Source organism: Embleya sp. NPDC127516 (assembly GCF_044765325.1).
GTDB lineage: Bacteria > Actinomycetota > Actinomycetes > Streptomycetales > Streptomycetaceae > Embleya.
In genome coordinates, this window is record NZ_JBIWJT010000003.1 from 285676 (window position 1) to 343346 (window position 57671).

The window sequence follows — 57671 nt, forward strand, 5'->3', positions numbered from 1 at the left end:
CGGCGACGAAGTCGCCCAATAAAGCGGTGCCTCGCGAGCCGGCGACGAAGTCGCCCAATAAAGCGGTGCCTCGCGAGCCGGCGACGAAGTCGCCCAATAAAGCGGTGCCTCGCGAGCCGGCGACGAAGTCGCCCTACAGAAAAGTATCCCGACCTCCGTTGACGATCAGCGTCTGCCCCGTGATGTAGCGCGAGCCCGGGCCGCACAGGAAGACCGCGGGGGCGCCGATGTCGGTTTCCGGATCGCCGACTCGGCGCATCGGGACCTTGTCCGCTATCCGTGACTCCATGGTCGGGTCCGCCTCGAACGCGGACGCGAGCGCGGGCGTCACGGCCAGCGGCGCGAGGCCGTTGACCCGGACGCCGCTCGGACCCCATTCGCGGGCCAGCGCCTTGACGAAGCCGCGTTGTGCGCCCTTGACGCCCGCGTAGAAGGACAGATTGGCGCTGCCGCGCATGCCGGCGGGCGAGGTGAGCAACAACAACGCGCCCCGCGTCTCGCACAGCCGCGGGTAGGCCGCGTGGGCCACCGTGAACGAACCGGTGAGCGAGACGTCGGCGTGCTCGCGCCACAGTTCCGGACGCGCCCGCTCGAAGTCCACCGGCTCGCTGGAGCGGCGCGAGGTCGCGTTGTGCACCACCGCGTGCAGCCCGCCGAACCGGGCCGCGCTCGCCTCGACCGCGGCACGTACCGATTCCGCCGACGTCACGTCGCACTCGGTCGCCCACCCGCTGCCGCCGCGCGCGGTGATCTCCTCGACCACCTCGGCGGCGGAAGCCAGTCTGCGCGCGGTCACCACGACGGTGGAACCGGCCGCAGCCAGGGCCAGCGCGATCCCCTTGCCCAGGCCGGCCGCCGCACCCGTCACCAACGCCACGTGTTCGGTCACGGCGTCATCAGCGCTCCTCCGTCGACGATCAGGGTGGTCCCGGTCAGCCGCGCCGCCGCCGGGGTGAGCAGCAACGACACCGCGTCCGCGACGTCCCGCGCGGTGCTCGGGCCGGGCAGTACCGCCTCGCCCCGGTCCACGTCGGTGCCGCGCAAGTGCTCCGCGCCGTAGGCGAACACGTCCGGGGTGACGATGTTGACGGTGATCCCGTCGACCGCCCAGCGCCGGGCCGCCGACTTGGCCAGCGCGCGCAGCGTCTCGGCGGCGGTGGCCGCCGGCACCAGATCGGCGGCGCCCTCCAGGGCGATGGCGGGCACGACCAGGACGAACCGGCCCCGGCGCGGGGCAAGCAGTTCGCGGGCCACCTGAAGCACCGTCAGGCCGTGCCGGACCGGGTCCTCCGCGAGCCGGTGCCACTCGGCCTCGGTGAGCGTGGCCAGCGGCCGGGGCGACAAGGCGTCGGCCGACAGCAGCGTGTACACGAGCACGTCCACCGCGTCGTGTCCGGCCGCGCGCAGGCCCGCCGCGACGACGGTCCGGAACTCGTCCGGGTCCTTTAGCGCGGCGCGTACGGTCGCCGGCTCCACCCCGCCGCGCGCCGCCGCGATGCGGGCGGCGGCCGGGCCGGGATCGCCCGGATCGCACAGGATCGGCTCGCAACCGTCCGCGGCGAGCCGGTGCGCGACCGCCTCGCCGAGATCGGCCGCACCCACGACGAGGGCAACACGTTCCGCCACGAGACCTCCGAAGGTGGTGATCGACAGCGCGATGGAACCACGGAGTCGTCGAATTGACCATGCGTCAGATCCGACTCGCGGGTCGGCCACCGGGGTCGTTCACCCGCCCGGCGCGCCCTCACCCGATCCCCGGGCGCGGCGCCGGTCGAGGACCGGTTCTTCGGTGCGATGGAGATCACCGGCGGGTGCTCGACGCGCCATGTGTCCACGGCAATCCCCGACTTCGACATCCGCCGGTGCGCCTGCGCGACTGCCCGCAGGCCGGGGCCGGTCGGCGACGGCGGGTGACCGGGGCCGGGCGGCGTGCACCCGCGCGCGCCGGGCGCGTGGGTGCACCTCGGCCGAGTGGTTGTCGGCCGGACCCCGTAGCGTCCAGGTGAGGACGCCACGGAGGGTGCACGAGTGTCGAAGACCGCCATCATCGCGCTGCTGGCCGAATTGAACGATGCCGACGGAATGATCTTCGCACGGATCCGGGACGAGATGCCGGCGGCGCTTCGCGACACCGAGGTGCTGCCGCCCTCGGTGGTGCTCGGCGCACTGCGGGCGGGCGACGACGCCGCGCTGTTCGCGATCGCCGGCAACCTGGGCCTTCCGCGCGGCGCGCTGCCCGAGTTGTACACCGGCCCCGCGCTGCCGACCCTGCGCGCGCTGCGCTCGCTCGCGCCCGGGAATCCGCGCGCCTACACCGAGGCCACCCGCGGGATCCGCGAATCGATGGCGCGGCACTTGGGCGGTTCGGCACCCGCGTGGGGCCGACTGCTCGCGTCGCTGCCCACCTTCGCGGGGCCGTTGAGCGCGGCGATCGAGGCGGCGGGCGCGGGCGAGGAGGCGCCCGGCCTGCGCGTACCGGTCGAACTGCGGGTGGAGTTCCGCCACCTGCTGCTGCTCGCGCCGCCGGCATGCCTGGCCGAGCTCCTGCCCGCGCTGCCTCCGTACATCGTGCGCGACCTGCTTCGGTTCGGGGCCCGGGTGCCGGACGCCGTGCTCGCCGACGTGATCGCCCGGGCCACCCCCGCGCAGTGCCTGGCGCTGGCCCGCGCCCGGCGGACCCGGCCCGAGGTGGCCGGCGCGCTGCTCGCCCTGGCGGACCCGGCGACGAACGCGGCCCTCTACCTCAACCCGCGTACCGGGCAGGCGATCCGGGCCCGGATCATGGCGTCCTCGACGCCGCTGCACCCGACTCTGGTGGAACGGGTGTGCAACGACTGGGCGAGCACGATCCGTCTGCCCGCGCTGTGGTCGGGCGATCCGCTACTGGTGCGCGCCGCGCTGCTCAACCGCGAAGCGATGGCGATCACCCTGCCCGAGTGCCTGACCATCTGGCAGGACAAGGGCATCGAGGGGCTGCGCGCGCACCTGCGGACCCTCCCGCCGCGCGGGGACGGCACCCGACCGCGGGTGTTCCGGAGGCCGCGCTATCGCTCGCTGTTGCTGATCGCCCTGCTGCGGCTGTACGAATGCGCCGGAGCCCGCGCCGCGCTGCACTTGCTGGACGAAATGGAGCCGGAACCCCGGTTGGCCGACCGTTGTCGGGACCTGCTGACCTCGCCCGCCGCGGACACCGAACTGCGCGCGTGGATCGCCAGGTCGATCGGCGACCCACCGCTGGTCCGGCGCCTGCGCCGGTATGTGCCCGCCTTCGAGTGGCCGATGCTGGAGACGAGTACCCCCGATTGGGCGCGGATCGGCCGAGCGCACCGCCGCAGCGCGTTCCCGCCTCGGGCGTTGGCGTTGTTGGCCGAACAGGACGGCTGTCCCGACGAGTTGCGCCGCGAGATCGAATTCGGCCCGCCCTCGGCACAGATGAGCCGGTGCGGGCCCTGGCCGGCCCCCGTCCAGTGGTGGGACCCGAGGTCACGGCGGCGCGGCGAGGCCGAGTTCCGGATCGCGAGCGACCTCGCCGCCGGCCGACTGCCGATCGCCGAGGTCCTGACCGGTCGACGGGCCACCCTGGCCGCGGAACTGCTCGGGCTGCGCGAGACGATCCTTCCCGACACCCGAACGGCCTGCGAACTTCGGGACGGATTCCGCGAACTGATCGACAGTCAGGTGGAACCGGCGGACCGTGCGGCCTTCGCGGCGGTCGCCCTGCGCCTGCTCCCGCACTTCGAGGGAAGTCTGGCCGAACTGGTCACCACCGCGGCCGGTGCCGCCCGCGGCTGACCCGTACATCCGTCCTCGTACCGCTCGCCCCCCGGCGGACCACTACCGTCGTCCCCCCGGGCAGGCCACCACCGTCGGTCCCCCGGCGGACCCCATCGCTCGTTCCCGTGTGTGCCACCACCCTTCGTCCCCGAGTGGGCCACGACTCCCGAGAGGGCATCCGACATGCACTATGCCTCCGCCTTCGCGCTGCTCGCCGCGCTGGACAACGCCGACGGCGAGGTGTTCGCCCGAGTCCGCGGGACCTACGCCCCGCACCTGGGCGAGGCGCGCGGACTCCCGGCCGCGTTGATCACCTCGGTGATCCGGTACGGCACCGGTGCCGACCTGATCCGGGCCGCGGCGCGCAACCCGAACATCCGGGTGACCACCGAGGTTCTCGCCGAGGCGCGACCCGCCGTCGCGGCACTGCGCTTTCTCCGGCACTGCGCCGCGCACGACGCCTTCTCCTACCTGCGGCCGACCACCGAGGTGACCGCGCTTCTGGAGCGGCACCTGGGGGCCGACCCGCGCGCGTGGTCACGGCTGTTGGCACTGCTGCCCGACTGCCAGGGCACCGTGGCCGAACTCGTCAAGGCGGCCGGCGTCGGTACGGGCGGCACCGAGGTGATCCCGACCCCGCCGCGCACGGTGGCCACCGAATGGCGGCAACTGCTGTTGTCGGCCCGCCCCGAGCTGCTGACCGCGCTCGTGCCGCACCTGCGCCCGCGTACGGTGCTCGACCTCGTGCACTTCGGCGCCCTGCTGCCGGGGCCGATCGTCGCCGAGGTGGTGCGTCGCGCGACGCCGAAGCAGCGGCTCGCGCTGGCCGCCGCCGGATCGGTGCGCGCCGAGGCGCACGACGCGCTGATCGATCTGGGCGTCCCGGAGGTGAACGCGGCCGTCTACAACAACCCCAGGGCGGGCGACCGCGAGCGGAACCGGATCATGGCCGCCGCCGGCACCGTCCCGCTCGACCCGGACACGAGGACGCGGGCGCTCCGGTCGGACAACATCCGCTACCGGCGCCCCGGGGTGTGGTCCGGCGATCCGACGCTCGTGCGGGCCGCGCTGCTGCGGGTGCGGCAGGCGAACGTGAGCGTGTCCACGTGTATCCGGACGTGGGAGGAGGGCGGGACGCAGGCATTGCGCCCGCTGTTCCGCGACACCTTCGGGAACAGGCGGCAGCACGAGCCGTTCGTGGTGCCCGTGCATCGTGCGGTCCTGCTCGGCGCGTTGCTCGCCCTGTGGGATCGGCACGGTGTCGCGGGGGCGGCGAGCCTGGTCGAGGACCTGCCGCTGCGGGAGGGGCCGGCGGCGAAGCTGCGCGCGATGTTCGAGGCCGGCGAGGAGGGCCGCGCGCGGCTGCGGGCCGAGTACGAGCGCGGCCTCGCCCGGCGGTCGCCCCGGTCGGACCCCCCGCGGGTGCCGCAGGGCTTCCTGATCGGCGCACCCTGGGATCCGCGGGCCGCCTGGTCGGCCCTGGAGGCCGCGCACGCCCAGGCGCCGCTGCCGGCCGCGACCGCGCGCTACCTGACCGCGCTTCCGGATTGTCCGGCCCCGATCGCCGAGGCCGCCGACGACGGCGAGGCGCTGCGCGAGCGGTGGCCGGTCGGCGGCGGATGGCGTCGGGTGTACCCGCACGACGACAGCTACACGAAGGAGGTGCGTCGGCTGCGTGTCGAGCTGACGAAGATTCCGGATCTGGCCGAGCGGGTGTTCATCGCCGCCACGCCCGCCGAGCGGGCGCTGGAGCTGTACGACCGGATCCAGCGCTACGCGCCGGAACCGGAGTCGGCCGCCGCGCAGCGCGCGCGGATGGCCGAGTACATCCGCGAATACCTGGGTGAGGGCCTGGAAGCCCGGGTGATCGCCGCGCGGATGGCCCCTTCGTTCGCCGGGACACTGCCCGAGTTGTTCGCCACCGCGGCTGCCGCGGCCGGCTGAACGGGGCCCGTGCCGGGGTCGGAAAAGCGTTGGTGCGGATGGCCGAATCGGGGTACCGATGCACACGTGACGGATGAGCGCGTACTGACGTGGCAGGTGACCGAGAGCGGCGGGCAGGAGACCTCGTGGGTCGAGTTGGGGGAGTCGTGGCTCTCCGCGCGGGGCGAGGCCCTGGGCACGACGCCGCGGTCGTATCGGCTCACCTACGAGCTGGAGACGGGGCAGGACTACGTGACCACCCGATTGCGGGTGGTCGCGCAGGGTGCGGGTGAGACCAGACGGCTGGACCTGCGGCGCACGGCGGACGGCTGGACGGTGGACGGCGTGCCCCGGCCGGACCTGGCCGACGCGCTCGACTGCGACCTGGGCCTGTGTCCGCTCACCAACACGATGCCGATCCTGCGTCACGGGCTGCACGAGGAGGCCGGCCGGCACCGCTTCCTGATGGCCTTCGTGGCCGTGCCGGAGTTGGTGGTGGCACCGTCCTGGCAGACGTACACGCACCTGGGCGTGGAACCCGACGGGGCTCGGGTGCGCTACGAGTCCGGTGATTTCCGCAGCGATCTGCTCGTGGATCGGGAGGGATTGGTGGTGGACTATCCACAGTTGGCCACCCGAATCTGAGCGGGGCGGGCACCCGGTCGACGGTGGGTCGGCCGCCGCCGGAGCCGTGAAATCCGGGCCACCGGCAGCGCCGGCGGTGATCATGGCCGTAACAGTCCTGTTGCTCTTGTCGTCCTGCTGTGAAGGCTTTGGCCGGATTCCATAAAATTCGATCCCATGAGCTCCTCCTCGGACGCAGCGTCCCCGCTGCCCGCCCGCACTCCAGGTCTGCCCACCCGGGTGCCGCAACCCCGTCAGGGCGGACGGCACCGTCGGCCCGATTCCCACGAACTCCCGGAGGCCGCCAAACCGTTGATTCTCGCCGTGCCCGGCCCCGCGAACGCCGACCTGCTCGCCCTGGTGAGCGAGGTCGCGTTGTTGGCCGGCGCGGATCTGCCCGGACTCGACATCCGGCCGGTGGTGATAGAGGAGGGCGGCACCGACCTCGCCGCCGTCCTGCGCGGCGCGCCGTCGGCGGTCGTCGTCCCGCTCCTGCTCGGTCCCGACGCCGAGGCCGCGGCCCGGACCGAGGCCGTTCTCGCCACCGCGGAAGGCGAGTTCCTGCGCTGCGGCGTGCTCGGTCCGCACCCGCTGCTGGCCGAGGTGCTGCACGAGCGGTTGTCCGAAGCCGGCCTGGCCCGGGCCGACCGGGCCCGTTTGTTCAGCGTCGCCACCGCCGCCGAGGGGATCGTGCTGGTCACCGACGGTGGCCCGGAGGCGGTCGCCGCGGCGGAGGTGACCGGTGTGCTGCTCGCGGCCCGACTCGCGTTGCCGGTGATGACCGCCGACCTGGGCGACCCGAAGACGGTGTCGGTCGCCGCCGAGCGGCTGCGCGAGATGGGCGCGGCCTCGATAGCGCTCGCGCCGCACGTGCTCGGTCCCGATGTCGAAGCCGGTCGGATCGCCGAGGTCGCGGCCCAGGCCGGGTGTACGGCGGCCGAGCCGATCGGTGCGCACACCTCGGTCGCGAAGCTGGTCCTGCACAAGTACCTGGAGGCCTGCGGCTAGGGCCCATGCCGGGCGGCGCGGACCAAGCCGAGATCCCCGGGACAGGCCCCGATCCTGTCCCCACCCGGGATTCGGCCGCGCGCGCCTCGCGAGGCGGCGCATGGCTCCCCCCGTGCCATGCGCCGCCGATTCGGGTTGCCCCGGCCCGCCTCGGGACCCGGGCGGGCGAGTGATCCGACGTGCGCCGCGAGCCCTCGACATCCCGCTTACGGCCGGGCGGATCAGGGTTGGCCGGTCACGAGCGGGCCGGCAGAGTTCCGCCAATCGGCGGCTCTTTCGCTGCGGCGCTCGCGTGGGGGGAATACGCGGCCATGGATACGTCACGCAAGAGATACGGCGCCGCGATCGCGCTGGTGGCACTCGGTCTGCTGGCAGGGCTGATCACCCTGGTCTGGGACTCCGGCCGGACCGGGAACCACGCCCGCAAGGACTCGGCCGCCTCGGCGCCCACCGCGCCCGCGCCCACGCCCGCGGCTCAGGGTAGGCAGCCGATGACCCTCACCCTGACCACCACGGGCGACGTGCTCGCCTACCCGACGATCATCGCCCAGTCCGAGCGGGACGCGGGCGGCTCCGGGAACGACTTCCACAAGATCTTCGCGGACGTGGTGCCGCTGGTGCAGCAGGCCGATCTGGCGCTGTGTCACATGGAGACCCCATACGCCCCGCCCGAGGGGCCGTTCACCGGCTATCCGATCTTCGCCGCGCCGCCGCAGATCGCCCGCACGCTCGCGGACACCGGCTACGACGGCTGCTCGACCGCGTCCAATCACACCCTCGACGGCGGCTTCAAGGGAGTCCAGCGCACGCTGGAGACCCTGGACGCGGCGGGGGTGCGGCACGCGGGCAGCGCGCGCAGCGAGCAGGAGGCCGCGCCGACCATCATGGACGTCAAGGGCGTCAAGGTCGCGCACCTGTCCTGGACGTACGACACCAACGGGATCCCGCTGCCCGAGGGCAAGCCGTGGTCGGTCAACGTGATCGACAAGCAGCGGATGATCGCCCAGGCCCGGGCCGCTCGGGCCGCCGGCGCCGAGCTGGTTCTGCTGAGCGTGCACTGGGGGACCGAGTGGCAGCGCGAGCCGGACCAGCAACAGCGCACCTTGGCACGGGAGTTGACCGCCTCGACGGACAACGGCAGCAAGGACTTCGACCTGATCATCGGCACGCACAACCACGTGCCGCAGGCCTACGAGAAGGTCAACGGCACGTGGGTGATCTACGGGATGGGCGACGAACTCGCCAACTTCCCGGACAAGCCGAGGGGCAACTACAGCTCGGCCGGGCTGTTCACGTTCTCCCGGGACGCGGCGGGCACGTGGAGCGTGACCGATGCGCGGTTCCGCCCGCTGTACTCGCACCCCGGGCCGCCGTTCCGGATCCTGGACGTGAACAAGGCACTGGCCGACCCGGGCACCCCGGCGGACACCCGGACGCTGCTGGAGGCCGCGCGGTCGAGCGTGGTGGAGGCGGTGCTCTCCGAGGGGGCGGCCGGGGCGGGGCTCACCGAGTCGAAGTAGGGCGCACGGGCGCGGTGCGGTCGGCCGGGCCGGCCGCGCTCGTTGCGTCAGGACGTCGGGAGGGCGTCCCAGAAGGCCAGTTCGTAGCTCTGCATCAGGCGAGCGGCGGTCTTGGCGCCCTCCTGGTCGTCACCCGCGTCCAGTCCGGTCTGCAACAGGGTCAGCGCGGCGTCCTCGAAGCCCGGGGGCAGTTCCGCGAAGAAGGTGAAGAACGCGACCTGATCCTCGGTCAACTCGTGGTGGGTACGCAGGGCCCGGGCGAACCGCTCGCAATAACCGCCCCAGAAACCGAAGTTGGCCAACAACGCGAGGGCCACCTCGGCGCGCGAGCCGAACTGGGCGAGCCAGGCCAGGTGATGCGGGTAGCCCTGGGCGGCGGCGTTCGGCGCGTACCCGAGCAGGTCGGCGGCGGTCAGGCCGACCGCCTCCGCGTACGGCATCAGCAGTTGCAACGCTCGGCCCTCGCCGTCGGCCAGGGCCAGAAACAGCGGCGCGGCGTCCGGGAATCGGGCCGCGAGCAACGCGAACGAGCGCCGATCGCTGAGGATGATCCGATACTCCTCGCCGGCGATCCGGCGCAGTGCCTCGGCTTCGACCTGGCCGGCCTCGGCCCGGTCCACGAACCGGTTCGTGGATCCCGTGGTCAGGTCCTGTACGACCTGGGTGTAGAGCATCCGTGCGTCCATCGTGCCACCGTTCGACTCGTCGATTCCTGGTCGCCGGGCTCCGCCCGCGTGCGAGTCCTATCCCTCCCCGGGAACGGGCCGATCCACTCCCGCCCGGTCGGTCCGTCGGCCCGGATGGGTACACCCACCGAAGGGCCGACCACGCCACGCGGACGGCTCGGGAGCGGTCGGGCCGACCTCGATCCCGGCCCACCGGCGGGATCCGCGAACGCCTGACCGATCGGAATGCGCGTGGTTAAGCTCTGGCGGCACGGGCGACGGAGGAGCGGGTGTGGCCGAGGACGAGAGGGCACTGCCCAAGGAACTCCGGGACGTCCTGCGCGAGTCCGGCCGGCGGTTGGGCTACGACCGCGGCGACGCGCTGTTCATGGAGGGCGACCACCCGCGTCACGTGGTGTTGATCGAGCACGGGCAGGTCAAGATCGAACGGGCGACCTCGGACGGTTCGGCGGTCACCATCGCGGTCCGCGGACCGGGCGAGCTGGTCGGTGAGCTCGCCTGCATCGACGGGCGGGGCCGGTCCGCGACCGTGGTCGCGCTGGGCCCGGTGGTGGCCGTCCTGGTGCCGCTGTCCCGGTTTCGCGAACTGCTCAACACGAACGCTCCGTTGGTGTACGCGGTGTTGATCCGCACGGTCTCCCGGATTCGCGAGTCGGACCGCTGGCGGGTCGAGTACGGCGCGCTGGCCACCGGCCGCCGGGTGGCCCGGGCGTTGGCGGACCGCACCCTGGGCAGCGCCGAGGGGCCGTACGTGATCCGGACCACGCAGCAGGAACTCGCCGACGCGATCGGCATCTCGCGCGAATCCGTGGTCCGGGCGCTGCGCGTGTTGTACGAGTCCGGGCTGGTGCGGACCCGGCGCGGCAGCATCGTGGTGCCCGATCCGCCCGCGTTGCGCGAATGGGCCGACGGATAACGCGTTGTGTGTCATCTGACGCGTACAACCGGCCGTCGCCGGAGTACTCCTTGAGGGGCAGGTAGCGAGGCGCGCGAGCGCACGGCGCGGTAGGCGGTTGGGGGAATCCGTGGGAGCCAAGTCGCGATACATGTCGATCCTGGTGCTCGACGTCGAGCGATTCGGCCGGCGTTCGGACGTGACGCAGGAGTGGGTGCGCGGGCGGCTGTACGAACTGCTGCACTCCGCGCTCGAATCGGCGGGCATCGCGTGGGACGCGTGCGTGGTCGAGGACCGCGGCGACGGCGCGATCCTGCTGATCCCGGCGAACGTGCCCAAGGAGGACCTGACCGATCTGTTCATCGACCGGTTGCACGCCGGGCTGCGCAACCACGACCGGCATGCCAGCGACGAGGCGCGGATCAGACTGCGGGTGTCCCTGCACGCGGGCGACGTGGTGCAGGACATCCGCGGTTGGTCGGGCAGCGCGATCAACACCGCCTGCCGACTGGTCAACGCCGACCCGCTGCGCGCGGTGCTGGCCGCCGCCGAGCGCGCGTGTCTGGCGCTGATCGTGTCCGGTTCGTGGCACGAGGCGGTGGTCGTCCCGGAGCGTGGCGGCCTGGAGAGCGCGGCCTATGGGGAGGTGCACGTGCGAGCCAAGGAGGTCGACGAGACCGCGTGGGTGTACGTGCCCGGATATCAACGTCCACCCGCCACGGATACCGATCAACCGGTGAGCCCGCCCAAGACGCGGAAGACGACTGTCCGGCGCGGGGGGCTGGACAGGGGCTTCAGCTTCGACGGTGAGGTCAGCCGACCTCGGTGACGTGGTGGGTGGAGACGCACTCGGGGCGCCGGGTCGTGCAGGCCGACCGATGGGGGCGGTTCCGACCGGTGCTCGGCGGCCGGTGCCCGCGGACCTGGGAGGGAGAGGCCCGGGGGCGCTCGGCACGCCGACGGGCGGTCGTGTCCCCACGCGCGGGGACACGACCGCCCGTCGGTCACCACCCGGCCGGGCCGGGTCGGGTGGGTCGGGCAGGGCCGGTCAGGAGGCCGGCGGCATCAGCACGGTGTCGACGAGGTACACGGTCGCGTTGCCGGTCTGCACGTTGCCGCAGACCACCTTCGAGGTGCCGTTGACGGTGTACGTCTCGCCCGAGCCCTTGGTCGTGAGCGACTGCTTCTCCAGCGTCTCGAACGAGCCGTTGTCCAGCCTGGCGGGCGCGAGCCGCTGACCGACGACGTGGTAGGTCAGGATCCTGGTGAGCATCGCCTTGTCGGCCAGGACCTTGTCCAGGGTCTCCTTGGGGAGTTTGGCGAACGCGTCGTTGGTCGGCGCGAACACGGTGATGTTCTGCGCCGTGTTGAGGGTGTCCACGAGCCCGGCGGTCTGGACGGCGGTCACCAGGGTGGACAACACCGGGTTGTGCGACGCGGCGGTGGCGACCGGGTCCATGGCCATGCCGGTGAAGCTGCCCGCGCCGGTGGCGGGTACCGCCGAACACGCGCTGCCGAACGGCGCCGAGGCCGGGTTCGCGCCGCCGGGGGCGCCGGCGGCCGACGAGGGGGAGCCGGCCGACGAGGGCGCCGCGGCCGGCGCGGAGGTCTCCGTCTTCTTGGCCGAGTCGTCCTTGTCGTCGCTGCCGCAGGCGGCCAGCGGAATCGCGAGGGCGGCCACGGTCGCGACGGTGGCGATGGTGCGGGGGAGACGGATGGTGGTCATTGGTGACTTCCTTTTTTGAGGCGTGAGGCGTGAGGCGTGAGGTGCCGGAGCCTGGGCGTGAGCGATGAGGCTTGGGGCTTGGGTGCTGCGCTTGGACTTCGGGGCGTCGGTCAGGTGACGGTGACCACCACCGAATGCCGGCCGGTGGCGCCGTTGGGCACCGTGCCGACGCGCTTGTCGGTCTGTACGGCGCCGCCGGCGTCGGTGGCACGGACCTCGATCCGGTGCGAGCCCGCCGTGGTCGGCGTCCACTCCCACACCCACTGGCGCCAGGTGTCGACGCTCGGCGCCTCGGCGAGCCGGGCGGGTTGCCACGGGCCGCCGTCCACGCCGACCTCGACGGCGGACACGCCCCGGTGTTGGGCCCACGCGATGCCCGCGACCGGTACCGGCGTGCCGATCCGAAGGCGGGCGAACGGCTTCGGGGTATCGATCCGCGACTGGGTCTTGATCGGCGCCTCCCGCGACCACGTGCGCTTGACCCAGTAGGCGTCGTACGCGGCGAACGTGGTCAGTTCGAGGTCCTCGAGCCACTTGCACGCGGACACGTATCCGTACAGCCCGGGCACCACCATCCGGACCGGGTAGCCGTGCTCGAACGGCAGCGGTTCGCCGTTCATGCCGACCGCGAGCAGCGCGTCCCGCCCGTCCATGGCGACCTCGACCGGCGTGCCGATGGTCATTCCGTCGGTGGAGCGGGAGACGAGTTGATCGGCGGGGCCGCCGCGCGAGGGCGGCCGTACGCCCGCCTCCCGCAGCAGGTCCGCGAGTCGTACGCCGATCCACCGGGCCGTGCCCGTGTATGGGCCGCCGACCTCGTTCGACACACAGGTCAGGGTGATGTCGCGCTCGATCAGTGGGCGCCGGAGCAGGTCGTCGTAGGAGAAGGTCAACGGCGTACGCACGCCCTTGCCGTGAATCCGCAGCGACCAGTTCCCGACGTTCACACGCGGCACCACGAGAGCGGTGTCCACTCGATAGAAGTCGGCGTTGGTGGTGGTGAACGAGGACATGCCGGGCAACCGCAGATCCGTGCCGACCGACAGCGCCGGGGCCGGTTCGGCGGGCGTGGGCAGTCGGATCCGGTCGCGGAACGCGGCGATCGAGGCCCGCTTCCCGTTGCCGATGATCCGACCGGTGGTGCCGGACACCGCGGAGCCCAGGGCCACCGCGCCGGCGGTGATCAGGAAGGCGCGGCGGTCGAACGCGCGATCCTCCGCACACACCCCGACCACCGGCCTGGTCAGCCGGCACAGCGCGGCAGCCCCGGCGACCCCGGCGAGCAGGGACGGCACGGTGTCCGCGAAACCGGCGCCGGCCCGGTGGTAGGCGGCGAACGCGCCGAGCAGTCCGAACGCGAACACGCCTGCCATCGCCGTGCGACGCAGCCGCAGCGACACCAGGCCGAGGCCGAGTGCGATCAGCGCGAGGATGGCCAGAATTCCGGACTGGAGCATCAACTTGTCGTTGTCGCCGAATTCCCGGACGGCCCAGTCCTTGATGGCCGGGGGAGTGCGGTCGATGACCGCTCCCCCGACGGCCGGGATTGGGCTCGCCTCGGGCCGGACGAACGCGGCGCCGAGTTCGGCGACGGCCAGTGCGGCGCCGGCGGACAGCAGTCCGCTCAGCGCGCCCAGTCCGGCCCGCGTCCATCGGCGAGTTCCGATTGCCTTCACGTCGGGCCATTCGCGACCGACGGTCGTGCGGATTGGTCGTTCACCCGAATCGGGTCGGGCCGATCCGATCGAGGGACGTGGGTGCGCCGGGTCCTCTCCCGTGGTGCGGAAATCGACCGGCGTGGGCACCAATCCGTTCGACGTTCGGCATCGAATACCTGGCGGACGCCGGTGCGACGCGGTTCGATCGGAGCCGCATCCGGTGCCGGACGGACGCGTGGTTCGGGAGTGCTGGGGCAATCCCACCACGGGTGACGTCCTCGGGGCGGCTCGAGCGGGAGTGGGACATGGGTGATCGGTATGGGCACCGCCGCCGGGGCGGCTGTGCGGCCGCGAGCGGATCCGGCCTCGGGGGCGACGGCGGCACCGGCCGCGGTGCCGGGAGGCGTGGACTCGGGGCCCGCGACTTCGGGACGCGCGGGTTCGGGGAGCGCGGTTTCGGGGCGCGCGGATTCGCGATGCGCGGCACCGGGTTGTGCGATTACGCGGCGAGAGGCTTCGTGACCCGTGGCGCCGGGATGTGTGGTGAGGACGGATGAGGACCGTCGTGCACATCGCCTCGTCGGATGATCGCGGGCCGACCCTGGAGGATCGGCTCGCGAGTGTGGCGCAGGGGGATCAGGAGGCCTTCGCCTCCGTGTACGACGCGGTGATCGGCGCGGTGCTCGGGGTCGCGCGCCGGGTGGTCCGCGATCCCGCGCAATCGGAGGAGGTGGCGCAGGAGGTGTTGCTCGACGTGTGGCGCACCGCCGCCCGTTTCCGGCCCGACAAGGGCAGCGCGATGGCCTGGATCCTGACCATGGCGCACCGCCGCGCGGTCGATCGGGTGCGCTCGGCGCAGGCGGCCACCGATCGCGAACAACGCACCGCGGTACGCGACCACACGCCCGAGTACGACCAAGTGACCGAGGAGGTCGAGGCCCGGCTCGAACGCGAGCAGGTGCGGCGTTGCCTGCGCACCCTGACCGAGTTGCAGCGGCAGTCGGTGACCCTGGCGTACTACCGAGGCTGTACCCATCGTGAGGTGGCCGGCCTCCTGGACGTGCCGTTGGGCACGATCAAGACCCGCCTGCGGGACGGCCTGATCCGCCTGCGCGACTGCCTGGGAGTGGGCACATGACCCCCGCCGACCTGCACACGATGACCGGGGCGTACGCCGTACACGCCCTCGACGAGGACGAACAGCGGGAGTTCGAGCGGCACTTGACCGTGTGCCCGGCCTGCGCGCAGGAGGTTCGGGAGTTCCGGGAGACCGCCGCGCGGCTGGCCTCGGCGGTTGCCGAGACGCCTGCCGCGGAGCTCAGGCGTCGAGTGCTGGACGGCATCGTGACCGTACGTCAACTGCCGCCCGAGGTGCCCGTGCGACTGCCGGTCGTGGGGACCGCGCGGCGTCGGGCCCGGCGCTTCACGGCCTTCGTGCTCGCCGCGTGCCTGGCCGCGCTCGGTGCGCTCGGCGGTGTCGCGATCGACCAGTACCAGGACGCCCGCAGGGCGGAGCGCGCGGTGAGTTCGGAGCGCGAGCGCAGCGCGCGGATCGAGGCGGTACTCGCCGCGCCGGACGCGGTCCAGGCGTCTGCGCCGGTGGCCGGTGGCGGTACGGCGCGGATGATCGTGTCCCGCGCGCTCGACCGGACGGTGTTGCTGATGTCCGGCCTTCCGACGTTGCCGAACGCGCGGGTATATCAGGGCTGGTACAACGACAACGGCCACATGCGTTCGATCGGGGTGATCCGGCCGGGTACGGCGTTGCTCGCGTCGGCGATCGACCGGGCGTCGGGGGTCGGGGTCACCGTGGAGCCGCCGGGCGGATCCGCGGAGCCGAGCGGGGAGCCGATCGTGCTGCTCGACTTCCCGGCCGGGCGGGCGTGACGGGTGGACCGGGCCGGGGCGGGTGCGCCGAGGCGATCAGGCGAACCGATTCCGCAGGCCGTACGCAGGAGGTACTCGGGCCGCGGCCCGGCTCGGCGGCTGCGCGGCGGAGTTCGGCGAACACCGGGAGTGGTCACGAGGGTGATCGGAACTTGATTTGTTCTCGGCCGTGTTCGAGGATTTCGAGGCATGGGACCTCTCAAGCCGGATATCGCCGAACTGATCTTTGGATTCATCACCTTTGTGCTGGTCTTCGCCATCCTGGCGAAGATCCTGCTGCCGCGCATCGCGGACACGATCGCCAAGCGGCACACGGCGCTCGAAGGCGGTTTCGACCGGGCGGCGGAACTCCAGCGGGAGAGCGAGGCGGCGCTCGCCGAACTGCGCGCGCAGATCGTCGAGACCCGTAAGGAGGCCGCGCTGGTCCGGCAGCAGGCTTCCGAGGAGGGCGCCCGGCTGATCGCCGAGGCGCGCGCCGAGGGGCAGCGGATCAAGGACGAGCTGGTCACCTCCGGCCACGAGCGGCTGGACGCGGACATCGCCCTGGCGAGTGCGTCCCTGCACGCGGAGCTGGGCCTGATCGGGACGGAGCTCGCGGGCAAGGTGCTCGGCGAGCCGGTCGGCACGCTGGTGGCCGACAGCGACGTGATCGAGCGCTTCCTGGCGGAGCTGGCCGAGTTGGACGCGGGACAGGGCGGCGACGGTCCGGCGCCCAAGGGCTGACCGAACATCGGCTTCGCGAGTGGCCGGCCCCGGGGATCGACTCCGGGGCCGGCCACTCTCGCGTTCGGAGGTGGCCGGCCCGAGCAGGGCCGGGACGGGCTTGCGCCCCCTACCGGCCGGCCCGGCCGCCCGACCGGTCAGCCCCGGTAGTCCGGGTCCGGCTCGAACTCCGGGTAGTACTCCGGCTCCGGTTCGAAGTCCGGCTCGTAGTCGGGCTGGTAGTCCGGCAGCGGTTCGCGGATCAGCTCGGGCACCGGTTCACGGGTGAGTTCGGCGGCGCGTGCGGTCTTGGGCGCGGCCGAGGGCGCGGGCGCGGGCGCGGGCGCCGGTACGGAAGCGGGCGCCGGCGCGGGGCCGGCCGCCGTGGAGCCGGCCAGCGTGTCCAGGATCGGCTGACCGTACTTGGCGAGCTTGTTCTCGCCGATGCCGCTGATCGTGCCCAACTCGGCCAGGGTGCTCGGCCGGGTGCCGGCGATCTCGCGCAGCGTCGCGTCGTGGAAGATCACGTACGCGGGCACGCCCTGCTCCTTCGCGGTGGCCGCACGCCACGCGCGCAGCTCCTCGAAGATCGGCGCGGCCTCCGCAGGCAGCTCGACCGGCGCGGCCTTGCCCTTGCCGCCCTTGGCCGCCTTGTCGGCCTTCGCCGCACGGGCGGGCCGCTCCGGCTCCCGGCGCAACATCACCTCGCGCCGCCGGCCGAGCACCTCCTCGCTCTCCTCGGTGAGCACGAGCGCGTTGTACGAGGGCTCGACGGCGATCAGCTTCATCGCGAGCAACTGCCGTACCACGCTCATCCATTCGGTCCGGCCCAGTTCGGTGCCGATGCCGAAGACGCGCAGCGTGTCGTGGTCGAACTGGATCACCTTGGCCGTCTTGGCGCCGAGCAGGATGTCCACGATCTGGCCCGCGCCGAACTTCTGCCCACGCCGCTCGTGCTTGAGCCGCCACACGGTCGACAACACCTTCTGCGCCGCGATCGTGCCGTCCCAGGACGCGGGCGGCGACAGGCACGTGTCGCAGTTGCCGCACGCGGTGCTCTGCTGGCCGAAGTAGGCGAGCAGGCGCACCCGTCGACACTCCACCGTCTCGCACAGCGCCAACATCGCGTCCAGGTGTGTGCCGAGCCGGCGGCGGTGGGCCAGGTCACCCTCCGAGCCGTCGATCATCTTGCGCTGCTGCACCACGTCCTGGAGGCCGTACGCCAGCCACGCGGTGGACGGCAGCCCGTCGCGACCGGCGCGGCCGGTCTCCTGGTAGTAGCCCTCGACCGACTTGGGCAGGTCCAGGTGCGCGACGAAGCGCACGTCGGGCTTGTCGATGCCCATCCCGAAGGCGATGGTGGCGACCATCACCATGCCGTCCTCGCGCAGGAACCGGGACTGGTTGGCGGCGCGCACCCGCGAATCCAGACCCGCGTGATACGGCAGCGCCTCGATGCCGTTGTCGACCAGGAACGCGGCGGTCTTCTCCACCGAGGCCCGGGACAGGCAGTACACGATGCCCGCGTCGCCGGCGTGCTCGGCGCGCAGCAGGTCGAGCAGCTGCTTCTGCGGCTTGTCCTTGTGCACGATCCGGTACTGGATGTTGGGCCGGTCGAAGCTGGCCACGAAGTGCCGGGCCTGTTGCAGGTTCAGCCGGGACGCGATCTCGGCGTGGGTGGCCTCGGTCGCGGTCGCGGTGAGCGCGACACGGGGCACGTCCGGCCAACGCTCGTGGAGCTGGGAGAGGGTGAGGTAGTCGGGCCGGAAGTCGTGACCCCACTGCGCCACGCAGTGTGCCTCGTCGATCGCGAACAGCGAGACGGTGCCCCGGTCCAGCAGCCGCAGGGTGGCGTCGACCTTGAGCCGCTCCGGCGCGAGGTAGAGCAGGTCCAGCTCGCCGGCCAGGAACTCCGACTCGACCATGCGCCGCTCGTCCGGGTTCTGCGTCGAGTTGAGGAATCCGGCGCGCACTCCCAGTGCGGTGAGCGCGTCCACCTGGTCCTGCATGAGCGCGATCAGCGGCGAGATCACCACCCCGACGCCTTTTCGCACCAGGGCCGGGATCTGGTAGCAGAGCGACTTCCCGCCACCGGTCGGCATCAGGACGAGCGCGTCGCCGCCCCGGATCACGTGGTCGATGATCTCCTGCTGACTCCCGCGAAACGAGTCGTAACCGAAGACGCGATGCAGAACCTGCAGCGCTTCGCTGATCTGGGGACCGTCGTCGAGCGCTGTCATCCGAGCAGTCTAAGAGCTGTCGGTGACACCTGAGGCCCCTCCGTGGACAACGCCGTCCGCTCTGTGGACAACGCCGCCCGCCGCGCGGACGACGCGGCCCATCGCCCACCCACACGCGGCCCCGGTTGCCGCCGGGCCTCTCCCGGGCCCGGCGGCAACCGCGCGTTCAGGGCTGGGTCACCCGCGGCACGCCCAGCGGGTTGGCGTCGCGCAGTTCCGGAGGCAGCAGGGCGTCGGGCCAGTCCTGGTAGGCGGTCGGCACCAACCAGCGCTCCAGCGCGGTGCCGCCGACCGAGGTGTGTCCCGGCGCGGTGGTGGCGGGCCACGGACCGCCGTGGTGCATCGCCCAGCACACCGCTACGCCGGTGGGCCAGCCGTTGTGGATCAGCCGGCCGACGCGTGGGCGCAGCGCGGCGGCGACCCGGGCGGCGAGCGGGTGGTCGGCCTCGACGGTGTGCACCGAGCCGGTGAGGCTGCCCGGGAGGCGCCCGAGCGCGGCGAGCAGGGCGTCCTCGTCGGCGTAGGTGACCACCAGGCCGGCCGGGCCGAAGGTCTCCTCGGTCAGTTCGGCCGCGTGCGCGAGGAACTCGGCGAGGTCGGCGTGCCAGACCACCGGCGCCACCGCCCAGGCACCCTCGGCGGCGGTACCTCGGGCCAGCTCTCGGCCCGCGCGCGCCGAGGTGCCGCCCTCGTACGCGTCGCGGATCCGGGCGGACAACATCGGGCCGCCGGTCGCGGTGCGGGCCCGCGTGGCGATGGCGTCCAGGAGATTGGTGTCCTCGGGCACGAACAGCAGCCCCGGGTTCGTGCAGAACTGTCCGGTGCCCAGGGTGAGCGAGCCGAGGTAGCCGGCGGCGAGGTCCTCGGTGCGTTCGGCCGCGGCTGCGGGCAGCACCACGACCGGGTTGACGCTGCCCAGTTCGCCGAAGAACGGGATCGGGTCGGGACGGCCCGAGGCCAGGTCGAACAGGGCCCGCCCGCCCGCGAGCGAGCCGGTGAATCCGACGGCGGCGATCCCGGGATGGGTGACCAGCGGGCCGCCCGCGGCGCGACCGGCGACCAGGCCGAGCAGGTCGGCGGACGCGCCGGCGGTGGTCAGCGCGGTACGCACCACGCGGGCGACCGCGAGCGAGGTGGCCGGATGCGCCTCGTGGACCTTGACCACCACGGGGCAGCCGGCCGCCCACGCGGACGCGGTGTCGCCGCCGGCGACGGAGAACGCGAACGGGAAGTTGCTCGCGGCGAACACCGCGACCACGCCGATCGGGTGCAGCATGCGACGTACGTCGGGCCGCCCGAGCGTCGGATCGGCCGGGCTGAGCACCGCGCCCACGTGCGCGCCGGCGCGCAGGAGGCCGGCGAACATCCGCAGTTGGCCCGAGGTACGGCCGATCTCGCCGGTCAGCCGCGGCTCGCCCAGCGCGGTCTCCGCGTCCGCGACGGCGACCAGTTCGGCGCGCGCCGCGTCGAGCGCGTCGGCGACGGCCTCCAAAACCTCGGCCCGCTCGGCGCCGGAGCGTGCGGCCCACGCCGGCGCGGCCGCCTGCGCCGCGGCGACGGCACGTTCGACCTCGGGGCCGGTACTGGCGGGCAGCGGCTCACCGACCGGCGTCCCGGTGCGCGGGCTGTACCCCTGCACGGCTGTCGGCGCGGCGGTGGCGGGAGTCGGGGTCGACTCGATCACGGCGTTTCCTCCGGGTCGGACGAACGAAGGCCTGAGGGGTGGTCAGGCATGGTGCGGTCTCGGCGCCGTGCGGCCCTGCCCGGGCGACCCGGTCCGCGGCGATCCGGCGGAGCCCGCCGGGACGGCCGTCGAAGGAACCCGGCTACGGGGCAGCGGCTTTGCCGACCTCGTCCGAATACCCATGATCCCCGCTTCGCCGTGACGTGTCCCGGATCTCGAGCCGGGTCGGGACGGCTCGGCCGGTGGGGCTCCGGTCGCCGGATTCCAACGCCTTGATCAGCAACTCGACGCCCGCGGCCGCGATTTCGGTCGGTCGCAGACTGAGCGTGGTGATCGGCGGGTCGGTCTGGGCGGCGGTCGGGTCGTCGCTGACGCAGACGATCAGCAGGTCCTGCGGGACGTTCAGGCCGCGAGCCCGGACGGTCTCCAGGATCAGCGGCGGGCTCGCCTCGGTGAGTACGAAGAGCGCGTCGGGGCGGTCGGATCGAGCCAGCATGTGGTCGATCGCGGCACGCGTCGCCGGGTTGCCCGGACGCCGGGTCAGCTCCACGAGAGGAGCGAACCCCCGTTCCACGCACCACGCGTGATACACCGTCAGCGCCTGTTCGTAGAACAACGACGTGGAGTGTGCGGCCACCACGCCGATCCGCCGCGCGCCGCCCGCCGCCAGGTGATCCAGTACGCCGCGGACGGCGGCCTCGTGGTCGATGTCCACCCAGTGCGCGCCGGGCATGCCCTCCAGACGGCGGTCCGAGAGGACCGGGATCCGGGCCGCCAGGAAGTCCTCGACCAAGGGGTCATCGGCGAGCGGATCGGCCACCACCGCCGCGTCCAGCGGCAGGTCCGCCCACTCGTCCCGGGCCGTGTGGGTGGGCAGCAGGACCAGCGCGTACCCGTGGGCGAGCGCGGCCTGCGCGGTGGCGCTGGTGAGTTGGGCGAAGTAGGGCGACTCCATGTACGACCACGGTGTCTCCACGTACTCGCGCACCGCGTACCCGATCAGCCGGGCGTGCCCCGCGCGCAACAGGCGGGCGGTCGCGTTCGGTCGGTAGCCCAGTCGGCGTGCCGTCTCCTGAGCGTGCAGCCGGACCGCGTCGGAGAGCCGGCCGGTGCCGTTGAGGGCGGCCGAGACGGTGGTCTTGGACAGCCCCGCCTCACGGGCCACGTCGACGAGGCGGACCCGGGGTACGGGCGCGGGACGCTTGCCGCCGCCGTGCGGTGGAGTGCTCATGACGCCACATGCTGCCGGCTGCCGAGCCCTGAGTCACGCTCCTGTTACAGCGCCATGACCTTCAGAAAACCGTTCCCGCAAACCCTTGTGCGGGAACGTTCCCGCATCAATACTCCACAGAACTCCAGCGCCCCGCTACCCCCTGGAAAGAGGTGGGTTCTCTTGCGCATGCTCCGATCCGTCGCAGCAGTCGCCGTCGCGGCCGCGGCCGTGGCCGGTTGTTCCGGTGGCAAGTCCGACAACGCGAATCCCGGTGGCGGCTTCCAGGTGAGTCCGGACACCCCCGCGGCCAAGGGCACCATCCCGTCGGTGTCCTGGTCGCTGTACGCCGAGCCGCAGACGCTCGACTACCTGTACGCCTGGGACTACCCGATCAACACCGTGCTCGCGAACGTCTGCGAGCAGTTCCTGCGGACCACTCCGGACATGAAGATCGAGCCCGGCCTGGCCACCTCGTACACCAATCCGGACCCGCTCACCTGGGTGTACAACCTGCGCGAGGGCGTCACCTTCCACGACGGCACGCCGATGACCTCCGCCGACGCGGTCGCCAGCCTCAAGCGGCACCTGGACCCCGAACTCGCGTCCGCCTGGGGCACCGCCTTCCGCAACGTCGCCTCGATCGACGCCACCGGCCCGCTCCAGGTCACGATCAAGCTGACCAAGCCGGACGCGCTGCTCAACTCGATGCTCGCGGCCTCGCCCGGCACGGTCGAGAGCGCCGCCTCGATCGAGAAGGCCGGCAAGGACTACGGCAACCCGCAGGGCGGGGTGAACTGCACCGGGCCGTTCGCGCTGGACAAGTGGACCCCGGGCGACTCGATCACGCTCAAGAAGAACCCGAAGTACTGGGACGCGAAGCTGGTCGCGAAGGCCGACGCGTTCAAGTTCGTCTTCATCCAGGACCCGTCCGCGCGCGTGAACGCGCTGGTCTCGGGCTCGGTCGACGGCGGCTACACGGTGCCCTCCAGTGCCTATGGGCGCCTGCGGAACACCCCCAACGGCAAGCTCTACTTCGGTCCCAACAGCGGCAGTTACCTGCTCGCCGTCACCAACCTGCAGGGCACCATGGGTGACCTGAAGCTGCGTCAGGCGCTGTCCCTGGCGATCGACCGCACCGGCCTGATCAAGGCCGCGGCGGGTGGGGTCGCCAACGAGGCCAGGGGGCTCACCCCGATCGGCGCGTGGGGCCTGGCCCCGGAGAAGGCGCCGACCTACTTCGCGACCCTCCCGCCGGTGAAGCAGGACCTCACCGCGGCCAAGAAGCTCGTCGCCGACGCCGGGGGCGGCGCGGGCAAGAAGATCGTGCTCGCGACCAGCTCGCTGGCGCCGGAGATCACCGTCTCGGCCAACGCCATCCAGGCCGCGGGCAAGTCGATCGGGCTCGACATCGAGCTCAAGACCGTCACCCCGGACGCCTACACGGCGCTGTTCACCGACCCCGAGGCGCGCAAGGGCATCGACCTGGTCGTCACCAGCGGCTACACGAACACGCCCGATCCGTTGGAGTTCTACGAGTCCATGGTCACCGGCGCGTTCGCCAACTACGGCAACTACTCCAACCCCGAGTACGACAAGCTCTACGAGCAGGCGGCCGGCACCGCCGACCCGGCGGCCCGCTCGGACCTGACCGCCAAACTCCAGGACATCGCGCTGCGCGACCTGACCTCGATCCCGCTCTTCGAGCCGCCGCACAACGTGTTCATGAACAAGCGCATCACAGGCGCGGCGCCCGGGATCGCGCAGCTGTACTGGCCGTGGGCCGCCACCGTCGGGGCCGCGGGCTGATGGCGGGTTACTTCCTGGGCCGTTTTCTCGGGTTGGCGCTGGTGTTGCTGGTGACCTCGTTCCTGGTCTTCAGCGCGATCCACCTCGCCCCCGGGGATCCGGTGACCTTCCTGCTCAAGGGCCACCCGGCGACGCCGGAGGCCAAGGAAGCCGTGCGTCTCCAGTACCACCTGGACGACCCGTTCCTGTCGCAGTACGCGCAGTGGCTCGGCGACGTGTGCACCGGCGACTTCGGCCGCTCGGTGCAGTTTCGCCAGGACGTCGCCGACCTGATCTCCTCGCGCCTGCCCACGACCGCGTTCCTGATCGGCTACGCGGCGGTGCTGGTGATCGTCTCCGGCGTGCTGCTGGGCATCCTCGCCGCGCTGCGCCCCGGCTTCGTGGACAAGCTCGTGCTGATCGGCACCGGTGTCGCGACCGCGACCCCCGCGTTCGTCGCCGCGATCGGCCTGGTCTCGCTGTTCGCGGTCAAGCTCGGCTGGTTCCCCACCTTCGGCGGCGGCTCGGGCTTCGGCGGGCGCGTCGAGCACCTCACGCTGCCGGCAGTGGCGCTCGCGTTCACGCTTTCCGGGCTGCTCGCCCGGGTCACCCGCTCCTCGATGCTCGACGAACTCTCGCGCGAGCACGTCGAGGTGGCCCGTGCGCGCGGCGTCGCCGAGTCGAAGGTGGTTCGGCGACACGTGCTGCGCAACGCGCTCGGCCCGATCGTCACGGTCGGCGGCACGATGCTCGCCGGCCTGCTGGTGACCACGTCGATCGTGGAAACGGCGTTCTCGGTCCCCGGGGTCGGCTCGCTCCTGGTGACCTCCGTGAACGTCAAGGACTTCCCCGTCGTGCAGGCCATCACGCTGCTCACGGTGGCCGCGTTCGTCCTGGTCAACCTGCTGGTGGATCTGTTGCAACCGCTCGTCGACCCCCGGGTCTCCCTGACCGGGCGAGGTGCCTCGTGACCAAGATTTCGATCGACAAGACCGACGGGGGCGACACGCCCGGGGGGATGACCGGCGAGACGCCCGGCGGGAGCGGCGCGGGTCGAGAACGTGGCGGGGGCGAGAGCGGCAGGGCCGACAAGCCCGGTCGGACCGCCGAGGCCGGCGGGGTCGTTCGCCGGCCCGGCTTCGGCGCGCTGCGTGCGCTGCGCCAAGGGCCGCTGTTCGTCGGCGCCGTGGTCGTGCTCGCGCTGCTCGTCCTGGTCGCGGTGTTCGCGCCGCTGATCGCGCCGTACGACCCCAACGCCGTGGACCTGTCCGCGACGCTGGCCGGCTCGACGCCCGACCACCTGCTGGGCGCCGACCAGTCCGGCCGCGACATCCTGTCCCGGCTCATCCACGGCGTGCGCACCGGCCTGCTCGGCCCGCTGCTCGTGGTGGTGCTGTCCACCGCCCTGGGCATCGTGTTCGGCGTCGCCGCCGCGTGGCGCGGCGGCTGGATCGACGCGGTCCTGTCCCGCTCGATGGACATGATGTTCGCGTTCCCCGGCCTGCTGATCGCGATCCTGTTCGTGGCGGTCTTCGGCGGCGGGCTGACCGCGCCGGTGATCGCGATGAGCGTCGCCTACACGCCGTACGTCGGGCGCCTGGTGCGCTCGGTCGCCACACAGGAGAAGGCCCGGCCGTACATCGAGTCCTATCGCGTCCAGGGTTGGTCCGGCTGGACCATCTGCGTCAAGCACCTGATCCCCAACATCGCGCCCACCGTGCTGGCCCAGTCGGCGATCAACTTCGGCTACGCGCTGATGGACTTGGCCGCGCTGTCCTACCTCGGCTTCGGCGTGCAACCCCCGGAGTCCGACTGGGGATCGATGATCAACGAGGGCCAATCGGCGCTGCTCCAGAACGTGCTGCTGCCGTCGTTCGCCCCGGGCGTGTGCATCGTCGTCGCGGTCGTCGCGTTCGGCATCGTCGGCGAAGGCATCGCCGACCGAGTCGCGAAGCGGGAGCGGTGATCCCATGGCATTTCTGGAAATCGACGACCTGACGGTGCGTCTGCCCGAGGGGCGAGCCGCGCGCCCGATCCTCGACGGCGTGTCTCTGCGCGTCGAAAAGGGCGAAAGCGTGGGCCTGGTCGGCGAGTCCGGCTCGGGCAAGTCGGTCGCGTGCCGGTCCGTACTCGGGCTGTTGCCCGCGAAGGCACGGGTGAGCGGCGAGGTCCGGGTGGACGGGCGGAACGTGCTCGGCCTGAACAAGGCGAGCCTGCGCTCGTTGCGCTCGCGCGAGGTGGCGATGGTCTTCCAGGACCCGCGCGCGTCGGTCAACCCGATGCGCCGGGTCGGCGACTTCCTCACCGAGGGCATGCGCGCCGCCGGCACCGCGCCCGCGATCGCCGCGGCACGCGCGCTCGAACTCCTGGAGGCGGTCGGCATCCGCGACCCCGAGGGCGCGATGCGGCGCCACCCGCACCACTTCTCCGGTGGCATGCTCCAGCGGGTCGTGATCGCCGCGGCCCTCGCCGGTGAGCCGTCGCTGCTGCTCGCCGACGAGCCGACCACCGCGCTGGATGTGACCACCCAGGCCGAGGTGATCGGGATCCTGACCCGACTCCAGGCCGAGCGCGGCACGGGCATGCTGTTCGTGACCCACGACCTCGAACTGGCCGCCGCGGTCTGCGATCGGGTCTACGTCATGTACGCGGGCCGGATCGTCGAGACGCAGACCGCGGAGGGCCTGTTCGCGAAGCCGCGACACCCGTACACCGCCGGCCTGCTCGCCTCGACGCCGCGGCTCGATCCGGACGCGGGGCCGCCCAAGCCCATTCCGGGCCGCCCGGTCTCGCTCGCCGAGGCCCCCACCGGCTGCGCGTTCGCCGCGCGCTGCGCGCATGTACAGCCGCGGTGCACGGACGAGGCACCCGCGCTGACCCGGCACGACGACGCCTACGCGGCCTGCTTCCGCGCCGACGAGGGGATCCTGACGTGACCAGCCGCTCCGCCCGCACGGCCGACACCACGCTCGAAGTCACCGATCTGCGCAAGTCATTCGGCGACCACGCCGCCGTGGCCGGGGTCTCGTTCACGCTCGCGCCGGGCGGCTCGCTCGGCATCGTCGGCGAATCCGGCTGCGGCAAGACCACGACCGCGCGCATGCTGGTCGGTCTGGCCACGCCCGACTCGGGCAGCATCCGGGTGGGCGGCCACGAGCGCGCCACGCGGACCGGCAATCGCGCCGAACGACTGGCCCGCGCGCGCGAGATCCAGATGGTCTTCCAGGACCCGTACCTGTCGCTGGACCCGCGGATCGCGGTCGGGGAGTGCGTCGACGAGGTGCTGCGACTGCACTTCGGCACGCTGACGAAGGATCAGCGGGCGGCCCGGGTGGCGGAGTTGCTGGACCAGGTCGGCCTGGGCGCGCGCGAGGCGACCGCGCTGCCCAAGGCGCTGTCCGGTGGTCAGCGCCAGCGAGTCGCGATCGCCCGCGCGCTCGCGGCCGAGCCGACGGTGCTCATCCTCGACGAGGCGGTCGCCGCGCTCGACGTGTCGATCCAGGCGCAGATCCTCGAACTCCTGGCCGGGATCCGGCGGGACGCGGGGGTGGGCTTCCTGTTCGTCAGCCACGACCTCGCGGTCGTCCGGCACATCACCGACGACGTGGTCGTCCTGCGGGCCGGCCGGATCGTCGAGGCCGGCAGCACCAATGAGGTGCTGACGAATCCTCGACACCCGTATACCCGGCTGCTGCTCGACTCCGTGCCACGGGTCGGGTGGGACCCGGCCAGGATCGCGGCCGATCGCCGGGCGCTGGCCGCAGAGGGCACGCGGTGAGCTTGGGCGATGGGCTTCCGGGGGCCTCGGGGCCAGGGCCTCGGGGCCGCCGTTGCCGGCCTCGTTTGCCGGCACCGCGCAGTGATCTCGTGCAGTGATCTCGTGCAGTGACCTCGTGGTGATCTCGCACGGTGACCTCGTGGAGTGACCTCGTGGTGACCTTGTGCAGTGACCTTGTGCAGTGACCGCGTGGTGAGTTTTTGCAGTGACCTTGTGCAGGACGTGACCCGGAAGGACGTGACCCAGTCATGAGCAATGAGACCGATTTCGCCGCGGGGACCGAGCGCGCCCCGGTTGTGGTCGACGAGCTGGCCTACCTGCCCGCGACCGAGGCGCTGCGGCGCTTTCGGGACCGCTCGCTCTCGCCGGTCGAGTTGATGACCGCCGTGATCGAGCGGGCCGAGGCCGTCGAGCCGAGGGTGAACTGCCTCGCCGAGCGGATCTACGACGAAGCCATGGCCGGCGCGCGGGCGGCGGAGGCCCGCTACGCCGGAAAGGGCGACGCGCCGCGACCGCTCGAAGGGCTCGCGGTGGCGACCAAGGAGGAGCAGCCCATCGCGGGCCGGATCACCTCGGAGGGCTCGGTGCCGTTCGCGGCCGAGGTCGCCGACGTCACGCATCCGGTGGTCGAGCGGGTGCTCGCGGCCGGCGGCATCGTGCACGCGCGCACCACGACCCCCGAGTTCAGCTGCGCGGCGTTCACCCGCTCGGAGCTGTGGGGCATCACCCGCAACCCGTGGAACCTGGCTTTCTCGCCGGGCGGTTCGTCCGGCGGCGCCGGCGCCGCGCTCGCGGCCGGGAGTACCACGCTCGCGACCGGCTCGGACATCGGCGGCTCGATCCGCATCCCCGCGTCGTTCACCGGAACGGTCGGGTTCAAGCCGCCGTACGGCCGGGTCCCCGCGCTGGCGCCGTTCAACCTGGACACGTACTGCCACGACGGCCCGATGGCGCGCACGGTCGCCGACTGCGTGCTGCTGCAGAACGTGCTGGCCGGCCCGCACCCGCTGGACGGCGTATCGCTCAGCCCCAAGTTGGTCCTGCCCACCGCTCCGGAGGGCATCGAGGGGCTGCGCGTGGCGCTCTCGATCACGCTGGGGGACTGGCTGGTCGACCCCGAGGTCGAGGCGAACACGCGCGCCGTGGCGGACGCGTTGCGCGCGGCGGGCGCGATCGTCGAGGAGGTCCCGGTGAACATCACCCGGCGGGACGTGCTGGACACCGCGTTGATCCACTTCGGCGCGATCTTCGGGTCGTGGGTGCGCGGGGTGGCCGAGGAACACGGCGACCGGTTGAACGCGTACACGCTCAGATTCGTCGAGGAAACGGTCGCCGCCACCGAGCGGGGCGGCCTGCTCGAGGGCTTGGAGCGCGAGGCCGCGATCCACGCCGAGGTGGGGCAACTGCTCGACCGGTACGACGTGTTGCTGTGCCCGACGGTCGGGATCCCCGCGTACCTGGCGGACGACGACTACACCTCGACCAAGGTCACGATCAACGGCGTCGAGCTGGAGCACTACCTCGAGGCGTCACTTACCACGGTGTTCAACATCGCGAGCCGCTGTCCGGTGCTGAGCGTGCCGTCGGGCCACGCGTCGAGCGGGGTGCCGACCGGGGTGCAGATCGTCGGGCGGTTCTACGACGACGCGACGGTGTTCCGGGCGGCGGCGGCGCTGGAGCGGGTGCGGCCGTGGGACTACGTGGGTGCGGGTATTCCGGCGCTCTGAGGGGATCGGGCTCGGGCCTTCGGTGCTCGGAGCCGGGTCGGGCTCGGGTTTCGGCGTGCTCGGGCTCCTTGGGGTGTTTGGTCCGGTCGGACTCGATGTACCGATCGGGCCAGGGCTGCTCGGCGGGCTCGATCTCCTGGCCGGGTTCGCGCTGCTCGGCGGGCTCCACCTCCTCCCCCTCCTTCTCTTCGCCGTTCGCGTTCATTTCGCGCTTTTCGCGTCCTCTCGCGTCCTCTCGCGTTCGTTCGCGTTCGTTCGCGTTCGTTCGCGTTCGTTCGCGTTCTCTGCGCGTTCGTGGATTGCTTCGCGTTCGGTCTTCGTCGGGTTCGGTCTTCCTCTCTTCATTCTTTTCAACGCAACTCGGTACAAGGAGTTCCATGTCCACCCCTGCCGATGTCGTCTTCCGCGGTGGTTCGGTCCATACGATCGACGCCGCGCGTCGCCGGGCCACGGCGGTGGCCGTGCGCGACGGGCGGATCGTGGCCGTCGGGCACGACGCGGATGTGCGCGGGTTGATCGGTTCGCGCACCGACGTGATCGACCTGACCGGCCGCGCGCTCGTACCCGGTTTCCAGGACTCGCACGTACACCCCGCCCTCGCGGGCATGACGCTGATCCGCTGCGACCTCTCGGACGCGCGGGACGCGGACTCGACGTTCGCCCTGATCCGCGCGTACGCGGCCGCCCGGCCCGACGAGGAGTGGATCAGCGGCGGCGGTTGGAACATGGAGGCGTTCGCGGGCGGTACGCCCAGTCGGCAGCAACTGGACGCGATCGTGCCCGATCGCCCGGCGTTCCTGATCAACGCCGACGGCCACGGCGCGTGGGTCAACACCCGCGCGCTCGAACTCGCGGGCGTCGGACGGGATACCCCGGATCCGGCCGACGGGCGGATCGAGCGCGAACCGGACGGCACCCCGCAGGGCACCCTGCACGAGGGCGCGACCGCGCTGGTCGGCGACCTCGTCCCGGGCCTGGACGCGGCCGACGGCCTGCGCGCGCTGCTCGCGGGCCAGGCGCGGATGCACTCGGTCGGCGTGACGGCGTGGCAGGACGCGATGGTCGGTTCGGCGCATCCGGGTCTGGACCCGCTGGAGTCCTATCTGACCGCGGCCCGTTCGGGGCAGCTGACCGCGCGCGTCGTGGGCGCGCTGTGGTGGGAACGGGACCAGGGCGCCGAGCAGTTGGAGCGGCTTCTCGACCTCCGCGCGTCCTCGTCGGTCGGTCGGTTCGCGGCCACCAGCGTGAAGATCATGCAGGACGGGGTCGCGGAGAACTTCACGGCCGCGATGAACGACCCGTACTTCGACGGCTGCGGCTGCCACACCGGCAACAGCGGACTGAGCTTCGTGGACCCGGCGGCGCTGCGCGAGCACGTCACGCTGCTCGACGCGCACGGCTTCCAGGTCCACGTACACGCGGTCGGCGACCGGGCCGCGCGCGAGGCGCTGGACGGCTTCGCGCAGGCGCTCGCGGCGAATGGGCGGGCGGATCACCGGCATCACATCGCGCACCTCCAGGTGGTCCATCCCAACGACGTGCCGCGCTTCGCGGAGTTGGGCGTGGCGGCCAACCTGCAGCCGCTGTGGGCCGCGCACGAGGCCCAGATGGACGAGCTGACCATCCCGTTCCTGGGTGACGAACGGGCGGCGTGGCAATACCCGTTCGGCGACCTGCTGCGCTCCGGCGCGACCCTCGCGGCGGGCAGCGACTGGCCGGTCAGCGCGCCGGATCCGATGTGGGGCATCCACACCGCGGTCAACCGGGTGCTGCCGGCCGTCGCGGAGCCGTCGGACACGATCTTCCTGCCCGAGCAGCGGATCGACCTCACGGCGGCGCTCGCGGCCTACACGGTGGGCACGGCGTACGTGAACCACCGCGACCACGACACCGGCACGATCGAGGTCGGCAAGCTCGCCGACCTGGTCGTCCTGGACCGCGACCCGTACGCGGGCGCGCCGGCGGAGATCGGCGACACGCGCGTGCTGGCGACGTACGTCGAGGGCGCGGCCGTGTACACGGGAGAGGGTCTGTGAACCGCGAGGGAGGGGGCCGATGAGCACGGCCTACGACGTGGCGGTGGTGGGCGCGGGACTGGCCGGTCTGGTGGCAGCGCGGGAGCTCGCGTCGTCCGGGCTGCGCGTGGTGGTCCTGGAGGCGGGCGATCGGGTCGGCGGCCGGACGTGGTCGAAGGTCCTCCCCGGTACGGGAGTTCGGGTCGACCTCGGCGCGGAGTGGATCTCGGCGGAGTACCACCGGGCGCTGATGGCCGAGTACGAACGCTACGGCGTGGACCTGGCCCCGGCACGGGAGAGCGCGGCGCGGCAGGTGTGGTTGCTGGACGGTGAGGCGTCCGAGGGCGCGATGCCGCTGACCGGGGCGGATCTGGCCGCGTACGAGCGGTTTGTCGCGGAACTCACCGCGTTGGCAGCAGAGTTGACGGCTTCACAGGCGCCGGACGGGTTGGACGTGGCGTACGGCGAGCTGCTTGAGGGCCTACCGGCGCGGGCGGCGGCGTACCTGTCGGTGCTCGGCGCCGCGTTGATGGGCGCGCGCCCCGAGGAGTACTCGGCGGTGGGCGTGATCGAGGACATCGTCGCGCTGGGCGGCGACCCGGCGGCGGCGTTCGGCGCCGAGGATCAGCGGGCGGCGGGCGGTGCGGACGCGTTGGCGGTGGCGATGGCGGCCTCGCTCGGCGCCGAACTGCGCTTCGGGGCGCGGGTGGTGGCGGTGTGTCAGGAGGGGCCGGGCGTGCTTCTCGGGCTGGCCGACGGCAGCGCCGTGCCGGCCGCCGCGGCAGTGGTCGCGACACCGCTCAACACGTGGGCGGCGATCGCCTTCGAGCCCGCGCTGCCGGCGGAGGTGGCGGCACTGGCCGAGCAGGGCCACGCCGGCCGCTCGGTGAAGGTGGCGGCCCGGACGACCGGGATACCCGTCGACACCAAGGCGGGCTGTTGGCCGCCCGGCGTCCTTGCCGTGTACAACGCCGGGGAGGACGTCTCCGTCGTCTTCGGCCTCGCCGAGAGCTTCGACCCGACCGACCGGGCCTCGATCGAGACGGCGGTGCGGCAGCTGTACCCGGACGCCCGTGTCCTGGAGGTACTCACCCACGACTGGTCCGCCGACCCACTGGCGCGGGGCACGTGGGTGGCCCCCCGCCCGGGCCAGTGGCCCCTCTTCGCGGCGGCGCGGGAGCCACACGGGCGGGTGGTCCTGGCGGGCGGCGACATCGCACGCACGTCCCAGGGCTACATGGACGGCGCGGTGCTCTCGGGCCACGACGCGGCGGAGGCGGTGCGGAACCTGCTCGCGTAGCGGGCACCCGACCGGGGTGGGCGTCGTCTGCGGAGGAGACGATGTCCACCCCTTGGCCATGTCAAGATACCCATGACAGAGATAGTCGACGCACAGATAATCGTGTCGGATCCTGACCCGGAGGCCGATCCCGACGTCGAAAGGGCCGACATGCCGCTGACCGCCGAAGACAGCCCCGGCTTCCTCCTGTGGCACACCACGCTGCGCTGGCAGCGCACGATGGCGGCCACCCTCGGCCCGCTCGACCTGACCCACCCTCAATTCGTGCTCCTGGCAAGCCTGTACTGGCTCGACACCCAGGGCGCCAAGCCCAACCAACTCACCCTGGCCGCCCACGCCGGCATGGACGTCAAGACCGTCTCCCCGGTCTTGCGCCGCCTGGAAGCCAAGGGCTACCTGACCCGAGCGACCGACCCGACCGACACCAGAGCCAAGCTCCTCCACATCACCACCCCCGGAAGCGACTTGGCCGCCAAGGCCATGCAGGCGGTGGAAGCGGCGGACGCGGCCTTCTTCGCGGACGCTCCCGACCTCGCGAACCTGCTCAAGGCGCTGCGCCGGCTGTCCGGCACACTCGGCGGGTAGAAGCGAGGTCGAGATCGAGGGTCGGGCCGGATGCGGTTTGATGTCGGCTGTGTCGATATTCACCGAGCAAGACCTCCTCGACGCCGCCGGATCGAAGTCGTTCGAGCGCGGCGAGGGCTACCTCGACGCGGTCGCGAATCTGACCGAGGACGGCCCCGGTGTCATCACCGCCGTGGTGTACGGAAACGACACCTACGACGTCGTCCTCGAATTCGGGCCGGACGATCTCACCGGTCGGTGCGATTGCCCGTACGGCGACCAGGGCTACTTCTGCAAACACTGCGTCGCGGTCGGCCTGGTCTTCCTGCGTACGGCCGAGGCCGGTCCGGTCGGGGAACCCCAGGGCGCCGCGATCGATCTGCGCGCCTATCTCGCCTCGCTCGACCACGGCGAACTCGTCGACCTCCTCGACGAGGCGGCCGGCAGCGATCCCGACCTGCGCCGCCGCCTCCACCTGCGCGCGGCCCGTACCGACGCCGGTGCCGGCCCGGACATCGCGGCGATCCGCGAGCACCTGGGCCGCTCGCTGCGCACCTACGGCTACCTGGACCGGCACGGCGCCCACACCTACGCCGGGGCGGTCGCCGACATCGCCGAGACGCTGGGGGAGTTGTCCGCCGCCGGCCACCATGTCGCCGTCATCGACCTCGCCGGCCGAGCCCTGGCCCTGATCGGCGCCGCCATCGAGGCGATCGACGACTCCGACGGCGGCATCACCGAGGAAGGCGAGGCACTGGTCGAACTGCACGCCGAAGCGTGCGCGACGGCCTCACCCGATCCCGTCGAACTGGCCGACTGGCTCCTCGCGTTCCAGCTCGCGAACCACAGTTGGCCGGAACTGGCGATCCAGGACTACACGCAGCCGCTGGGGGACGCCGGTATCGCGCACTACGCCGCGCGCTTGCGCGAAGCCGAGTCCGCCGGGAACCGAGACGGATGGTTGATCCAGCACCTACGGGAAGACCTGGCCGAGGCCCAGGAAGACACCGACGCCCTCGTCGAAGCACTCGCCACCGACCTCACCCACGGCTACGCCTACCTCCGCATCGCCGACGCACTCACCGACGCCGGCCGCGAAGACGAGGCCCTCACCTGGGCCGAACGCGGCACCGCCGAGCACCCGGAAGAACCCAGGCTCGCCGACTACCTGACCCACCGCTACACCACCGCCGGCCGCTACGCCGACGCCCTGAAGGTCCGCTGGGACCAGTTCCGACACCGACTCAGCGTCCCGGCGCACCGACAACTCCTCGAAGCCGCGGCAGCGGCCGGAGAAGCCGACCACTACCGCGTCCAGGCCCTCCAAGCACTCCGCGACGCGGCCGAACAACCACAGACCCGCGCCCGAGCGGCCCAAGCCCTGATCGACATCCTCCTCACCGAGGACCGATTCACCGAAGCCTGGCACGCAGCCGAAACCCTCGGCGCCACCCGCACCCAATGGCTCAACCTCGCCGACGCCTGCCGAACCACCCGCCCGGATGACGCCCTCGAGATCTACCTACGAGAAGCCACCGCCCTCATCAAAACCACAACCAAACACGCCTACGCCCAGGCCGCAGACCTCCTGGCCCGCGCCCGCGACACCGCCCAAGCCACCAACCGCGAACCCCTGTGGGAAGCCGCATTCACCAAGTTGCACACCACCCACCACCGCAAACGCAACCTGATGACCGAACTCGCCCGCCACGGCCTCATCTGATCGCCGGAAACGTCCGAATGAACTCCCCCAAGTCTGCCCGGAGTTGGACGCGACTGTCCGCCAAGCTTCCGGATCATGGCGTTGATGGCGACCATCCGCAGTCCCCTGCCCCGCAAGCCAATCGACTGTTCGCAAGAGCGCAGACAGGGAGCCGACCTCGTCCTGAGTCGGCGGTGTCGACGGGAAAGGTCGGGCGGATGGTCGGCATCCCGTCACGCCGGTCCGAGACCTCGACGCGCAACGTGGCCGACTCTGCCCGAGACGACTCGATCGCGGTGCTGAGTTCGAAGCCGTGGTCGGTTCCCCTCCCGTGGGCCGTGACGTTCGCGGCGTTCGCGGCGTTCGCGGCGAGTTCGGCCGGAACAGCGCACCCGCTCGGACCGACTGCGCCCCAACGGAATCGAGCTGGGACCGCTGCCCCCACACACGACCCGACCGGCCAACGACAAGCCCTGGACCGACAACTGCGACGCACACGATGAGCAGGCCTGAAGCAGCACGCGAACAAGGACATAACAGGAAGCCCCGGAGCGACCCGGGCCTTCCGTCGCGTCCGGGCCACGCCGCGACTACACCGCATACGCACTGTGACCCGCGGAAACACCCTCAAGATCATTGCGCATATATGGCACAGAGGCCGTCCTACGCCTGCCGCCACCTCGCCGCGCGCCACACATCGTGACGGCAAAAAAGAGCCCCAAAACAAAAACAGCAGCTCACGAGTGATCGTGGCTGCTGAGACTGTTCACGCTGTGTGCCCCTGGCAGGATTCGAACCTGCGCACACGGCTCCGGAGGCCGTTGCTCTATCCCCTGAGCTACAGGGGCTCGGGTGACGTGAACATTACCAGCTCTGGGGAGTGGGTTGCGAAGGGGTTGGAGGGAGGGGGCGGGGGAGGTGCGGGATGAGATGTGCGGATCGGGCCCCGAGGTGGGTGTGGGGGGCCTAACCTCACTGGCGTGGGCGGGATTGGTGGTGAGGCGGCGCGGGTGCTTGTCGTGGATGACGACGAGGTGATTCGGCAGCTGATCGCGGTCAATCTGCGGCTGGAGGGGTTTGTGGTGAGCACTGCTCGGGATGGTGAGGAGTGCTTGCGGCTCGTGCATGAGGTGCGGCCGGATCTGGTCACGCTCGATGTGGTGATGCCGCATCTGGATGGGATCGGGACGGCGGCTCGGTTGCGGGCGGATCCTCGGACCAGTGGGTTGAAGATCCTGATGATCAGTGCCTGTGCTCAGGACGAGGACTTCTCGCGGGCTCGGGCGGTGGGCGTGGATGGGTATTTGACGAAGCCGTTTCATCCCGAGCAGCTCATTCGGTTGGTGCGGGCGTTGTCGCCGGAAACGGGATCGGGAAAGGAAGCGGGAGCGGGAACGGGAGCCGCAACAGGAGTGGAAGCGGGAGCGACACCGCGAGCGGAAGCAGGAGCCGCACCGCGAGCGGAAGCAGGAGCCGCACCGCGAGCGGAAGCAGGAGCCGCGGCAGGAGTGCGGGCCGAGCCGGAGCCGGCTTCGGAAGTGTCACCCGAATGACCTACGCCGCCCGCCGGGCGGGTTGGTCGGCGGGTCGCCTACCCTTGTCCCCGTGACCCCCGCAGAGCTTTCGCAGTCAGTGTTGTCCGCGGTTCGTGCCGCCGTCGAGGCGGGCGAGCTCGCCGTTGCCGTGCCCGAGAGCACGACGGTGGAGCGACCCAAGAACCGCGAGCACGGGGACTACGCGACGAACATCGCGTTGCAGCTCGCGAAGCCGGCCAAGCGGCCGCCGCGGGAGATCGCCCAGCTGCTGGCCGCGCGGATCGCGCAGGCGACCGGTGTGGCCAAGGTCGACATCGCCGGCCCCGGGTTCCTGAACATCACGCTCGACACGGCCACCCAGGGCGAGTTGGCCCGCAGCATCGTCGAGGCCGGCGCCGCGTACGGCAGCAACGACGCGTTCGACGGGCTCAAGATCAACCTGGAGTTCGTCTCGGCGAACCCGACCGGGCCGATCCACATCGGTGGGGTGCGCTGGGCCGCCGTCGGCGACTCGCTCGGGCGGATCCTGCGCGCGTCCGGCGCCGACGTCACCACCGAGTACTACATCAACGACGCCGGCGTGCAGATCGACAAGTTCGGCAAGTCGCTGATGGCGGCGGCGAACGACCGCCCCGTGCCCGAGGACGGCTACGTCGGCGCGTACATCAACGACATCGCCGCCGACATCGTCGCCGAGCGTCCCGACGTGTTGAGCCTGGCCGAGGCCGAGCAGGAGAAGGTCTTCCGCGCCACCGGGCTCAAGCTGATGGTCGCCGAGATCCAGCGCTCGATGGAGAACTTCGGCGCGCACTTCGACGTGTGGTTCTCCGAGACCACGCTGCACGCGTCCGGCGCGGTGGAGAAGGCGATCGAGCGGCTGCGCGAGCAGGGCCACGTCTACGACGACAACGGCGCGATCTGGCTGCGCACCACGGACTACGGGGACGACAAGGACCGGGTCCTGATCAAGTCCGACGGCGAGAAGACCTACTTCGCCTCCGACGCCGCGTACTACCTGAACAAGCGCGACCGGGGCAACGAGGTCGCCGTCTACATGCTCGGCGCCGACCACCACGGGTACGTCGGGCGGCTCAAGGCGATCGCGGCCTGCGCGGGCGACGACCCCGAGCACAACATCGAGATCATCGTCGGCCAGTTCGTGAAGATGATGCGCGCCGGCGAAGAGGTCCGGATGTCCAAGCGCGCGGGCAACATCATCACCATCGACGACGTCGTCGAGTGGATCGGTGTCGACGCCGCGCGCTACTCGCTGGCCCGTTCGTCCACCGACTCCACGATCACCCTCGACATCGACATCCTCACGTCGCACAAGAACGAGAACCCGGTGTTCTACGTTCAGTACGCGCACGCGCGGATGTCCTCGGTCGAGCGCAAGGCGGCCGAACGCGGGATCGTCAAGGGCGAGTTCACGCCGGAGTTGTTGTCCACCGAGTGGGAGTCCGACCTGCTCGGCATGCTCGGCGAGTTCCCGCGGGTGGTCGCCAAGGCCGGCGAGATGCGCGAGCCACACCATGTCGCGCGCTACCTGGAGCAGTTGGCCGGCACGTACCACCGCTTCTACGACCACTGTCAGATCCTGCCCAAGGGCGAGGAAGAGGTCACCGACCTGACGTACGCCCGAATGTGGCTGGCCGAAGCCGCGAAAACCGTGGTGGCCAACGGCCTCGCCCTGCTCGGGGTGTCCGCCCCCGAGCGCATGTGACGGATCGTCACAACGCAGGCGACAGGCCGAAGGCCGGGCGGATGCCCGGCCTTCGGTGTTTCCCGGCCCGCCGGCCGCCGCACCCGCCCCGCAAAAGACCCACACCGACGCCCACACCCCCCGGGGAGCACCACGACATGAGCCGTTCCGCCCACCCCGCCGGTCCCCGCCACGCGGACGTCCTGCCCGACGGCGCACCGCCGATCGCGCCCGAGGACCTGACCCTGCTCGACCCGAAGATCTGGCCCACGAACGCCGAGCGCGGCGCCGACGGCGTGGTCACCGTCGCCGGCCTGGACGTGCGCGAGCTCGCCCGCGAGTTCGGTACTCCCGCGTACATCCTCGACGAGGCGGACTTCCGGGCCCGCTGCCGCGCCTGGCGCGAGGCGTTCGAGGGCGCGGACGTGTTCTACGCGGGCAAGGCCTTCCTGTGTCGTGCGCTGGTGCGCTGGATCGCCGAGGAGGGCCTGAATCTGGACGTGTGCACCGCGGGCGAACTGGCCGTCGCGCTGTCCGCGGGCATGGACCCGGCCCGGATCGCCTTCCACGGCAACAACAAGTCGAGCGCCGAACTGGAACGCGCCCTGGAGGTGGGCGTCGGCCGGATCGTGGTCGACTCGTTCGAGGAGATCAGCCGGCTGGCGTTCCTGGCCGACCGGCGCGGCGTCACCCAGAAGGTCCTGGTCCGGATCACCGTCGGCGTCGAGGCGCACACCCACGAGTTCATCGCGACCGCGCACGAGGACCAGAAGTTCGGCTTCTCGCTGGCCGACGGCCAGGCCGCCGAGGCGGTCCGCCGGATCCGCAAGCTCGACTCGCTCGAACTGATCGGCCTGCACTCGCACATCGGCTCGCAGATCTTCGACACCGCCGGGTTCGAGGTCGCCGCGCGCCGCGTGGTCGGCCTGCTGGTCGCGGTCCGGGACGAGCACGGCGTCGAACTCCCCGAGATCGACCTCGGCGGCGGTCTGGGTATCGCCTACACCTCCGCCGACGACCCGCAGTCGCCCGCGATCATCGCCGCCTCGCTGCTGGACATCGTGCGCCGCGAATGCGCCGCCGCCGGGCTGGCCGCGCCCCGGCTGTCGGTCGAACCCGGCCGCGCGATCGCCGGGCCCGGCACGTTCACGCTCTACGAGGTGGGCACGATCAAGCCACTGGAGGGTCTGCGCACCTACGTCAGCGTGGACGGCGGCATGTCGGACAACATCCGCACCGCGCTCTACGACGCCGAGTACACCGTGACGCTCGTCTCACGCGAGAGCGACGCGGCGCCGATGCTCTCGCGCGTGGTGGGCCGGCACTGCGAGTCGGGCGACATCATCGTCAAGGACGCGTACCTGCCCGCCGACCTGGCCCCCGGCGACCTGCTCGCGGTACCCGCGACCGGCGCCTACTGCCGCTCGATGGCGAGCAACTACAACCACGTGACCCGCCCGCCGGTGATCGCGGTCCACGACGGCAGCGCGCGCGTGATCGTGCGGCGCGAGACCGAAGAGGACCTGCTCCGCCTCGACATCGGCTGAACGCCCACACCCGGGACCGCCGTACGAGAGCATCTCGGCACGAAAAGACACACACGAAAACGCACACACCAGAACGCACACGAACGCCGGAACCGAGCCCGGAGCAAGACTCCGGGGCGAGATCCCCGCCGGGGCGAGATCCCCGCCGGGGCGAGATCCCCGCCGGGGCGAGAACCCCGGAGCGAGAGCCCCGGAGCGGAATCCCGGAGCAAGACCCCGCCGGAGCGAGAACACCGGAACAAGCGAGAACACCGGCACAGCAGCACCGGCACCACAGCAGCACCGGCACCACAGCAGCACCGGCACCACAGCAGCAGCACCGGCACAAAAGAACACCGGAACAAGAACGACGGAACGATCGGGGGTCGCCAGGCGGCGGCCCCCGGGCTCGGGAGAAAATCCCGTGGCCGGCATGCGAGGCCGCAAGAATTGTCGTCTCGGATCCTGGACCAGCCCTGGTTCGGAGAATGATCCGAGCGACACTTGTCGGCACTGCCCGACTCCGGAAATTCCCCGGACGGCAGACTCGGACAACCTTTGTCTTCGAGAAGTGAGGTCGGATGATGCGTACGCAGCCGCTGAAGGTGGCGCTGCTCGGTTGTGGTGTGGTCGGCTCCGAAGTGGCCCGCATCATGACGACGCACGCGACCGACCTCGCCGCCCGAATCGGGGCCCCGATCGAGCTGGCCGGCGTGGCGGTACGCCGGGCCGGGCGCGAGCGCGCGGGCATCGACCCCGAGCTGGTCACCACGGACGCCGTGGAACTGGTCAAACGCGACGACATCGACGTCGTGGTCGAGGTGATCGGCGGCATCGAGCCCGCCCGCGGCCTGATCCTGTCCGCGATGGAGCACGGCGCCTCGGTGGTCTCCGCCAACAAGGCGCTGCTCGCCGAGGACGGCTCGACGCTGCACGCCGCCGCCGCGAAACACGGTGTGGATCTCTACTACGAGGCCGCCGTGGCCGGCGCGATTCCGCTCCTGCGTCCGCTGCGCGAGTCGCTCGCCGGGGACAAGGTGGAGCGGGTCCTGGGCATCGTCAACGGCACCACCAACTTCATCCTGGACCGGATGGACTCGACCGGCGCGGGCTTCGCCGAGGCGCTCGACGAGGCCACCGCGCTGGGGTACGCCGAGGCCGACCCCACCGCCGACATCGAGGGCTTCGACGCCGCCGCCAAGGCCGCGATCCTGGCCGGTCTGGCCTTCCACACCCGGGTGACCGCCGCCGACGTCTACCGCGAGGGCATCACCGAGGTCAGCGCCGCCGACGTGGCCAGTGCCAAGGCGATGGACTGCGTGGTCAAGCTGCTGGCGATCTGCGAGCGCGGCGCCGACGGGCAGAGCGTGAGTGCCCGCGTGCACCCGGCGATGATCCCGCGTTCGCACCCCCTGGCGTCGGTGCGCGAGGCGTACAACGCGGTCTTCGTCGAGTCCGAGGCGGCCGGACAGCTGATGTTCTACGGCCCCGGGGCCGGTGGCGCGCCGACCGCGAGCGCGGTGCTCGGCGACCTGGTCGCGGTCTGCCGCAACAAGCTCTCCGGCGCGACCGGGCCCGGCGAGTCGGCGTACGCCCAACTGACCCCGCAGCCGGTGGGCATCGCCCGTACCCGCTACCACCTGAGCCTGGACGTCGCCGACCGAGCCGGTGTGCTGGCCCAGGTGGCCGCGGTGTTCGCCCAGCACGACGTGTCCATCGACACGGTCCGTCAACAGGGCCGGGACGGGGATGCCACACTCGTGATCGTCACCCATACCGCCACCGACGCCGCGCTCGCGGCGACCGTCGCCGATCTGCGCGGTATGGACATCGTCCGTGACATCGCCGGCATCATGCGGGTCGAAGGGGAGTAGAGGGACCGTGAGCGCGCTCAAGGAAGGCGTCCGCACCACTCAGTGGCGCGGGGTCATCGAGGAATACCGCGACCGTCTGCCGGTCTCGGCGAACACACCCGTGGTCACCCTGCGTGAGGGTGGTACGCCGCTGGTCCCGGCCCAGGTGCTCTCCGAGCGCACCGGATGTGAGGTTCACCTCAAGGTCGAGGGCGCCAACCCGACCGGGTCCTTCAAGGACCGCGGCATGACGATGGCGATCTCCAAGGCCAAGGAGGAGGGCGCGCGAGCGGTCATCTGCGCGTCCACCGGCAACACCTCGGCCTCGGCCGCCGCGTACGCGGTGCGCGCCGGGATGGTCTGCGCCGTGCTGGTGCCGCAGGGCAAGATCGCGCTCGGCAAGATGGGCCAGGCCCTCGTGCACGGGGCGCGCATCCTCCAGGTCGACGGCAACTTCGACGACTGCCTCACGCTCGCCCGCGATCTGGCCGAAAAGTACCCGGTCGCGCTGGTGAACTCGGTCAACCCGGTGCGCATCGAGGGCCAGAAGACGGCCGCCTTCGAGATCGTGGACATGCTCGGCGACGCGCCCGACATCCACGTGCTCCCGGTCGGCAACGCGGGCAACATCACCGCGTACTGGAAGGGCTACAACGAGTACGCGGCCGACGGCCTGGCCGCCCGCCGCCCGCGCATGTGGGGCTACCAGGCGGCCGGTTCGGCGCCGCTGGTCAACGGCGCGCCGGTGCTCTCGCCGCAGACGATCGCCACCGCGATCCGGATCGGCAACCCGGCGTCGTGGGACTTCGCGATCGCCGCGCGGGACGATTCCGGCGGTCACATCGAATCGGTGACCGACCGTCAGATCCTGTCGGCGTACCGTCTGCTGGCCGCCCAGGAGGGCGTCTTCGTGGAGCCGGCGTCCGCCGCGAGTGTGGCCGGATTGCTCCAGGCGGCCGAACAGGGTCGGGTCGATCCGGGCCAGCGGATCGTCTGCACGGTCACCGGCAACGGCCTCAAGGACCCGGACTGGGCCGTGGCCGGCGCGCCCAAGCCGGTCGTCGTGCCGATCGACGCGTCTGCTGCGGCTGCCCAACTCGGCCTGGGCTGACCCGTTCGGCCGCCATCGATCGATGCACCGGTGGAATGTCGCCCATTCGCCGCATTCGCCGGTGTGGAAATCGTTTCGGAATCGAATCCGGGCGGTCGACGGTCACTCGTCGACCGCCCCCGGTCCTTTTCGATCCCATTTCCGGTACCAATCCCACGACGCGGTGGTTACGGTGTCCCGCGAGGGAACGCACCTTCGGTAGGCTGATCACCGGACGCGGCCTTGCACTCGTTCCGCGGCGCATGCCGCCCGGGTCTCGCGTCTGTTCCTGCCGTTCCGCAGCACCCGCGATTTCCCGAACGCGCCACCGGTTCGGACCGTCCCGCGAAGGTGCCCGGAACTCCACGAGGAGGAGTGTCCACGCGTATGGCCGGCCCCGCATTCCGTGCCGCCCCCGTCCGGGTTCGCATCCCGGCCACGAGCGCCAACCTGGGTCCCGGGTTCGACGCGTTCGGACTCGCGCTCGGACTGTACGACGACGTCGCCGTCCGGGTCGCGGACGAGGGCTTGTCGATCGACATCGCAGGTGAGGGCGCCGACGACCTGTCCCGTGACGAGAACCACCTGGTCGTGCGCGCGGCCTACGCCGCGTTCGAGGCGATGGGCGGTCGACCTCCCGGGCTGGACGTCGTATGCGCCAACCGGATCCCGCACGGACGCGGTCTGGGCTCGTCCGCCGCGGCGATCTGCGCGGGTGTGATCGCCGCCCGGGCGCTGACCATAGGCGGCGCCGAACGGCTCGACGACGAGGCCACACTCGCCCTGGCGACCGAGTTGGAAGGCCACCCGGACAACGTCGCGGCGTGTCTGCTCGGCGGGTTCACCATCGCCTGGACCGAGGAGGACGGCCCCCGAGCGGTGCGATCGACCCCCGACCGGGGTATATCTCCAGTCGTGTTCGTACCCGCCTCCCCGCTGTCCACCGAGGTCGCGCGCGGTCTGCTGCCGGCCAAGGTGACACATCGCGACGCCGCGGCGAACGCGGGACGCGCCGGCCTGCTGGTCACCGCGCTGACCTCGCGTCCGGACCTGCTGTTCGCCGCGACCGAGGATCGGCTGCACCAGACCTACCGGGCGCCCGCGATGCCCGCGAGCGCCGAATTGATCGACAAGCTGCGCGCACAGGGGATGGCCGCGGTCGTCTCCGGCGCGGGGCCGACCGTGCTCGCCCTGGTCACACACGACCGGGTCGACGAGGCGATCGGTATGGCCGGGCCCGATTGGGTGGTTCGGCAATTGGGAGTGGACGGGGCCGGAGCAAGCGTCATGCCACTGGCGTGACCTGCGTACTCGCTGTTCGTTGGCAGTACGCCCGGTAGGCGGGAGACGGACCCGACGGCACACCCGGCGCGGCCGGGCGAACGGTCCGAGCGGTGGTGGATCCGTTCACTCCACTGCACTACCGCAGGAAAAATGGGCTGCGCCGGGGGAGCGATGGGGTGGGGGAATGTCTCTTGGGTCCGGTAGTGTTAGCGTCATCACCGCACCAGATCCCCCACCCGCATAGGTTGGGCGCGTTCGGTGCTCTGTGGCCACGATCCTTTGGGAGTTCCCCCTCCTGCCTGTCCTTCGTGACGAACGTGGCTCCCCGATACAGACCGGCGGAACCACCGCGCCGCGTCGAGCTCATCCCGGGGACCCGAGGGCCGTTCCTTCACAGGAAATCGAGCCCCTACAGGAATACGAGCCCCCACAGGCATACATGAGCCCGATCCTCGCAGTACTGGGCACATTTTCGACGATTCCCGCCATCCGGCGGACCACCGCACCGGACCGCACTGGAAGCGGGACGGACAGCACAACCGGTCGCCGAGCCCTCTCAAGGCCGACGCCCGCTCCAGGGAAGGACCCTTCGTGAGCGACACCACCGAACTCATGGACGCAACGCCGCAGGCCGCGTCCGCCTCGGGTGACGCGGCTGCCACCGCGGACGCCCCCGCTCCCGCCACGCGGCGCCGCCGCTCGACGGGCACCGGCCTCAACGGCATGGTGCTGGCGGAGCTGCAGCAGGTCGCCACCGGTCTCGGCATCAGCGGCACCGGCCGCATGCGCAAGAGCCAGCTGATCGAGGCCATCCAGGCGAAGCAGGGTGGTTCGGACGCCGCTCCCGCTGCAGCCACGAAGCCGGCCCGGGCCACCAAGGCGAAGGCCGCCGCAGCCGCGGACAACGGCGCGGCACCGGCCGAGGCCGTCGCCGCGGCACCCGCCGAGGCGCCCGTCGCGGAGGCGCCCACCAGGGCCCGCCGTGCCGCGCGGACGCGGGTCGCGGTCGAGGCCCCGCAGATCGAGATTCCGGAGCAGGCCGCCGCCGAGGCGCCCGCCAACGGGCGCACCCGACGTGAGCAGGAGCCGGCGGCCGAGGCCACCGAGGCCCCGACGCGCCGTCGTGGCGAGCGCACCGAGCGCACCGGCGACGAGCAGGGCGAGCAGCGCGAGGGCGGCGAGCGCGAGGGCCGCCGCGAGCGTCGCGAGCGCGGCCAGAACCGGCGCGACCGCGGCGACCGCAACAACGAGCGCGGCGGCGAGCGGACCGAGCGCGCCGAGCGCCCGGAGCGCGGCGAGCGGGCCGAGCGCGGCGACCGCGGCAACAACGAGCGCGGGGAGCGCGGCGGCGACCGCGCCGAGCGGGCCGACCGCGGCGGCGAGCGCGGCAAGCAGCAGCAACAGCAGCAGCAGGACAACGACCCGATGGGTCCGGACGACGACTTCGAGGGCGGCGGCCGTCGGCGCCGTGGCCGTTACCGCGACCGCAACCGTCGCCGCGGCGGCCGCGAGGGCTTCGAGACCAACGAGCCCGTGCTGGCCGACGACGACGTCCTGGTCCCCGTCGCGGGCATCCTGGACATCCTCGACAACTACGCCTTCGTGCGGACCTCGGGCTACCTGCCCGGCTCCAACGACGTGTACGTCTCGCTCGCCCAGGTCCGCAAGAACGGCCTGCGCAAGGGTGACGCGATCGTCGGCGCGGTGCGTCAGCCGCGCGACGGCGAGCGTCGGGAGAAGTTCAACGCCCTCGTGCGCCTGGACACGGTCAACGGCATGGAGCCGGAACAGGCGCGGCAGCGCTCCGACTTCAACAAGCTGACCCCGCTGTACCCGCAGGACCGGCTCCGTCTGGAGACCGACTCCGGCGCGCTGACCACGCGGATCATCGACCTCGTGTCGCCGATCGGCAAGGGCCAGCGCGGTCTGATCGTCGCGCCGCCCAAGGCGGGCAAGACGATGGTGCTCCAGGCGATCGCCAACGCGATCACCGTGAACAACCCCGAGTGCCACCTGATGGTCGTGCTCGTGGACGAGCGCCCCGAAGAGGTCACCGACATGCAGCGCTCGGTCAAGGGCGAGGTCATCTCCTCGACCTTCGACCGGCCCGCCGAGGACCACACGATCGTCGCCGAGTTGGCCATCGAGCGGGCCAAGCGCCTGGTCGAACTGGGCCACGACGTGGTCGTGCTGCTCGACTCGATCACCCGCCTGGGCCGCGCGTACAACCTCGCGGCGCCCGCCTCCGGCCGCATTCTGTCCGGTGGTGTCGACTCGACCGCGCTGTACCCGCCGAAGAAGTTCTTCGGCGCGGCGCGCAACATCGAGAACGGCGGCTCGCTGACCATCCTGGCCACCGCGCTGGTCGAGACCGGCTCGCGGATGGACGAGGTGATCTTCGAGGAGTTCAAGGGCACCGGCAACATGGAGCTCAAGCTCGACCGCAAGCTCGCCGACAAGCGGATCTTCCCGGCGGTGGACGTGGACGCGTCCAGCACCCGCAAGGAAGAGATCCTGATGGCGTCGGACGAACTCGCGGTCGTCTGGAAGCTGCGCCGGGTGCTGCACGCGCTCGACCAGCAGCAGGCCATCGAGCTGCTCCTGGACAAGATGAAGAAGACCAAGAGCAACGGCGAGTTCCTGATGCAGATTCAGAAGACGACGCCGATGCCGAACGACTAGTCGGCTCACGCGTGGGGTCCGGGGGTCGCCCCCGGACCGGCACAGTCGAAGACCACGCCGATGCCGAACGACCGGTCGCACCTCGACCGGTCGTAGGACGCAAGACCGGACACAGCGTCGGCCGGGAGGGAATGTCACGACCTCGGTCGTGGTTGGGCGGTACAGACCCTGATTTGGGTCCGGTCGCCCCCTCCTGGCAGACTGCTCTGTCGGCCCCGGTTCACGTGACGCCCACTCGGGCGTACGACCCGGCGCCCTCCCGAACCCAAGGAGACTCCTGTGAAGCCCGACATCCACCCCGAGTACGTGGAAACCACCGTCACCTGTGGCTGTGGCTCGACGTTCACCACGCACAGCACCGCGACCAGCGGCCAGATCCGCGTCGAGGTCTGTTCGCAGTGTCACCCGTTCTACACGGGCAAGCAGAAGATCCTCGACACGGGTGGCCGTGTGGCGCGCTTCGAGAAGCGCTTCGGCAAGCAGCCGGTGGCCGGCAACAAGTAGCGACCCCGCGGCGCCGGAGGAGCGGTGGGCCTTGTCCAAGGTCCGTCCCGCCCCTCCGGCGCCGTTCGTTTGTCCGCCCGTCCCGGGCGTCCCGCCGATCCCGCCACCGCGTCACGATCCCGCCGAGTTCGCGGCCATACCCCAGAGGAGCCCCCAGTGTTCGAGGCGATGGACGACCTGCTCGCCGAGCACGCCGACCTGGAGCGACAGCTCGCCGATCCGGCCGTGCACACGGACCAGACGCGCGCGCGCAACCTCGGGCGGCGCTACGCCGAACTGGGGCCGATCGTGGACGCCTACCGGCAGTGGTCCAGTGCCGCCGCCGACGTCGAGGCCGCACACGAACTGGTCGCCGAGGACCCGGACTTCGCCGCCGAGGCGGAGGAGGCCGAGCAGCGCCGCGAGGAGTGCGCGGAGAAGCTGCGCCGGCTGCTGGTGCCGCGCGACCCGGCCGACGACAAGGACGTGATCCTCGAGGTCAAGGCGGGCGAGGGCGGCGAGGAGTCGGCCCTGTTCGCGGGCGACCTGCTGCGGATGTACCTGCGCTACGCCGAGCGGGCCGGCTGGAAGACCGAGATCCTCGAATCCAACGAGTCCGATCTCGGCGGCTACAAGGACGTCCAGGTGGCGGTGAAGACCAAGGGCAACCCCGCGCCCGGCGAGGGCGTCTACGCCCGGCTCAAGTTCGAGGGCGGCGTACACCGCGTCCAGCGCGTGCCCGCCACCGAGTCGCAGGGCCGCATCCACACCTCCGCGGCCGGCGTCCTGGTGCTGCCCGAGGCGGAGGACGTCGAGGTCGAGATCAACGCCAACGACCTGCGCATCGACGTGTACCGCTCGTCCGGGCCCGGCGGCCAGTCGGTCAACACCACCGACTCCGCGGTGCGCATCACGCACCTGCCCACCGGCATCGTGGTCTCCTGCCAGAACGAGAAGAGCCAGCTCCAGAACAAGGAGTCGGCGATGCGCATCCTGCGCGCCAGGATGCTCGCCGCGGCCCAGGAGGAGGCCGACAAGGAAGCCTCCGACGTGCGCCGCAGCCAGGTCCGCACGGTGGACCGCTCCGAGCGCATCCGGACGTACAACTTCGCGGAAAACCGGATTTCGGACCACCGCGTGGGCTACAAGGCGTACAACCTGGACCAGGTGCTCGACGGCGATCTCGATCCGGTCATCCAGGCGTGTGTGGACGCCGACATGGCCGCTCGGCTCGCCCACCAATAACGGAGACGAGATGAACCTGCTGCTCGCCGAGGTGGCCCAGGCCACCCTGCGACTGGCCGACGCGGGCGTTCCCTCTCCGCGCTTCGATGCCGAGGAACTCGCTGCGTTCGTGCACGGTGTCAAGCGTGGCGCCCTGCACACCGTCGCCGACGGCGACTTCGACGCGCGGTTCTGGGAGGCCATCGCGCGCCGGGAGGCCCGTGAGCCGTTGCAGCACATCACCGGGCGGGCCTTCTTCCGCTACCTCGAACTCCAGGTGGGTCCCGGCGTGTTCGTGCCCCGGCCGGAGACCGAGGTGGTGGTCGGCTGGGCGATAGACGCGCTGCGCGCGATGGACGTCGCCGAACCGCTCGTGGTCGACCTGTGCACCGGCTCCGGCGCGATCGCGCTCGCGGTCGCCCAGGAGGTGCCCCGCTCGGTCGTGCACGCGGTCGAGCTGGACCCGGACGCGTACCGCTACGCCGCGCGCAACGCGAGCGGCTCGCGGGTGATCCTGCACCGGGGCGACGCGCTCGCCGCGCTGCCGGAGCTGGACGGCACGGTCGACCTGGTGATCAGCAATCCGCCCTACGTCCCGCTGGACGAGCGGGACGAGATGGCCCCCGAGGCGCGCGACCACGACCCCGAACTGGCCCTGTTCTCCGGGCCGGACGGGCTGGACTTCATCCGGATCCTGTCCAAGACCGCCTACCGGCTGCTGCGCCCGGGCGGCCTGGCGGTGGTCGAGCACGCGGACACCCAGGGCGGCGCGGTGCCGTGGATCTTCAACGAGGAGGCCGGTTGGGTGGACGCGGCCGACCACCGCGACCTGACCAATCGGCCGCGCTTCACCACCGCACGCAAGGAAGGCGCGTGAATCGCGCGCCCCGCACGTCCGCGCGGCCGGCCTCGCCCGCGCCGCCCGCACCCTTCGCGGCACCGGCACCACCCGTGGCCTTCGCACCACTGGCATCACCGGCACCACCCGCGGCACCCGCACGCTTGGCATCGCCCGCACCGCCCGCTTCGCCCGTACCGCTTCAGGAGGTAAGTGCCCGATGAGCCGACGCTACGACTGCTCCGACGCGATGGACCGTGGGCTCGGGCTGCGTGAGGCGACCGGGTCGATCAAGCGCGGCGACCTGGTCGTGCTGCCCACGGACACCCTGTACGGCATCGGCGCGGACGCGTTCACCCCGCACGCCGTGCACGCGTTGCTCGACGCCAAGGGCCGGGGCCGCAACATGCCCTCGCCCGTGCTGGTGGGCTCGCCGAACACGCTGCACGGGCTGGTCACCGGCTTCCCTGAGGTGGGCTGGGAACTGGTCGACGCGTTCTGGCCGGGCGCGCTCACCATCGTCGCCTTCCACCAGCCGTCGCTGATGTGGGACCTGGGCGATACCCGCGGCACGGTCGCGGTGCGGATGCCGCTGCACCCGGTCGCGATCGAACTGCTCACCGAGACCGGGCCGATGGCGGTCAGCAGCGCGAACCGGTCCGGGAATCCGGCGGCGACCACGGTCGACGAGGCCGAGGCCCAGCTCGGCGAATCGGTGTCGGTGTACCTGGACGGCGGCACCTGCCCCTCGACCGCGCCGTCCTCGATCGTCGACCTGACCGCCGGCCGTCCCCGGCTGCTGCGTGAGGGTGCCCTGTCGTTGGACACGTTGCGCGAGGTCGTACCCGACCTGGAGGGCGTGAATTGACCCCGCCACCTCCCGTGGGGCACTCCTACGGGCCGTACGGGTCCGCGCCCGACTCGTTTCGGATCCTGTTCGTGTGTACGGGGAGCATCTGCCGCTCGCCGATCGCCGAACGGCTCGCGCGGCTGGGACTGGAGCGCCGGCTCGCCGCCGACGACGCGGTCCGTCTCAGCGTGCAGAGCGCCGGGACCTGGGGGCACGAGGGCGCGCCGATGGAGCCGCACGCGGCCGAGGTGCTGCTCGAATACGGCGCCGACCCGGGCGACTTCCACGGCCGCGAACTGCTGGACGAGCACGTGGCCGAGGCGGACCTGGTGCTCACCGCGACGCTCGACCACCGCGCGCACGTGGTGTCCATGGGGCACGCCTCCGGCCTGCGCACGTTCACGCTCAAGGAGTTCACCCGACTGGTCGCGGTACTGGAGCGCGCGCCGTATCCCGAGCGCGATCTGGTCCAGCGCGGCCGCTCGCTGGTGCGGGCCGCCGCGGCGTTGCGCGGGCGGCTGGCCGCGCCCGATCCCGAGTGGGACGAGGTGGCCGACCCGTACGGCGCGCCGCTGAGCGTGTTCCGGGCCTGTGCCTCCGACATCGGCTCGGCCCTGGACCCGGTGCTCACCGCGCTCACCGGGCACCCCGCGCACAGCCACTGACGACATCTCGGCGCGCGAGTCGCGCGCACCCGCGCGGCGACCGGCCCGAATCGGTGCGAATCCACCCGTCGGGCGAGCGGCCCGAATCGGCCCGAATCCGCCCCCCGAGAGCCTGTCCGTGCCCCGACCCCCGGCATATGGTGGAGAAGTCCCTGCGGCCTTGAGGAGCAGTGCCATGGGCACTCCCGACTCCACGTCAACTCCCTTCTGGGGACCGGACTTCGCCGCCCTGCGCGAGGCGGACCCGGAGATCGCCGAGGTGCTTTTGGGCGAGTTGGCCCGGCAACGCGGCGGTCTGCAGTTGATCGCCGGCGAGAACTTCACCTCCTCGGCGGTGCTGGCCGCGCTCGGCAGCACGCTCGCCAACAAGTACGCCGAGGGTTATCCCGGACGGCGCTACTACGGCGGGTGCGCCGAGGTGGACCGCGCCGAGGAACTCGCGGCGCGCCGGGCCCGGGCCCTGTTCGGCGCCGAGCACGCCAACGTGCAGCCGCACTCGGGCACCGCCGCGAATCTGGCGGCCTATGCGGCGGTCCTGGCGCCGGGCGACACGATCCTGGCCATGTCGCTGCCGCACGGCGGCCACCTCACCCACGGCTCCCGGGTGAATTTCTCCGGCCGCTGGTTCCACGCGGTCGCCTACGGGGTGCGCGAGAGCGACGAGCGGATCGACTACGACCAGGTCCGGGACCTGGCCCGGGCGCATCGGCCCCGGCTGATCGTGTGCGGCGCCACCGCGTATCCACGGCTTGTCGATTTCGCGGCGTTTCGCCGAATCGCCGACGAGGTGGGCGCCTACCTGATGGTGGACGCGGCGCACTTCATCGGTCTGGTCGCGGGTGACGCGGTGCCCTCGCCGATCCCGTTCGCGGACATCGTCACGTGCACCACGCACAAGGTGCTGCGCGGTCCGCGCGGCGGAGTGATCCTGTGCCGTGAGGAACTCGCCGACCGGATCGACCGCGCGGTGTTCCCGTTCAGCCAGGGCGGGCCGCACATGCACTCGGTGGCGGCCAAGGCGGTCGCGCTGGGCGAGGCGGCCGGCGCGGCGTACCGGGTGTACGCACGCCGCGTGGTGGCCAACGCGCAGGCGTTGGCACAGGGTTTGCAGGCCGAGGGCATGCGGGCGGTCTCCGGGGGCACCGACACCCACCTGGCGCTGCTGGATCTGCGGGGGATCGGGGTCAGCGGCAGCGACGCGGAACGTCGCTGCGAGCGCGCGGGCATCACGCTGAACAAGAACGCGATCCCGTTCGATCCGGTGAAGCCGATGATCGCCTCCGGGATTCGGGTCGGCACGGCCGCGGTGACCACGCAGGGGATGACCGAGACGGACATGAAGGAGATCGCCCTGCTGATCGGTCGGGCGGCGCGTGAGGACGACGAGAGCGTGCTGCGCGAGGTGCGTGCGGCGGTCGGCGACCTCGTGGCGACCCATCCGGCCTACCCGCGCCGCTGAGTCGCCCACCGGGCAATCCCGGTCCGGGGTGGCTGGGACCGGGGAGACTGTGGTTACGTGTGGGGCGACGGGCCGGTGGTGGCACCACCGAGCACAGTGCGATCGTCCCTCGCCGGTGAAGGTTCGGCGATTCTCCCGGGGAGCGGCGGCACGTCTAGTCTGAAGCCCGTGCTGCCGCTGGGATGTGCCGAAGCCGGGGACGGTTGAGTCTTGCGCGAATACCTGCTCACGCTGTTCGTCGCCGCCGCGGTGACCTACCTGCTGACGGGCGCGGTCCGCCGGTTCGCCATCGCCGCCGGCGCGATGCCCGAGATCCGCGCGCGCGACGTGCACAAGGAGCCGACCCCGCGCCTGGGCGGGTTGGCGATGTTCGGCGGTTTGTGCGCGGGTCTGCTGGTCGCCCGGCATCTGCCGGTGCTGGAGGACGTGTTCACCGCCTCGACCGACGTGCAGGCGCTGTTGTCCGGCTGCGCGCTGATCTCGGTGCTCGGGGTGATCGACGACAAATGGGGCGTCGACGCGATCATCAAGCTGCTCGGTCAGGCGCTCGCCGCGGGCGTGATGGTCTGGCAGGGCATCGTGATCCTGTGGCTGCCCATCCCCGGCTACGGCACGGTGAGCCTGACGCCGACCCAGGGCACGTTGCTGACCATCGGGATAGTGGTCATCACGATCAACGCGGTGAACTTCGTGGACGGCCTCGACGGCCTCGCGGCCGGCATGGTGTGCATCGCCGCGCTGGCCTTCTTCGGCTACTCGTACCGGCTGTGGTTCGGTTATGGCGTCTCGGGCGCCGCCGCGCCGACGCTGTTCACCGCGCTGCTGATCGGGATGTGCGTGGGTTTTCTGCCGCACAACCTGCACCCGGCGCGGATCTTCATGGGCGACTCCGGCTCGATGCTGATCGGCCTGATGCTGGCCGCCGCCGCGGTCACCGTGACCGGCCGGATCGACCCGGACGCGATCATGGCGCAGAGCGACGGCTCGATGTCCTTCACCACGCACAAGCTGGTGCCCGTCTACATTCCGCTGGTGCTGCCGTTCGCGGTGCTGGTGGTGCCGCTGATGGACCTGGTGATGGCGGTCGGCCGGCGCGGTTGGGCGGGGCGCTCGCCGTTCGCGGCGGACAAGGGCCACCTGCACCACCGGCTCCTGGAGATCGGCCACTCGCACAGCCGCGCGGTGCTGATCATGTACTTCTGGTCCGGCCTGATCGCGTCGTTCACGGTGCTGATCTCGGTCCGTCCGGAGCGGCGTCCGATCGTCTACGTGGGTCTGGGCCTGATCGCCCTCGGCCTGGTGTTCCTGATGTTGCCGAGGTTCAAGCCGCACGTGCCGACCGAGCTGTACAACGTGGTCCCGCCGCGCTATCGGCGGATGCGCCGGCGGCGGCGCGGCGCGAACGTTCCGGTCGATCGGATGGTTCCCGGCGAATCAGACGGCGTACGGCTGAACGGAGCATCCGCCACAGCCGCCACAGGCTCCACACGTCATTCGCAAAACCCCACCCCACCAGCGCATTTGCCTGCGGGCAGGGGGGCGCGAAAGGGTGGTGGAAGGCTGTGAGCTTGTACACACGAACGGGTAAAGCTCTGCTCAAATAGTTTGTGATACCGTTCACGAACCAGGATCAACGGCCGATGAACCCCCAGCAACGAGGGTTCTGATCCCCCACGGCCATTCCCGAGCGTTGCGTCGTACCGAGCGTGTGCTCGGGCGACAGATCCGCCTCTGCCCCCCACTGATGCCGGAGTCACCGACATGCAGGCCAATGACGTCCGCCTTCTCCGAGGTTCGGTCGTGTGCACGACCGGGGCCGGGGTAATCGCGGCCATCGCGGCCTTCTTCGCGGCCGGTGGCAAAGGATTGCTCGGCGCGGTGCTCGCCACTGTCGTCGTCCTGGTCTTCTTCGCGATCGGCCAGTTGGCGATCGGGCGTATCTCGCGCAACAACCCCCTCATGATGATGAACATGGCGCTCTTCACGTACATCGTGCAGATCCTGCTGTTGGGGTTGGTTTTGTTCCTGTTCAAGGACACCGAGGCGTTCGACACGAAGGTGTTCGGACTCACCATCCTCGGGGCCACGCTGGTCTGGGTCGCCTCGCAGGTGTGGATCTTCACCCGACTGAAGATCGCCTACGTCGAACCGGACGGAGAGCGATGACATACGACCGACGCCGGACACGAGCGACACGGGGTTCGCGGGCCGGGTATGTAGACGCGACGCCGGTACTGCTAATGTCCGGGGCGTCATGAGCGAGAGAGGCCCCCGTCCACCGGACCGAGAGAATCGGGCGATGGACGGTGCCGCATGGTCGAGTGTCGGTTATCTGCTGAGCGGGATGCTCGTCTACGGCGGAATCGGCTGGCTGATCGACCGGTGGACCGGCCACTCCGCACTGTTCCTGCCGATCGGCCTGGTCGTCGGAATCGCTCTGGCCCTTGTTCTTGTCTTTGTCCGCCACGGCAGGTCCTCCTGACCGGGCCCTGTTGCGTGCCGCTCCGTGGCCCCTCGCCACGCCGACACATCGAGGTAGCCGAAAACATGCTTCACGACGAAGGAGTCGGTGGTGACTGCTGACGTCCAGACGCTCGCCAGCGAGAGCGGATGTCACCTGTTCTCCGGGTGCGGCTTCCCCTCGCCCGGGCTGAACGTCTTCGAGTTCAAGCCGATCTTCTCCATCGGGGCCTTCGACTTCACGAAGCCGATGTTGCTCGCGCTCATCTCGATGCTGCTGGTGATCGGCTTCTTCTGGAGTGCGTTCGCCAAGCCCAAGATGGTGCCGCGCGGCGCGCAGAACGTCGGCGAGTTGGGCTACCTGTTCGTTCGCGACAACATCTCGCGGGAGACGATGGGCAAGAAGGGCGACCCCTACGTCCCCTTCCTGTTCTCGATCTTCTTCTTCGTGTGGGTCATGAACGTGATGGCGATCATCCCGTTCGCCCAGTTCCCCGCGACCTCACGCATCGCCTTCCCGGCATCGATCGTCGGCGTCGTGTACGTGACCTACCTGGTCCTGGGCATCAAGCACCAGGGCTTCGTCGGTTACTTCAAGAACATGATGTTCCCGCCCGGTCTGCCGAAGGCGATCTACTTCCTCCTCGCGCCGATCGAACTGCTCCAGGGTCTGATCACCCGGCCGTTCACCATGGCGGTCCGACTGTTCGCGAACATGTTCGCCGGACACATGCTGATCGTCACCTTCAGCGTCGGCGCCTGGTACCTGCTCGGCTTCCACATCGGGGCGCTCTTCTCGGCGACCTCGTTCATCGTGGTCGTCATCCTGACCGCGTTCGAGCTGATGATTCAGGCGCTGCAGGCGTACATCATCACGCTGCTCGCGGCCTCCTACATCTCCAGCTCGCTCGAATCCGAGCACTGAGAGACCCCGCAGACCTTCCCTCTCCTCGACCGTCGTCCGGTGGATCGTCCATCGGCCTCGAAAAAAGGATCAGTTCTCATGAACCTCGCCGCTGAAGTTTCCGGCAGCCTCGGTTCCATCGGCTACGGCCTCGCCGCGATCGGCCCCGGTATCGGTATCGGCATCATCTTCGGTAACGGTGTCCAGGCCATGGCCCGTCAGCCCGAGGCTGCCGGTCTGGTCCGCCAGAACATGCTGCTGGGCTTCGCCCTCGCCGAGGCGCTCGCGCTCATCGGCGTCGTCATGCCGTTCGTCTACGGCACCTGATTCATCCGCTACGGACGGAAGGTCCTCACACCGTGATTTTCCTCGCCAACAGCGAAGAGAAGATGAACCCTCTTCTCCCGCCGCTCGACGAGATCATCATCGGTGGCGTGGCGTTCCTCATCGTCTTCGGCTTCCTGTGGAAGATGCTCCTTCCCAAGATCGCGAAGACGCTGGCGGACCGTACGGACGCCATCGAGGGCGGTCTCAAGCGCGCCGAAGAGGCGCAGGCCGAGGCCCAGGCCGAGCTGGAGCGTTACCGCGACCAGCTCGCCGAAGCCCGTCGTGAGGCCGGTCGCCTCACGGAGGACGCCCGCGAGCAGGGTGCGGTCGCCATCGCCGAGATGCGCGCCGAAGGTCAGCGGATCAAGGACGAGATCGTCACCGCCGGCCACACCCAGATCGAGGCCGACCGCAACCAGGCCCAGAACGCGCTTCGTCAGGACGTCGGCCGGCTGGCCGTCGACCTCGCGTCGCGCATTGTCGGGGAGTCGCTCGAGGACGAGGCGCGTCAGCGTCGGGTCGTCGATCGCTTCCTCGTGGAGCTGGAGACCAAGGCCGCCGCGGCGGCGACCTCGGAGAAGGTGCGCTGATGCAGGGCGCCAGCAGGGAATCCCTCGCCGCGGCTCGTGAGCGCCTGGACGCGCTCGCGACCGCGACCGGTACCGACATGGTCCAGTTGGCCCAGGAGCTCGACTCCGTGGTCATCCTGCTCGACCGGACGGTGTCGCTGCGTCGCGTCCTCACCGACTCGACGCGCTCCGGGGAGGCCCGCGCGGCCTTCCTGACGCAGCTCCTGTCCGGCCAGATCTCCGGTACCACGGCGGATCTGCTCGGCGGACTCGTCCGCACGCGCTGGTCGCGGCCGACCGACCTGGTCGACGCGATCGCCGAACTCTCGGTGTCCGCCGAGCTGATCGCCGCCGAGCGCGACGGGAAGCTCGACGAGCTCGAGGACGAGTTGTTCCGCTTCGGCCGGATCGTGGTGGGCGAGCGCGAGCTGCGCTCCGCCCTGACCGACCCGGGCATTGCGAACGAGCGCAAGGCGGAACTGGTGTCGGGTCTGCTGGAGGGACGGGCCCAGCCCGTCACCCGGCGACTGATCACCAGGCTCGTCGCACATCCCCGTAGCCGTAACCTTGAACACGGGCTCGAGTCGTACGCGCGCCTCGCCGCCGATCGCCGGCGTCGCATGGTCGCGTTGGTCACGGTCGCACTGCCTCTCACCGAGGAGCAGCGCACCCGCTTGGCCGCGGCGCTGGGCCGGATGTACGGCCGCGAGGTCCACCTGAACGTGGAAATCGATGCCGACGTCATCGGCGGGGTCCGCGTGGAGATCGGTGACGACGTCATCGACGGCACCGTGACCACACGTCTCGAAGAAGCGGGCCGACGGCTCGCCGGCTGAGAGACACCGGACGACAGGGCGTCGCCGTCCGCCCGGGGAAAACCCCCGGACCGGCACAGCGACTCCCACAGCAGCACCGCGGTTCCGTACGACAAGCGACGGACAGCGGACCGTTAACCCCACCACCTAGGAGAGCAGGGACACCAGATGGCGGAGCTCACGATCCGGCCGGAGGAGATCCGGGACGCGCTGGAGCGCTTCGTCGCCTCGTACGAGCCGGAGACGGCCGCGCGCGAAGAGGTCGGTACCGTCACCGAGGCGTACGACGGCATCGCCAAGGTCGAGGGCCTGCCCTCGGTCATGACGAACGAGCTGCTCAAGTTCGAGGACGGCACCCTCGGTCTGGCGCAGAACCTCGACGTCCGCGAGATCGGTGTCGTCATCCTCGGTGACTTCAGCGGTATCGAAGAGGGCCAGAAGGTCCGTCGTACGGGCGAGGTTCTGTCGGTTCCGATCGGTGACGGCTACCTGGGTCGCGTCGTCGACCCGCTGGGCCAGCCGATCGACGGCCAGGGCGAGATCGCGGCCGAGGGCCGTCGCGCGCTGGAGCTTCAGGCTCCCGGCGTGATGATGCGCAAGTCGGTGCACGAGCCGATGCAGACCGGCATCAAGGCGATCGACGCGATGACCCCGATCGGCCGTGGCCAGCGTCAGCTGATCATCGGCGACCGGCAGACCGGCAAGACCGCGGTTTGCCTGGACACGATCATCAACCAGCGCGACAACTGGCGCTCGGGCGACCCGAAGAAGCAGGTTCGCTGCATCTACGTCGCGATCGGCCAGAAGGGCACGACCATCGCGTCCGTGCGCCGCTCGCTCGAAGAGGCCGGCGCGCTGGAGTACACGACGATCGTCGCCGCCCCGGCATCCGACCCGGCCGGCTTCAAGTACCTGGCCCCGTACACCGGTTCGGCCATCGGCCAGCACTGGATGTACCAGGGCAAGCACGTCCTGATCGTGTTCGACGACCTGT

49 protein-coding genes and 1 tRNA gene (1 of these 50 running past the window's edge) are annotated in these 57671 nt (G+C 71.1%); 41 read left to right on the plus strand and 9 right to left on the minus strand.

Going from position 1 to position 57671, the window contains the following annotated elements; genetic code table 11:
* Window positions 1-133: 133 nt before the first annotated feature.
* Both ACIRL2_RS06545 and ACIRL2_RS06550 read right to left on the minus strand, forming a co-directional pair.
* Window positions 134-889 (minus strand): SDR family NAD(P)-dependent oxidoreductase, encoded by a 756-nt coding sequence (locus ACIRL2_RS06545; protein ID WP_395866140.1) that lies wholly within the window; start codon window positions 887-889, stop codon window positions 134-136.
* Window positions 886-1626, minus strand: coding sequence for an SDR family NAD(P)-dependent oxidoreductase (locus ACIRL2_RS06550; protein ID WP_402230557.1), 741 nt, complete (start codon window positions 1624-1626; stop codon window positions 886-888). Before ACIRL2_RS06550 ends, ACIRL2_RS06545 begins: the two co-directional genes overlap by 4 nt.
* A 402-nt stretch (window positions 1627-2028) precedes the next feature.
* On the opposite strand from ACIRL2_RS06550, the gene ACIRL2_RS06555 reads away from it, so the two are divergent.
* The 5 genes from ACIRL2_RS06555 (at window position 2029) to ACIRL2_RS06575 (ending at window position 8849) form a co-directional block, all read left to right on the plus strand.
* Window positions 2029-3792: a hypothetical protein gene (locus ACIRL2_RS06555; protein ID WP_402230559.1), complete on the plus strand. Its 1764-nt coding sequence runs from the start codon at window positions 2029-2031 to the stop codon at window positions 3790-3792.
* A 165-nt stretch (window positions 3793-3957) separates the two neighbouring features.
* Entirely contained in the window at window positions 3958-5718 is a 1761-nt protein-coding gene (locus ACIRL2_RS06560; RefSeq protein WP_402230561.1) for a hypothetical protein, read from the plus strand.
* A gap of 66 nt (window positions 5719-5784) precedes the next feature.
* Complete coding sequence (locus ACIRL2_RS06565; RefSeq protein ID WP_395866133.1) at window positions 5785-6342, plus strand: putative glycolipid-binding domain-containing protein; 558 nt, start codon at window positions 5785-5787, stop codon at window positions 6340-6342.
* Window positions 6343-6498: 156 nt separating this feature from the next.
* Complete coding sequence (locus ACIRL2_RS06570; RefSeq protein WP_395866131.1) at window positions 6499-7329, plus strand: sirohydrochlorin chelatase; 831 nt, start codon at window positions 6499-6501, stop codon at window positions 7327-7329.
* 311 nt (window positions 7330-7640) lie between these two features.
* Window positions 7641-8849, plus strand: a complete 1209-nt coding sequence (locus tag ACIRL2_RS06575) for a CapA family protein (RefSeq protein ID WP_395866129.1) — start codon at window positions 7641-7643, stop codon at window positions 8847-8849.
* Window positions 8850-8896: 47 nt separating this feature from the next.
* Here ACIRL2_RS06575 and ACIRL2_RS06580 read toward each other — a convergent pair whose 3' ends face one another.
* The gene (locus ACIRL2_RS06580; RefSeq protein WP_395866127.1) at window positions 8897-9535 is read right to left on the minus strand and encodes a transcriptional regulator; all 639 of its coding nucleotides are present in this window, start codon (window positions 9533-9535) and stop codon (window positions 8897-8899) included.
* 271 nt (window positions 9536-9806) lie between these two features.
* On the opposite strand from ACIRL2_RS06580, the gene ACIRL2_RS06585 reads away from it, so the two are divergent.
* Together ACIRL2_RS06585 and ACIRL2_RS06590 are read left to right on the plus strand one after the other, a co-directional pair.
* Window positions 9807-10451, plus strand: coding sequence for a Crp/Fnr family transcriptional regulator (locus ACIRL2_RS06585; protein WP_395866125.1), 645 nt, complete (start codon window positions 9807-9809; stop codon window positions 10449-10451).
* 109 nt (window positions 10452-10560) lie between these two features.
* The gene (locus ACIRL2_RS06590; RefSeq protein ID WP_395866123.1) at window positions 10561-11259 is read left to right on the plus strand and encodes a hypothetical protein; all 699 of its coding nucleotides are present in this window, start codon (window positions 10561-10563) and stop codon (window positions 11257-11259) included.
* Between the two features lie 219 nt (window positions 11260-11478).
* Here ACIRL2_RS06590 and ACIRL2_RS06595 read toward each other — a convergent pair whose 3' ends face one another.
* Window positions 11479-12156, minus strand: a complete 678-nt coding sequence (locus tag ACIRL2_RS06595; protein ID WP_402230566.1) for a fasciclin domain-containing protein — start codon at window positions 12154-12156, stop codon at window positions 11479-11481.
* 110 nt (window positions 12157-12266) lie between these two features.
* On the minus strand, window positions 12267-13832 hold the full coding sequence (locus tag ACIRL2_RS06600; protein ID WP_402230568.1) for a molybdopterin-dependent oxidoreductase: 1566 nt from the start codon (window positions 13830-13832) through the stop codon (window positions 12267-12269).
* Between the two features lie 535 nt (window positions 13833-14367).
* Between ACIRL2_RS06600 and ACIRL2_RS06605 the strand changes: the two genes are divergently transcribed.
* From ACIRL2_RS06605 to ACIRL2_RS06615, 3 genes are all read left to right on the plus strand, one after another.
* Window positions 14368-14952 (plus strand): sigma-70 family RNA polymerase sigma factor, encoded by a 585-nt coding sequence (locus ACIRL2_RS06605; protein ID WP_395866117.1) that lies wholly within the window; start codon window positions 14368-14370, stop codon window positions 14950-14952.
* A complete protein-coding gene (locus ACIRL2_RS06610) occupies window positions 14949-15701 on the plus strand; it encodes an anti-sigma factor domain-containing protein (protein ID WP_402230571.1) in 753 nt (250 codons plus the stop codon). The genes ACIRL2_RS06605 and ACIRL2_RS06610 overlap by 4 nt, the downstream gene beginning before the upstream one ends.
* A gap of 189 nt (window positions 15702-15890) precedes the next feature.
* A complete protein-coding gene (locus ACIRL2_RS06615) occupies window positions 15891-16424 on the plus strand; it encodes a hypothetical protein (RefSeq protein ID WP_395866113.1) in 534 nt (177 codons plus the stop codon).
* Between the two features lie 137 nt (window positions 16425-16561).
* On the opposite strand, the gene recQ is transcribed toward ACIRL2_RS06615, so the two are convergent.
* The 3 genes from recQ to ACIRL2_RS06630 all read right to left on the minus strand — a co-directional run bounded on the left by recQ (window position 16562) and on the right by ACIRL2_RS06630 (window position 21558).
* The gene (gene recQ / locus ACIRL2_RS06620) at window positions 16562-18643 is read right to left on the minus strand and encodes a DNA helicase RecQ (RefSeq protein ID WP_402230574.1); all 2082 of its coding nucleotides are present in this window, start codon (window positions 18641-18643) and stop codon (window positions 16562-16564) included.
* A 166-nt stretch (window positions 18644-18809) separates the two neighbouring features.
* Window positions 18810-20327 carry an aldehyde dehydrogenase (NADP(+)) gene (locus tag ACIRL2_RS06625; protein ID WP_402230576.1) on the minus strand — a complete coding sequence of 506 codons (1518 nt, stop codon included), beginning with the start codon at window positions 20325-20327 and terminating at the stop codon, window positions 18810-18812.
* Window positions 20328-20469: 142 nt separating this feature from the next.
* The gene (locus ACIRL2_RS06630; RefSeq protein ID WP_402230578.1) at window positions 20470-21558 is read right to left on the minus strand and encodes a LacI family DNA-binding transcriptional regulator; all 1089 of its coding nucleotides are present in this window, start codon (window positions 21556-21558) and stop codon (window positions 20470-20472) included.
* A 168-nt stretch (window positions 21559-21726) separates the two neighbouring features.
* Here ACIRL2_RS06630 and ACIRL2_RS06635 point away from each other — a divergent pair, with 168 nt between their 5' ends.
* The 10 genes from ACIRL2_RS06635 to ACIRL2_RS06680 all read left to right on the plus strand — a co-directional run bounded on the left by ACIRL2_RS06635 (window position 21727) and on the right by ACIRL2_RS06680 (window position 34432).
* On the plus strand, window positions 21727-23346 hold the full coding sequence (locus tag ACIRL2_RS06635) for an ABC transporter substrate-binding protein (protein WP_402230579.1): 1620 nt from the start codon (window positions 21727-21729) through the stop codon (window positions 23344-23346).
* Complete coding sequence (locus ACIRL2_RS06640; RefSeq protein ID WP_402230581.1) at window positions 23346-24296, plus strand: ABC transporter permease; 951 nt, start codon at window positions 23346-23348, stop codon at window positions 24294-24296. Before ACIRL2_RS06635 ends, ACIRL2_RS06640 begins: the two co-directional genes overlap by 1 nt.
* Window positions 24293-25291, plus strand: coding sequence for an ABC transporter permease (locus ACIRL2_RS06645; protein WP_402230584.1), 999 nt, complete (start codon window positions 24293-24295; stop codon window positions 25289-25291). Before ACIRL2_RS06640 ends, ACIRL2_RS06645 begins: the two co-directional genes overlap by 4 nt.
* A 4-nt stretch (window positions 25292-25295) precedes the next feature.
* Window positions 25296-26261, plus strand: coding sequence for an ABC transporter ATP-binding protein (locus ACIRL2_RS06650; RefSeq protein WP_395866099.1), 966 nt, complete (start codon window positions 25296-25298; stop codon window positions 26259-26261).
* Window positions 26258-27103, plus strand: coding sequence for an ABC transporter ATP-binding protein (locus ACIRL2_RS06655; RefSeq protein ID WP_395866097.1), 846 nt, complete (start codon window positions 26258-26260; stop codon window positions 27101-27103). The genes ACIRL2_RS06650 and ACIRL2_RS06655 overlap by 4 nt, the downstream gene beginning before the upstream one ends.
* A gap of 248 nt (window positions 27104-27351) precedes the next feature.
* The gene (locus ACIRL2_RS06660; RefSeq protein ID WP_402230588.1) at window positions 27352-28830 is read left to right on the plus strand and encodes an amidase; all 1479 of its coding nucleotides are present in this window, start codon (window positions 27352-27354) and stop codon (window positions 28828-28830) included.
* Between the two features lie 377 nt (window positions 28831-29207).
* Entirely contained in the window at window positions 29208-30866 is a 1659-nt protein-coding gene (locus ACIRL2_RS06665) for an amidohydrolase (protein WP_402230590.1), read from the plus strand.
* Window positions 30867-30885: 19 nt separating this feature from the next.
* Complete coding sequence (locus tag ACIRL2_RS06670; protein ID WP_402230593.1) at window positions 30886-32145, plus strand: flavin monoamine oxidase family protein; 1260 nt, start codon at window positions 30886-30888, stop codon at window positions 32143-32145.
* Window positions 32146-32217: 72 nt separating this feature from the next.
* Entirely contained in the window at window positions 32218-32730 is a 513-nt protein-coding gene (locus ACIRL2_RS06675) for a MarR family winged helix-turn-helix transcriptional regulator (RefSeq protein WP_395866089.1), read from the plus strand.
* Between the two features lie 49 nt (window positions 32731-32779).
* Window positions 32780-34432 carry an SWIM zinc finger domain-containing protein gene (locus tag ACIRL2_RS06680; protein ID WP_402230595.1) on the plus strand — a complete coding sequence of 551 codons (1653 nt, stop codon included), beginning with the start codon at window positions 32780-32782 and terminating at the stop codon, window positions 34430-34432.
* Between the two features lie 755 nt (window positions 34433-35187).
* On the opposite strand, the gene ACIRL2_RS06685 is transcribed toward ACIRL2_RS06680, so the two are convergent.
* Window positions 35188-35259 (minus strand) — tRNA-Arg (locus tag ACIRL2_RS06685).
* 141 nt (window positions 35260-35400) lie between these two features.
* Here ACIRL2_RS06685 and ACIRL2_RS06690 point away from each other — a divergent pair.
* The 21 genes from ACIRL2_RS06690 to atpA form a co-directional block, all read left to right on the plus strand.
* Window positions 35401-35964 carry a response regulator transcription factor gene (locus ACIRL2_RS06690; RefSeq protein WP_402230857.1) on the plus strand — a complete coding sequence of 188 codons (564 nt, stop codon included), beginning with the start codon at window positions 35401-35403 and terminating at the stop codon, window positions 35962-35964.
* 52 nt (window positions 35965-36016) lie between these two features.
* The gene (argS, locus tag ACIRL2_RS06695) at window positions 36017-37669 is read left to right on the plus strand and encodes an arginine--tRNA ligase (RefSeq protein WP_395866017.1); all 1653 of its coding nucleotides are present in this window, start codon (window positions 36017-36019) and stop codon (window positions 37667-37669) included.
* 137 nt (window positions 37670-37806) lie between these two features.
* Window positions 37807-39195, plus strand: a complete 1389-nt coding sequence (gene lysA, locus ACIRL2_RS06700) for a diaminopimelate decarboxylase (RefSeq protein WP_402230597.1) — start codon at window positions 37807-37809, stop codon at window positions 39193-39195.
* Between the two features lie 560 nt (window positions 39196-39755).
* Window positions 39756-41048, plus strand: coding sequence for a homoserine dehydrogenase (locus tag ACIRL2_RS06705; RefSeq protein ID WP_395866014.1), 1293 nt, complete (start codon window positions 39756-39758; stop codon window positions 41046-41048).
* Window positions 41049-41055: 7 nt separating this feature from the next.
* Window positions 41056-42138, plus strand: a complete 1083-nt coding sequence (thrC, locus tag ACIRL2_RS06710) for a threonine synthase (RefSeq protein WP_402230599.1) — start codon at window positions 41056-41058, stop codon at window positions 42136-42138.
* A 366-nt stretch (window positions 42139-42504) separates the two neighbouring features.
* The gene (gene thrB / locus ACIRL2_RS06715; protein ID WP_395866010.1) at window positions 42505-43419 is read left to right on the plus strand and encodes a homoserine kinase; all 915 of its coding nucleotides are present in this window, start codon (window positions 42505-42507) and stop codon (window positions 43417-43419) included.
* Between the two features lie 573 nt (window positions 43420-43992).
* Window positions 43993-46083 (plus strand): transcription termination factor Rho, encoded by a 2091-nt coding sequence (gene rho / locus ACIRL2_RS06720; RefSeq protein WP_395866008.1) that lies wholly within the window; start codon window positions 43993-43995, stop codon window positions 46081-46083.
* A 279-nt stretch (window positions 46084-46362) separates the two neighbouring features.
* A complete protein-coding gene (rpmE, locus tag ACIRL2_RS06725) occupies window positions 46363-46587 on the plus strand; it encodes a 50S ribosomal protein L31 (RefSeq protein WP_355543038.1) in 225 nt (74 codons plus the stop codon).
* A gap of 156 nt (window positions 46588-46743) precedes the next feature.
* Window positions 46744-47811, plus strand: a complete 1068-nt coding sequence (gene prfA, locus ACIRL2_RS06730) for a peptide chain release factor 1 (protein WP_395866006.1) — start codon at window positions 46744-46746, stop codon at window positions 47809-47811.
* Window positions 47812-47821: 10 nt separating this feature from the next.
* Window positions 47822-48667 carry a peptide chain release factor N(5)-glutamine methyltransferase gene (prmC, locus tag ACIRL2_RS06735; RefSeq protein ID WP_395866004.1) on the plus strand — a complete coding sequence of 282 codons (846 nt, stop codon included), beginning with the start codon at window positions 47822-47824 and terminating at the stop codon, window positions 48665-48667.
* A 181-nt stretch (window positions 48668-48848) separates the two neighbouring features.
* Complete coding sequence (locus ACIRL2_RS06740) at window positions 48849-49496, plus strand: L-threonylcarbamoyladenylate synthase (RefSeq protein ID WP_395866002.1); 648 nt, start codon at window positions 48849-48851, stop codon at window positions 49494-49496.
* Window positions 49493-50143, plus strand: coding sequence for a low molecular weight phosphatase family protein (locus ACIRL2_RS06745; RefSeq protein WP_395866000.1), 651 nt, complete (start codon window positions 49493-49495; stop codon window positions 50141-50143). The genes ACIRL2_RS06740 and ACIRL2_RS06745 overlap by 4 nt, the downstream gene beginning before the upstream one ends.
* A 175-nt stretch (window positions 50144-50318) precedes the next feature.
* A complete protein-coding gene (gene glyA / locus ACIRL2_RS06750; RefSeq protein WP_402230605.1) occupies window positions 50319-51602 on the plus strand; it encodes a serine hydroxymethyltransferase in 1284 nt (427 codons plus the stop codon).
* A gap of 210 nt (window positions 51603-51812) precedes the next feature.
* Window positions 51813-53168 (plus strand): MraY family glycosyltransferase, encoded by a 1356-nt coding sequence (locus ACIRL2_RS06755; RefSeq protein ID WP_395865996.1) that lies wholly within the window; start codon window positions 51813-51815, stop codon window positions 53166-53168.
* A 234-nt stretch (window positions 53169-53402) separates the two neighbouring features.
* A complete protein-coding gene (locus tag ACIRL2_RS06760) occupies window positions 53403-53768 on the plus strand; it encodes a hypothetical protein (RefSeq protein WP_395865994.1) in 366 nt (121 codons plus the stop codon).
* Between the two features lie 133 nt (window positions 53769-53901).
* On the plus strand, window positions 53902-54084 hold the full coding sequence (locus ACIRL2_RS06765) for an AtpZ/AtpI family protein (protein ID WP_395865992.1): 183 nt from the start codon (window positions 53902-53904) through the stop codon (window positions 54082-54084).
* 87 nt (window positions 54085-54171) lie between these two features.
* Window positions 54172-54987, plus strand: a complete 816-nt coding sequence (atpB, locus tag ACIRL2_RS06770) for a F0F1 ATP synthase subunit A (protein ID WP_395865990.1) — start codon at window positions 54172-54174, stop codon at window positions 54985-54987.
* Window positions 54988-55065: 78 nt separating this feature from the next.
* Window positions 55066-55293 (plus strand): ATP synthase F0 subunit C, encoded by a 228-nt coding sequence (atpE, locus tag ACIRL2_RS06775; RefSeq protein WP_395865988.1) that lies wholly within the window; start codon window positions 55066-55068, stop codon window positions 55291-55293.
* A 32-nt stretch (window positions 55294-55325) separates the two neighbouring features.
* Window positions 55326-55883: a F0F1 ATP synthase subunit B gene (locus ACIRL2_RS06780; protein ID WP_395865986.1), complete on the plus strand. Its 558-nt coding sequence runs from the start codon at window positions 55326-55328 to the stop codon at window positions 55881-55883.
* Window positions 55883-56698 (plus strand): F0F1 ATP synthase subunit delta, encoded by an 816-nt coding sequence (locus ACIRL2_RS06785; protein ID WP_395865984.1) that lies wholly within the window; start codon window positions 55883-55885, stop codon window positions 56696-56698. Before ACIRL2_RS06780 ends, ACIRL2_RS06785 begins: the two co-directional genes overlap by 1 nt.
* Window positions 56699-56845: 147 nt before the next feature.
* A protein-coding gene (atpA, locus tag ACIRL2_RS06790; RefSeq protein ID WP_395865982.1) for a F0F1 ATP synthase subunit alpha crosses the window boundary here: on the plus strand, window positions 56846-57671 show its 5' portion. It continues 818 nt past the right edge of the window; the window shows 826 of its 1644 coding nt (coding positions 1-826); the start codon lies at window positions 56846-56848; its stop codon lies beyond the right edge, outside the window.

Excerpts from the sequence above, each read along its gene's own strand:
- ACIRL2_RS06560 (WP_402230561.1), top strand. The coding sequence starts at position 3,958 with ATGCACTATGCCTCCGCCTTCGCGCTGCTCGCCGCGCTGGACAACGCC.
- ACIRL2_RS06570 (WP_395866131.1), top strand. The coding sequence starts at position 6,499 with ATGAGCTCCTCCTCGGACGCAGCGTCCCCGCTGCCCGCCCGCACTCCA.
- ACIRL2_RS06575 (WP_395866129.1), top strand. The coding sequence starts at position 7,641 with ATGGATACGTCACGCAAGAGATACGGCGCCGCGATCGCGCTGGTGGCA.
- ACIRL2_RS06580 (WP_395866127.1), bottom strand. The coding sequence starts at position 9,535 with ATGGACGCACGGATGCTCTACACCCAGGTCGTACAGGACCTGACCACG.
- ACIRL2_RS06595 (WP_402230566.1), bottom strand. The coding sequence starts at position 12,156 with ATGACCACCATCCGTCTCCCCCGCACCATCGCCACCGTCGCGACCGTG.
- ACIRL2_RS06605 (WP_395866117.1), top strand. The coding sequence starts at position 14,368 with ATGAGGACCGTCGTGCACATCGCCTCGTCGGATGATCGCGGGCCGACC.
- ACIRL2_RS06610 (WP_402230571.1), top strand. The coding sequence starts at position 14,949 with ATGACCCCCGCCGACCTGCACACGATGACCGGGGCGTACGCCGTACAC.
- ACIRL2_RS06615 (WP_395866113.1), top strand. The coding sequence starts at position 15,891 with ATGGGACCTCTCAAGCCGGATATCGCCGAACTGATCTTTGGATTCATC.
- recQ (WP_402230574.1), bottom strand. The coding sequence starts at position 18,643 with ATGACAGCGCTCGACGACGGTCCCCAGATCAGCGAAGCGCTGCAGGTT.
- ACIRL2_RS06630 (WP_402230578.1), bottom strand. The coding sequence starts at position 21,558 with ATGAGCACTCCACCGCACGGCGGCGGCAAGCGTCCCGCGCCCGTACCC.
- ACIRL2_RS06635 (WP_402230579.1), top strand. The coding sequence starts at position 21,727 with ATGCTCCGATCCGTCGCAGCAGTCGCCGTCGCGGCCGCGGCCGTGGCC.
- ACIRL2_RS06640 (WP_402230581.1), top strand. The coding sequence starts at position 23,346 with ATGGCGGGTTACTTCCTGGGCCGTTTTCTCGGGTTGGCGCTGGTGTTG.
- ACIRL2_RS06650 (WP_395866099.1), top strand. The coding sequence starts at position 25,296 with ATGGCATTTCTGGAAATCGACGACCTGACGGTGCGTCTGCCCGAGGGG.
- ACIRL2_RS06660 (WP_402230588.1), top strand. The coding sequence starts at position 27,352 with ATGAGCAATGAGACCGATTTCGCCGCGGGGACCGAGCGCGCCCCGGTT.
- ACIRL2_RS06665 (WP_402230590.1), top strand. The coding sequence starts at position 29,208 with ATGTCCACCCCTGCCGATGTCGTCTTCCGCGGTGGTTCGGTCCATACG.
- ACIRL2_RS06670 (WP_402230593.1), top strand. The coding sequence starts at position 30,886 with ATGAGCACGGCCTACGACGTGGCGGTGGTGGGCGCGGGACTGGCCGGT.
- ACIRL2_RS06675 (WP_395866089.1), top strand. The coding sequence starts at position 32,218 with ATGACAGAGATAGTCGACGCACAGATAATCGTGTCGGATCCTGACCCG.
- lysA (WP_402230597.1), top strand. The coding sequence starts at position 37,807 with ATGAGCCGTTCCGCCCACCCCGCCGGTCCCCGCCACGCGGACGTCCTG.
- ACIRL2_RS06705 (WP_395866014.1), top strand. The coding sequence starts at position 39,756 with ATGATGCGTACGCAGCCGCTGAAGGTGGCGCTGCTCGGTTGTGGTGTG.
- thrB (WP_395866010.1), top strand. The coding sequence starts at position 42,505 with ATGGCCGGCCCCGCATTCCGTGCCGCCCCCGTCCGGGTTCGCATCCCG.
- prmC (WP_395866004.1), top strand. The coding sequence starts at position 47,822 with ATGAACCTGCTGCTCGCCGAGGTGGCCCAGGCCACCCTGCGACTGGCC.
- ACIRL2_RS06740 (WP_395866002.1), top strand. The coding sequence starts at position 48,849 with ATGAGCCGACGCTACGACTGCTCCGACGCGATGGACCGTGGGCTCGGG.
- glyA (WP_402230605.1), top strand. The coding sequence starts at position 50,319 with ATGGGCACTCCCGACTCCACGTCAACTCCCTTCTGGGGACCGGACTTC.
- ACIRL2_RS06765 (WP_395865992.1), top strand. The coding sequence starts at position 53,902 with ATGGACGGTGCCGCATGGTCGAGTGTCGGTTATCTGCTGAGCGGGATG.
- atpE (WP_395865988.1), top strand. The coding sequence starts at position 55,066 with ATGAACCTCGCCGCTGAAGTTTCCGGCAGCCTCGGTTCCATCGGCTAC.
- ACIRL2_RS06785 (WP_395865984.1), top strand. The coding sequence starts at position 55,883 with ATGCAGGGCGCCAGCAGGGAATCCCTCGCCGCGGCTCGTGAGCGCCTG.